Source organism: Candidatus Accumulibacter cognatus (assembly GCF_000584975.1).
GTDB lineage: Bacteria > Pseudomonadota > Gammaproteobacteria > Burkholderiales > Rhodocyclaceae > Accumulibacter > Accumulibacter cognatus.
On record NZ_JDST02000051.1, the window covers coordinates 1 to 43,369 of the forward strand.

The following is a 43,369-nucleotide window of genomic DNA, read 5'->3' on the forward strand; positions in this document are numbered from 1 at the left end:
AAGAGCGTCAATCTCGCCACCTGCCGGCAGTTGCTTGAACAACATGGCGGCGAAGTCCCGCACTCGCGCACAGCCCTCGAAGCTCTGCCGGGAGTCGGTCGCAAGACCGCCAACGTGGTCCTCAACACCGCTTTCGGCGAGGCGACGATCGCCGTCGATACACATATTTTTCGGCTTTTCCAGGCACTGACGATCCTCACTTTCGCATGAAAGGCTGAAGCGCTGCCGCCCGACCCCTGTTGTGAAATTTACGGGTAGAATCAGACCCTCTTCGAGAGGATCACTCCCATGCGCTTTTCCGGTTCCGATACCTATGTCGCCACCCGCGACCTGACCCTCGCCGTCAACGCCGCGATCACCCTGCAGCGCCCGCTCCTGATCAAGGGCGAGCCGGGGACCGGCAAGACCATGCTTGCCGAAGAGGTGGCCGCTTCCCTGGGCTTGCCGCTGTTCGAGTGGCACGTCAAATCGACGACCAAGGCGCAGCAGGGGCTCTACGAATACGATGCGGTGTCGCGCCTGCGCGACTCGCAGCTCGGCGAGGCGAAGGTTGCCGACATCGGCAGCTACATCGTCAAGGGTGTGCTCTGGCAGGCGTTTGAATGCGAAACGCCGTCGGTGGTGCTGATCGACGAGATCGACAAGGCCGACATCGAATTCCCCAACGATCTGTTGCGCGAACTCGACCGCATGGAATTCTTCGTCTACGAAACCCGTCAGCAGGTGCGTGCGCGCCACCGGCCGGTACTGTTCATCACTTCGAACAACGAGAAGGAACTGCCCGACGCCTTCCTGCGCCGCTGTTTCTTCCATTACATCCGCTTTCCCGACAAGGAGACGATGACCAGGATCGTTAACGTGCACTTCCCTGGCCTGAAACCGACGCTGCTGCGCGAAGCACTGGAGGTCTTCTTCGAACTGCGCGAGATTCCGGGCCTGAAGAAAAAGCCCTCGACCTCGGAACTGCTTGACTGGCTCAAGCTGCTGCTGGCCGAAGACATTCCGCCGGAAGTGCTGCGCAGCAAGGATCAGAAGTCCGCGATCCCGCCGCTGCATGGCGCGCTGCTGAAGAACGAACAGGACGTACACCTCTTCGAGCGCCTGATTTTCATGGCGCGTCAGAACCGCTGAGGCTACTCGGGCAGCGACGATGCTGATCGACTTCTTCCTGCACCTCAAGGCGAGCCGCTTGCCGGTCTCGATCAAGGAGTTTCTGACCCTACTCGAAGCGCTGCAGCAGCATGTCATCGAGCAGAGCATCGACGACTTCTATGTGCTGTCGCGTGCCGCCCTGGTCAAGGACGAGACCCATTTCGACAAGTTCGACCGCGCGTTCGGCGAGTACTTCAAGGGAGTCGAGGCGCTGCCGGGGATGGACGTATTGATCCCCGAAGAGTGGCTGCGGCAGGCGGTCAAGCAGCATCTGAGCGACGCCGAACGCGCCAGACTCGAAAAACTCGGCTGGGACAAGCTGATGGAAACCTTCAAACAGCGCCTCGCCGAACAGAAGGAGCGGCATTCCGGCGGCAACAAATGGATTGGCAGCGGCGGCAGCTCGCCGTTTGGACACGGCGGCACGCATCCCGAAGGAATCCGCGTCGGCGGCAGGAGCGAGAACCGCTCGGCGGTCAAGGTCTGGGAGAAGCGCGAATACCGCAACCTCGACGATCGCATCGAAATCGGCACGCGCAACATCAAGGTCGCGCTGCGCCGCCTGCGCCGTTTTGCCCGCCAGGGCGCGCCTGATGAACTCGACCTCGAAGGCACGATCACCGGCACCGCGCGCAACGCCGGTTGGCTCGACCTGCACATGCGCCCGGAACGTCACAACGCCGTCAAGGTGCTGCTGTTCCTCGACATCGGCGGCTCGATGGACGACCACATCCGCGTCTGCGAAGAACTCTTCTCGGCCTGCCGCAGCGAGTTCAAGCACCTCGAACACTACTATTTCCACAACTGCGTCTATGACCGTCTGTGGAAGGATAATCGACGTCGCCACAGCGAGCGCATCGCCACCCAGGACGTATTGCACAAATACGGCAACGACTACAAGCTGATCTTCGTCGGCGACGCGTCGATGAGTCCTTACGAACTCATCCAGCCCAACGGCTGCATCGAATACCACAACGCAGAACCTGGCGCGACCTGGTTGCGCCGCCTTGCCGACACCTGGCCGCACGCAATCTGGCTCAACCCCGAGGCGGAACAGTCGTGGCCATACCGGCAATCGACCTCGCTGATCTACAACCTGATGGGGGGGCGGATGTTCCCGCTGACGCTCGATGGGCTGGAGCGTGGGATGAGGTTGTTGAGCAAGTAGTTGAGCCAGGTCGCACCCGGCCCCTCCGCAGAACGCTGGACTCCTGAAGTGGCGCATGCGTGCCAGTGCACCGGGAATTCGACGTAGGCCGCCTGCAGCAGCGGTTGACCGCAGAGCCGCGAGCGCGCAGACCCCAGGTGTTCGATCTTCTTGCACCTGCGCCGCAGCCCGATTTCCAGCTCTGGCCGGGCTTCCAGCGGTATTTCCGCCACCGGAGAAGTCTGTGGATTGGCACCCGGAAACGCACTGCTGGGGTCTTGAAATCACGCATGCGTGATTTCAAGACCCCGTGTGTGTGACCCACTTCCGCCTATAACACAAGCACTACGGCAACCAGAAGTGTTGCTAAGCCAATGCCGAAGAATAGGAGCAGGTCGGATAGCTGACTTCCCGCAAGAAAGTAGTCGGCTGCCGAGACCTCAACCATGCCGGGTAGGTCAAGCCTCCACTTAACCCTGCAATCGCCCTCCAGAAATTCAAACGTGTAATTCGTTTGAGAAGCGTCTGAAGGGCTGGAGTAACTGAAGTAGAAATCTTCTCCCCATCTGCGAATAGCCCATGATTCGAATTCTTTGGTCGTGGGCATGCGGCCATGATGAGCGGCATGGTGGTTTACGAAAGCAGATGCTTCCTCAACCAATGCAGTGTGATGAAGACGCCGCATGATTGGAGGAGACTCTGTATTGAGCGCGATATACGTTCCGAAAATGAAAGCCAATAGGCTTGTGACAAGCAATAGTGCCGAAAATAGCCCGCGCAACACCATGATGAGTGCTAATGACGAATGAAAGGGACTTCCCCGTGCCGAGCGGAACGGGCGGCAAAAGCCCGTAGACCGTAGGTTGGGCTGAGGTACGAAGCCCAACGATCCAGGGTAACCATCTTGGCTGTTGGGCTTCGTACCTCAGCCCAACCTACTCCACTTGAATGGCAGCCCCCGAGCATTCTGATTCCGGCTGTCGGATTTTTAAACTCCGTGCAATGTTCTCTTCCCGCCCCTACCGGGGCTTTCAGCACGATCGGCTCGCTCCTGGATGCCATGCGGTCCATTGTCGCAAACCATTCATCGATGCGCTGGATCTTGAGTTGCTCGCGCAACCAACGTTCCAGTTGGGTCGACGACAGCAGCCCAGCGCGCTGGGCTTCCTGTGAAAGTTGGTCGGGTAATGTGATCTGAACCGTGGTCATGTGCTTTTTCCGTGGTAGATGTTCGGCAGCGAGAGCAGGCAGCGAGGTCTTGAAATAACGCATTGATAAAATTTCATGATCCCCCCGTCTTCCTTCGTCAGGCGGAACCGCTGACGAGTTGCAGGGTGGTTTGAGATGCGGTATTCCCCAGTTTCGATTCACTGTCATTCCATCCGGGCTACGGGCTACTCTCGCTGATCGAAGACTTCGTTCAACGATTCGGCATCCAGTACCCTGATCGCCCAGATTTCCAATTGATCGATGCTTGCGCTGGTCAGTCGGTCGCGGACAGCGTCAGGCAGGGGACCAAACCGGCGCGAGAGTTGGCGCTGCAGCAGGGCGACTTCGCCCTGCTGCAGCCCCTGCTGCAGTCCCTGCTGTCGTCCTTTTTCAATTCCAAAGCGTTCGGCAGAAGTGATGTAGGGCATGGTGACGTTCCTTTCCCGTGTGTAGACTTCTTGCAGAAGTCGTTGCTCCAATTCGTTCGGCAATCGCATCAGCCAGTCGATGACGCCGAACAGATCGATGATGCGCTGCTTGTCCCAGTGGCGTTCGTAGAGCAGCTTGGCCAGTTGCCATTTTGCCGCGTACCGCTGTTCCAGGTCACCCCCTCGTTCTGCGGGTGAACAGGTGCGCAGCAGTGACCAGGGCGAAGGGATTGGGATCTTCCAGCAAGGCTTCGATCTGGCGGGCGTAGTCCAGGATCTGGACCGTTGGGAAGTGGATGCCGACCTCGCGGCCGTACAGTTGGTAGCCGTAGTGGGTGGGTTTCCAGCTTTCGCGGTCATCGGCCAGCACGGCCAGGCTGGCGACCGGGCGACGATAGCGGTCGTAGAGCCGGTAGTTGTAGGTGAACAGGCGCTCGGGGAAGGTGGCATCGTGTTGGCCCTGGACGAATGGGCTTGTTGAGCAAGTAATTACCTGCGTGCGTGCGTGAGAATTTTCACGGCAGGTTTGCGGTCCAGACATATAATGGCTTCACGAGACAAATGGCAAACGGGGTGAAAGCTCCGGACGCAAAGCTGCAGACCCTAACCTGGAATGACAGGAGGGTGGCTGGGTTACCTCGCTCCAGGCACATTCGTGCGGGTACTTGGTTTCCTTCCCACAGCTGAAACATGGCTCTCGTAAGAGAGGGCAGCAACGGCCTTGTTGAATTGATGCCGACTGTATGGCGCAACAACACTGACCACTTCTGATGCCATGTATGGTATGCGTTGAGAGTCTGAGGAAACCATGAAAACCTATATCGCGACGATCGAAACTCCTGGCGGAACCGAGACCATGAAACTGGCGGCGGCGAATATCCAGGAAGCCTACGGACAGGTGGCAGAACGTAGTCTGTCGGCTGCGGGCGCGTCGTATCATTACTCGATCAAGGAAGCATCGCCCGTTGCCTCGCCCCAGTTTTTCGACGGGTTTGCCAACGCCAGCTTCGCTCTCATGGCCTGCATGATTCTTTTCATCGTTTTCGACCACATGCTGCGCAAGTGGCTCAGGAGCTGATGCTGAATCAAGAGAGCCTGCATACGAACACTGCGGTTCTCTGATCGAATGGATTGGCGAGCGGTGAAGGGGTCGCAGCAGTACGTTCAGCGGTCGCTGGGTACCAATGCTCGCCTTTCGTCAGGGGATGTCGTCGGTTTCAGATCGAGGCATTCTCAGCAGCCTGCCTCTGTGCTGCAGTAGAATGCCATCGATGAACGACGAATTTTTCATGCGCGAGGCGATTTCCCTGGCGCGAGCCGCCGAATGCCTCGGCGAAGTCCCGGTTGGCGCGCTGGTGGTTCGTGATGGGGTGATCGTCGGACGCGGTTTCAATTCGCCGATCGGCGAAAACGATCCAACGGCGCACGCCGAAATCGCCGCCCTGCGCGACGCCGCGCGCAATCTGCACAACTACCGTTTGCCCGGCTGCGAGCTGTTCGTGACGCTTGAACCTTGCGCGATGTGTGGCGGCGCGGTGCTGCAGGCACGCATTGCCCGGCTGATCTACGGTGCGCGCGATCCCAAGACCGGTGTGCATGGCAGTGTCGTCGACCTCTTTGCAGTACCGCGCCTCAACCATCACACAGCGGTCGTCGGCGGCGTCCTGGCCGACGAATGCGGGCAGTTGCTGTCCGGGTTTTTTGCAGCACGGCGTAGCCGCGAGTGAGCATGCACATCGAGATCTCCATCAGAAGACAGACGTTGACCCTCTCCGACGACTCCGGACAGGTGCTGCGTTGCTATCCGGTGTCCACCGCAAAAAATGGTCCGGGGGAAGTGTCGGGCAGTTTCTGCACGCCGCGCGGCAGGCACCTGATCCGCGCCAAGATTGGTACCGGCGAAGCTGTGAACACCGTTTTTTCCGCCCGCCGGCCGACTGGCGAGATCTATGGCAAGGAACTTGCCGAACGATTTCCGCAGCGAGACTGGATTCTCACGCGCATCCTCTGGTTATCCGGATGCGAACCCGGTCGAAATCGGTTGGGCCGGGTCGATACCATGCGCCGTTACGTCTATATCCACGGCAGCCCGGATACGACGCCGATGGGCTGCCCCGGATCGATCGGCTGCATTCGCATGCGCAACGCCGACATTGTCGAACTGTTCGATCTGGTGCCGCCCTACACGCCGGTCGATATCCTAGAGGACTGAAAGCGCTCGCAGACCTCGCCGGTGACCCGGGCGTCGACATCGAAACTTCGCTCGATCAGCGTGGTCTGCCCGTCGCGGTGCCTGCTGAGCAGCGTCGAGGCGCGCGTGCCGTAGTTTTCGGAGCGAACGAAGACCGCCGAGAGGATACGCTCCCATTCGAGCGGCACGCCGGTTTCGGGCAGGTGGGCATCGGGGACGATCTCCTGGTCGGCGAGCAGCGTGAAGAACGGCGCCGACGCCGGCAGTCCTGACAGGGCCGCAGCAAAGGTCGCCTTGGCGCTGGCCAGCTTCGGCCAGGGCGTGTCGATGAGGTGGTTGGAGAGGCCGTAGAGGCCAGGCTCCAGCCAGCGCGGCTGGTCGTCACCACGGTTGCTGAAATAGCCCAGGCACTGGTCGTCGCCAACGAACAGGTTGAAGCCGTTGTAGTCGGCGGCGGCGGCCGAGATCCCGGCCAGGTACGCCGCCGGACTGGCGTTGCCGGTCAGGAAATCGGCCACCAGTGCACCACGCGAGCGTGCAGCGGGGTCCTGTTTGCCGCCCTCACGATAGTTGGTCAGGGCGGCGAAACGTTGCGCACGACTGACGCCCAGCCAGGTACCGCCGGCCTCGAGGTCACGCCCGGCGAGCACCTGCGGGGCTTCCTGCCAGAAAGCGGCGGGCGCTGCAGGGCGGGCGAAGAACTCGTCGCGGTTGGCGGCGACGACCAGCGGATAGTCGGGGTGCGCCTGCCAGGCGAGGACAATCAGGCACATCGCGGCCTGCGCTCAAGGCGTAGTGATGGCGCGATGCACCGGCTGAAGATCAAGGCGCGGACCCCCCGGAGCACCGAGTTCCAGATTCCCGGCGCCGACGAAGTTCTCCTGAACGATCGCCAGGGCATCGTAGCCACCCGACGGCGCCGGTGCGGCGTTGGCTATCATGCCGCAATGGTGCTGGGGACTCGACGGCGAGAAGATCGCATCGCCGGCCGCCATCGGCGTGGTCGAGTGGGCACGGTAGAGATGGCGCTTGACCTTGCCGAGGTACTGCGTGCGGGCGACGATTTCCTGGCCGGGATAACAGCCCTTATGGAAACTGATCGCTCCGAGTTGCTCGAAATTCGCCATTTGCGGAACGAACTCCTCTCTGGTGCGCTCGCTGATCAGCGGCACGCCGGCCTGAATATCCAGCCATTGCCAGACAGCGGTGCCAACCGGTCGGGCCTGTGTGCGCAGTTCCTGCCACAGCGTCGGGGCGGTGTCGCAATGGACGAGAATTTCGAAACGGTGGCCATCGAGGCGGATCACGGCCCCAGCCGCGAAAACAGCGGTGTTCAAGGGACTTGCGGGGACTGGCAGCAGGACGGTTTGCAGTACCGCCTCGGCCTGCGGACCGGCGATCCCGATCAGTACGCAATCGCCAGACGGGTCAACGATGCTCACCTTGCTGCGTAGAACGAACATCTGCAGACGCTTGTGGATTGCCGGCAGCAGATCGGCGGACAGTTGCAACTGATAGTCGGGGCCGACGCGGAAAATCAGGAAGCTGGCGAGCATCCGCCCCTTGGCCGAGCACCAGGCCGAATACTGCGCAGCGTCACTCGCTAGATGCTTGACGTCGCTGGTCAATTGATGATGCAGAAAAGTGGTGGCTTCAGGGCCGCTGACCCTGATCACACCGAGGTGGGCCATGGGCGCAACGATGGTCGTCGTAGCCGCCGCCGCCAGTTCTGTGGCGGCATCGCCAAAATCGTTGAGCAAACCGTTTTCGATGTGTGCGCCGGAAGATCCCAGAATGTCCTGCCAGATCGAGTTCATTGTTGCCTCATTTCCATGAAATCTTGAGCGTCAAAGCCTCTGGTCCGTGGCCTTCACCCGCGGTCGGCGATCCGCAGCCCGCGGGTCCGGTTCAGGGCAGGGCGTTTCGGCTATTATAGAGCCACTCTAGGTCCATTCCCTCGTTCCCGCCCCGCAGCCTGCCGGTTGCGCAGGATTGATGCGCAAAATCCTCTATCGCTTGGTCGTTTTTTTTGTGGTGGTGTGCGTGCTGTTGAGCGCGCTGTTCGCCAGCGTGCTGCTGACGCCGATCAGTCTGGAGCGCACGACGGTCGATTTCACGATCACGCCCGGCAGCAGCCTCCGCGCCGCGACCCGTGAAATTGCTGCGGCTGGTATCGAACTCGATCCCTGGGCGCTGATCCTGCTCGCCAGGATGCTGGGCGTCGAATCTTCGATCAAGGCCGGCAGTTACGAAATCGCCCACGGTGTGACGCAACTGCAACTGTTGAGGAAACTGACCCGTGGCGACTTCACGCAGGCGGAACTGGCCTTCATCGAAGGGTGGACCTTCCGGCAAATGCGCGAGCGCCTCGATGCGCATCCGGAACTCCGCCATGAAACCACGGGCATTCCCGAAACCGAGATCATGCGCCTGCTGGGTGTGCCGGAGACTGCTGCCGAGGGACTCTTCTTTCCCGACACCTATCTTTTTGCCAAACGAAGCAGCGATGTCGAACTGCTGGCGCGCGCCTACCGCGCGATGCAGCGGCATCTGGCGCGCGAATGGTCCGCACGGGCAGCCGGTCTGCCTTATGGTGATCCCTATCAGGCCTTGATCATGGCCTCGATCGTCGAAAAGGAGACCGGGCGCGACCAGGATCGCTCGCTGGTGGCGGCGGTATTCGTCAACCGTCTGCGCCAGGGAATGCTCCTGCAGACCGACCCGACCGTGATTTATGGCCTGGGTAACCACTTCGATGGCAACCTGCGCAAAAGCGACCTGCTGGCCGATACGCCCTACAATACCTACAAACGCGCAGGCCTGCCACCGACACCGATCGCCATGCCCGGCCTGGCCGCCTTGCGCGCGACACTGCACCCTGCGCCCAGCGATGCGCTGTATTTTGTTGCCCGTGGCGATGGCACGAGCCATTTTTCAAATACGCTGCTCGAACACAACCAGGCGGTAACGCGCTATCAGAGAGGGGGCAAGCCTTGAGTCAAGGTGAGTACAAACCGCGCGGCAAATTGATCACCTTTGAAGGCATCGACGGCGCCGGCAAGAGCAGTCATCTGGCCGACGTCGCAGCCTTCCTTGGCAACCATGGCCGGACGGTGCTGGTCACCCGGGAACCGGGAGGGACGCCGCTTGGTGAGAAACTTCGGGAACTGCTGCTGCACCAGGCGATGCACTTCGAGACGGAAGCGCTGCTGATGTTTGCGGCTCGCCGCGAGCATCTCGAACGGGTCATCGAACCGGCCCTAGAACGCGGCGACTGGGTAGTCTGCGACCGTTTCAGCGATGCCACTTACGCCTACCAGAGCGGTGGTCGTGGCCTCGACAGGCTGAAATTCGTGCAGCTCGAACAGTGGGTGCATCCCCATCTGCAGCCGGATTTGACTCTGCTTTTCGATTTGCCGTCGGTCATCGCTGGTCGGCGCATCGCGGTCCAGGCACGTGACCTCGACCGTTTTGAACAGGAGCGGGCCGATTTTCATGAACGCGTGCGCCATGCCTATCTGGAACGTGCGGCCGCCGCACCACAGCGCATGCAGGTCATCGACGCTGCCCAGGCTCCGGAAGTCATCCGTAAACTGATTCAAGAAACGATTGCAAGACACTGTTTATGAATATCATCGAATTGCATTCTGCGGTCTGGCAAGAACTTCGCGCGCGGCGAGCGCAATTGCCGCACGCGCTGCTGATGGCCGGTCAGCGGGGAATTGGCAAGTTCGAGCTGGCTCGCGCTTTTACTGAATCACTGCTCTGCGAAGACCTCGCTGCTTCCGGCGAGGCCTGTGGCAAATGCCTGGCCTGCGGCTGGCTGGCGCAAGGCAATCACCCCGATCTGCGCCTGTTGCAGCCCGGCGCGCTCGTTGCCGACGTGGCGGCTGAAGCCGGGGAGGGCGAAGAGACGGGCAAGAAGAAGCCCAGCCAGCAGATCACGATCGATCAAGTGCGGGCGCTCGATGACTTCCTGCATGTCGGTACACACCGTCATGGCGTGCGCGTGGTGTTGCTCAACCCGGCCGAGGCCATGAATCGCTCGACTGCCAATGCGCTTCTCAAATCACTGGAAGAACCGATCGCTGCGACCCTGTTTCTCCTGGTTTCCAGCGAACCCCACCGCTTGCTGCCGACGATCCGTAGCCGCTGTCAGATGATGCCCGTGCGTAGCCCGGCGAATGGGGTTGCCAGGCAGTGGTTGCGTGATGCCGGGGTCAGCGATGCTGGAAGCTGGCTGGCGCTGGCTGGCGGTTCGCCGCTGCTGGCGCTTGCCCTGAGCGGCAGTGGCGAACGCGTGTTGCTCGATTCGCTGCTCGCGCAGCTCTCGCGTGGCCGGGAACTCGACCCTCTGGTCGCCGCCGCCAGCCTCGACAAGCTGGTCAAGGCCGAAAAGCGCCCGGCACCTTTGAAACGCGTTGTCGACTGGGCGCAGAGGTGGCTGTTCGACCTCAGCCTGACGAGCGAGGGTCTGCCGCCCCGCTATTTTCTGGGGCAGACGCCGCTGCTGCAAGGTCTGGCGCAAACCACCGAACTTCGCAAGCTCTTGGCATTGCACCGAAAGGCGATACAATACAAAGCTCAATGCGAGCAACCCCTGAACAGCCGCCTGTTTCTCGAAGAATTTTTCCTGAGCTACGCGCGGCTGTTCCGAACCCCTTGAGAAGGATATGGCAGAAGCAAATCCCGGCAAGCCTGTAGCCCCTGCTGCACCGCGCCCGAGCGTCTTGTCGCTGAACATCAACTCGAAGTCGGCGTTGTACGCGGCGTACATGCCGCTTCTGCGCAACGGCGGAATCTTCATTCCGACCAACCGCAACTATGGCATGGGCGATGAGGTGTTCATGCTGTTGTCGCTGATGGAGGACCCGGCCAAATTGCCGATCGCCGGTACAGTCGTCTGGATCACTCCGGTCGGCGCGCATAACAACAAGGTCCAGGGAATTGGAGTGCATTTCAAGAACGACGAAAGTGGCATCGAGGCGCGCAGACGCATCGAAGGACTGCTCGGCGGCGTGATGCAGTCCGGTCGCCCGACCCATACCGTCTGATGGGGATGCTGGTCGATTCCCACTGTCACCTCGATTTCCCGAAGTTGTCTGGTCATATCGAGCAGGTGCTTGAATCGATGCACGAGAATGGGGTGGGTTGTGCCGTGTGCATCGGCGTCACGCTCGAAGACCTGCCACGGGTGCTGATGCTGGCCGAGGCCTGGCCAACGATTCTGGCGTCGGTCGGCGTTCATCCCGAGAGCACCGGGGTTCGCGAGCCGACGCCTGACGAACTCGTCGAACTGGCTCGCCATCCGCGAATCATTGCCATCGGTGAGACCGGGCTGGATTACTACTGGCACAAGGATGCTCCGGAGTGGCAGCGAGAGCGTTTCCGTACGCACATTCGCGCTGCCCGTGCTGCTGGCAAACCGCTGGTGATCCATACGCGGGAGGCGGCGGCCGATACTCTGCGAGTAATGCGGGAAGAGGAGGCCGGCGAAGCTGGCGGGGTGATGCATTGCTTCACTGAGACCTGGCCGGTCGCCGAAGCGGCGCTTGATCAGGGTTTTTACATTTCCCTGTCCGGCATCGTTACCTTCAAGAATGCGCTGACGGTGCGGGAGGTGGCAGGGCGTGTGCCACTCGACCGCCTGTTGGTTGAAACCGATTCACCCTATCTCGCACCGGTCCCGTATCGGGGAAAGACCAACCAGCCTGCTTACGTGAAACATGTTGCCGAAGAGATCGCAAGACTGCGTGGCCTGAGCTACCAGGACCTGGTAGACGCCACCACCCGCAATTTCTTCCGACTGTTTCCTGATGCCCGCACGAAAGTTCCTCAATGAAAATGATCGCTTTGCTGTTTGCCTTGCTGCTCCCCTCCTTGGCCGCGGCCGGAGTGTACGAAGACATGGAGGAGGCGCTGATCTCCGGTGACACGCCTTGGGCGATCCAGTTGATCAACCGCGGCATGGATGTCAATTCAGTCGATGCCTTGGGCAACACGCTGCTGATGCAGACTGTCCAGCGCAGCAACATGGATTTCTTCGATTACCTGCTCAAGCGCCGCGCCCGCATCAATAGCCGCAACCGCAACGGCGAGACCGCGCTGAGCCTGGCCGCCTATAAGGGCAAGCTGCCGTTCGTCAAACGGCTGGTTGAAGCGGGCGCAGACGTCAACCTGTACGGCTGGCCTCCACTGATCTACGCGTCGTTCAACGGCCATGCGGCGGTGGTTGACTACCTGCTCAAGAAGGGTGCCGAGGTCAATGCAACGACGGCCAATGGTTCGACGGCGCTGCTGTTTGCCGCACGCTTTGGACATCTCGAGGTCGTCGAACTCCTGTTGCAGAACAACGCCGATCCGAACATTGCCAACGAACGGGGTGCGACGGCCATCGACTGGGCGCTGAAGACCGAGAATACCGACATCGCCGACCTCTTGCGCAAGGCCGGTGGACATCCCGGCAATCCGGAGGCTATCGAGCGCTCAAGGTGAGAATCCGGGGCAGGGACGCACGCGCAGCTTGCCGGCTTGCAGGACCTTGTCGATGAGCCGGTAGATATCGGGGTCGAAGCGGCTCGCAGTTGGGCCATCACCCAGGCACGCCTGCACGGCTTCTTCGCTGTGCAGCGTGCCCAGCAAGCGCCAGCGATCGATCAGATGCAGGTCTTCGCGCATGCCGAATTCATCACGCTCGATCAGGACCACTGCTCCCTGGTAAGGCCAGGTCCTGATTCTGAACTTTGCCAGCGCGGTCAGCAGCCGGGCGCTGTGCAACCCGACGCCTTCCTTGCCGATGCAGACGCCGCGGCAGTTCTTCTGCCGGTAGGAGGTGCAGGCTTCCCCTGGTCCCGTTTCTTCAAGCCCGAGCTGCCGGTGGCACAGACGGTGTGCGTCGGCGAGCGTGCGCAAGCTGCGCAGCGCTTCGCGACGAGTCGGGTACAGGCCGAACAGATCATCGGCAAGTGCAAAATCGATGTCTTCGGCAAAAACGAGTTGCGGCCGGAAGTCGCCCTGGGCCTGTTGCCGTAGTTGCCACGAACAGAGTCCATTGGCTACCGTGTGTCGCTGCACAGCGTGATCCCCGACCGTCGGGCTGGCCTCTGGTATCGAGTGGGAAAGCTCGAGTTGGCGCAGGCGTGCGCCGAATTCTCCAGCTGCAGCACGCCACCCGATCTGCCAGGTGTCGCGGATCAGGGCCGTGTCGCGCTTGTCCGGCGTGAAATGTGCCAGGACCTGCTGGCGGAGATTGCTGCTGCGCCGGCTCAGCAGCAGGCGACCGTCTCTGCCGTAAAACGCATAAGCACCTGCCGCTTCGGGCAGGTCGTCGATCAGTGCAGGGTCGATCTGCGGCGGCAATTCGGGGCGACCGACAATCGCCGCGACCGCGCTTTCGATGGTTGCGGCGGGAAGTTGCCGATGCCAGCACCGCCACAAGTCCCAAAGTGCACGCGCGTCGGCTAGCGCACGGTGACGAGTACCCGCAATGCGGAGGCCATGGCGCATCATCAGGGTATCGAGGCTGTGGCGGTGATGCTCTGGAAACAGCTTGCGTGAAAGCTTGACCGTACACAGGCTGGATGCCCGAAAATCCACGCCGAGCCGTGCGAACTCGCTTTTCAGGAAGCCGTAGTCGAAGCGCGCATTGTGCGCGATCAACAAGCGCCCGCGCAGCCGGTCGAGCAGCGCCGGCGCGAGTTGCCGAAACGTGGGGGCAGAGCGGAGCATGGCGTCATCGATGCCGGTGAGCCCGGTGATGAAAGAGGACAGAGGTGTTTCGGGATTGACCAGGACGCTCCATTCATGTGCGCCATTCGCGTCGACTTCGATCAGGCCGACTTCAATGATCCGGTCGTTCGCAAAATTGGCGCCGCTGGTTTCCAGGTCGACAAAAATCAACGGTTCGGGTGCAAGAATGGCGTTCACTGGCTGTTGTGCCGGGGTGTCCGCAAGCACCCTACAGCCAATGTACGGGGGGCTGCTGCAGAGGAAACTGCGAGCGCGGGTAGATCAGCGTTCCGCCGCTTGTGCCACGCTGGCAATCGCATCGGCGAACACTTCGGTGAGGGCCAGCGGGAGGTCATGCGCGAGTCCCTCGATCACCCGCATCTGCGCGCCTGGGATGTGCGCTGCCACGTCGTAGCCACAAGCAACCGGAATCAGCGGATCCTCGGCGCCGTGCAAGACCAGTGTGGGCGCCTTGATCGTTGCCAGCAACGCACGCCGGTCACCACTGACCAGAAAGGCCGCCAATTGCCGTGCCACTCCAGGCGGGTGGAAGCCGCGCGCATGCTCTTCGGTGAGCACTTCCCGCAAACGTTCCGGACAACTTGGGAAATCGGGGCTGGCGACGGCTAGCTGGCGTTGGAGGGCGTCTTCGATCAGCACTTCCTTGTCACGCGTCGGCGGCAGGGGTGCCATCAGCGCCTGTGCAGCCTCGCGCGTCGGTGGCGGTAGGTCGGGGTGGCTGCTGGTGGACATGATGCTAGTCAGTGACAGTGTGCGCTGCGGATAGCGTGCCGCGACAATCTGCGCGATTGCGCCGCCCATCGACGCCCCCACGATATGCGCCTTTTCGATCCCTAGTGCATCGAGCAGACCGACACTGTCCGCTGCCATATCCTCAAGCGTGTAGGGGGCGACCAACGGTGTGCCGGTGCGCAGTGCCCGGCCCACTTCCGGAATGCCGGCTGCGTCGAGCTTGCTGGACAGCCCACAATCGCGGTTGTCGAAACGGAGCACGCGATAGTTGCGGGCGACGAGTGCCTCACAGAGTTCGATGTTCCAGCGCCCCAATTGCGCGCCCAGCCCCATGATCAGCAGGATCACCGGCGCCGACTCGGCGCCGAAGGATTCATATTCGATCTGAAGATTGTTGGCGGTGATCTGTGGCATCGGAAATCAGCCGAAACGGCGCTTTACCAGTTCACGTCGCTCCTGGGCTTCGAGGCAGAGGGCCGCCGTTGGCCGCGCCAGCAGCCGGGGAATGCCGATCGGCTCGCCGGTTTCCTCGCACCAGCCATAGTTGCCTTCATCAATGCGTTTCAGGGCTTCGCGAATTTTCTGGAGCAGTTTTCTCTCGCGATCGCGAACGCGCAGCTCGAGAGTGTGCTCTTCCTCGGCACTGGCACGATCGTTCCAGTCGGAACTGGTGGCGCTCTCCTGGAGGTGGCCGGTCGTCGTCTTCACTGCCGAAAGCAGGGCCTGTTCTTCTTCGAGCAGTCGTCGGCGAAAAAATGCCAGTTGCCCGGAAGACATGTATTGTTCCGGCGGGGCGGACAACAGCGTCGCCTCGGTTTCTGCGTCAACTCGTCCGGCAAGCTTGTCCATGTTCATCCCTCCTCCAGTTTCTGTTTGACCACCGATCAGGGAAAGCGCTTGAGGAGGCTGGTTTGACCCCGGCTCACCCCTGCGGATGGCGTGGCAGTCGCCCGCCTGGTTGCTGGCTTCAGCGATCCATGTTAGCGCATCGCGCGCCGGCAGCATAGCCTGGAACCAATGGTCGCCCAGCCCGGCAGCGGCGAAGTTCCGATTCCTGAACATGTAGCGGGGTTATGTCCAGGGGCAGTCAGGCCAGCGATGAAATTTTTCGCTTCTCCGGTGCGCACGCGATCCGCCGGCCGTCAACGAAAAAGCCGCCTGTGGGCGGCCTGTTCATGGCTTCCTGCGATTGAATACATTTCCCAAAGGCATCCGCTAAATGCCAGAGTGGCACTAACGATGCGATTGGTAGGCGCGATTGGACTCGAACCAACGACCCCCACCATGTCAAGGTGGTGCTCTAACCAGCTGAGCTACGCGCCTTCTTCGGAATCAACATTGCTGACGACTCCAAGGAAGTGCGCATTATACGGGGCTGGAACTTCAAGTCAAGCCACTGCGCACTGCTCATTCACCAATCACATCGGTATTGGCGGGCGGGACGAAGCGGAACAGCGAGGGAGCCAGGGGCGGGTTGCGCTCAAGGTGGGCAAAGCGCAGCAAGGTGGTCTGGCCGAGGCTGTCGAACAACTCCATTGCCATGAGATCCTTATTGGCAAAACCGAGACGGACCTTCTCGAAGCCGCTGTCCTGCACTTTGGGGATCGCTTCGAGCCATTCCAGCCCATCGTGATCACCCGCTTCGCGCAGGGTGAAGTTTCTTTCGATCGCACTGTCCCCACCGGCGAGCAGCGCCGCCGGCGTCCCGCCGATTGCCGTGCCGGTGTTCCTGACCGTCACCTGGCGCAGCTCCGGATCATGGATCCAGACTTTTTCACCATCACCCACCAGCAACTGGCTGTAGGGCTTCTTGATCTGCCAGCGAAACTTGTCTGGGCGCGAAAACATCATGACGCCGCTCGACGTTTGCGCCTGGCGTCCGTTCTTGGCGACCACCGTCTGCGCGAAATCGGCGCGTACCGTCCGTGTTGATTCGAGGAACTGGTGCAGCTTGTCGATCGCTCCGGCGTCGGCTGCCTGGGCAGCCAGCAGGCAGGCGGCGGCGAGGAGAGTGCGGCGAATCATGTCAGTCATTCATCTTCCCTGCGGGCCAGGACTTCGCGACCGCCGCGGGCATCCATGGCAGAAACCAGCCCGGCTTTTTCCATGGCCTCGATCAATCGCGCCGAGCGGTTATAGCCGATGCGCAAGTGGCGTTGTACCAGCGAAATCGACGCGCGGCGATTCTTCAGCACCACTTCGACCGCCTGGTCATAGACCGGGTCGGCTTCGCCATCGCTATCCTGGTTTTCGCCACCGCTGGCGTCGTCGCCTTCGTTGTCTGCACCGGCCCCGGCGAGAACGCCTTCGACGTAATCCGGGACCCCGGTTTTTTTCAGGTAGTCGACCACCCGATGCACTTCTTCGTCAGCGACAAAAGCGCCATGGACGCGTGTTGGATAGCCGGTCCCAGGTGCCAGGTAGAGCATGTCGCCCTGGCCGAGCAGGGCTTCGGCCCCCATCTGATCGAGGATGGTGCGTGAATCGATCTTGGATGACACCTGGAAGGAGATGCGGGTAGGTATGTTGGCCTTGATCAGGCCGGTGATGACATCGACCGATGGCCGCTGCGTCGCCAGAATCAGATGGATTCCCGAGGCGCGCGCTTTCTGCGCGAGACGGGCGATCAGCTGCTCGACGGTCTTGCCGGAAAGCATCATCAGGTCAGCGAGTTCGTCGATGACCACCACGATGAACGGCAGACAGGACAGCGGTTCGGGGTGGTCCGGGGTCAGCGATACCGGGTTGGCGATTTTCTCGCCGTTCTTCGCGGCATCACGGATGCGTTGATTGAGGCCGGCCAGATTGCGTACGCCCATCGCCGACATCAGCTTGTAACGCTTGTCCATTTCGCCAACGCACCAGTTGAGGGCGTTGGCGGCATGTTTCATGTCCACCACCACCGGTGCGAGCAGGTGCGGGATGCCCTCGTAGATGGACAGTTCGAGCATTTTCGGGTCGACCAGGATCAACCGTACCTGGTCTGGTCCAGCCTTGTACAGCAGCGAAAGGATCATCGCATTGATGCCGACGGATTTGCCCGATCCCGTCGTTCCAGCCACCAGCAGATGCGGCATCCTGGCCAGGTCGACGACCAGCGGTTGGCCGCTGATATCCTTGCCCAGCGTCATCGTCAGCGGCGAGTCCATGTCGTGATATTCCTTGCTGGAAATGATTTCCAGCAGGCGGACCACCTGCCGCTTGGGATTCGGGAGTTCAAGTGCCATCGACGACTTGCCCGGTACCGTCTCGACGACGCGCACCGACACCAGCGACAGCGAACGTGCCAGATCCTTGGCCAGATTGAGGATCTGGGCGCCCTTCACGCCGACTGCCGGCTCGATTTCGTAGCGCGTGATCACCGGTCCGGGATAGGCGGCGGTGACCGCCACCTGCACGCCAAAATCGGCGAGTTTTCGCTCGATCAGACGAGAGGTGGATTCAAGCGTCTCGGGACTGACGCGACTGCTCTGCGAGGGCGCTGGTTCAAGCAGATGCATGGGTGGCAACGGGGACGCGGCGACGGCTTCCGGGAGCGGCAGTGGCCGTCCACGGTCGGTTCGCTTCTCCCCCTTCGACGGCAGCGGCGCGAGGGTTTCGGGAGCTTCGGTCAGGGGAGGGACATCATCGAGGGACTTCAAGGTTCCTGGTCGTGGCGAGGCAGGCAAGTCGTGCTCGTGGTGCAAGACCGGCTCGTCGTCGATGGGCTTGCCGGTTGTGGGCGGTAGCGGCGCAGGCAAGTCGCGCTCGTCGTTCAGGGTCGGCTCCTCCTGGCTGCGTTTGCCGGCCTTGACCGGTAGCGGGCGGGAACTGGCCAGCGCGGGGCTTTCGGACAGCGTGGGTTCCTGCGCTTCGCCGCGTTTTTTCTCGCCCTCGATGACGGCCTCACGCTCGCGTGCGACTTCGCGTCCGATGCGCCGGTCCTTCCGGCGTTCGAGCCACTGGTAGATGCCGACGACGATCGCTTCCAGGAGTGCACCGGCACGTTCGGCAGTGGTAATCCACGACATCCCGGAGAAGATGCTCCAGCCAAGCATCAGCAGAGCGAACAGGGTCAGCGTTGCACCGGTATAACCCAGATAACGCACGACCACGGCGCCGAGTTCGATGCCGATGACACCGCCGGGGCCAACCGGCAGCGTTGCTTTGAGCGTATAGAACCGCAGGTTCTCGAGTCCGCTGCTGGCGATGATCAGGACCAGAAAGCCGGCCAGGCAGATGTACAGCGGACGTCGATCGGTCGGGTGCTGGCCTTCGAGACGTCGATACCCCCGCCAGACAAAGACCAGCAGCAGAACGATCCACCACCACGCCGAACAACCAAAGACAAAAAGCATCAAATCGGCCAGCCAGGCGCCGCTACGGCCAGCCGGGTTGTGCAGCGTGACCGCGTGTACGGCGTGCGACCAGCCAGGATCGGATGGATGGTAGCCCCACAATGAAAGCGCCAGGAAGGTGGCGACAACGATCAGGATCAGCCAGCGCGACTCCTGCAGGAGTGCGGCGATTTTTTCCGGGAGCGGAGTCGGTGCCCTGGAGGGAAAGGGCATTCTGCCGGCAAGTTTGTTCAGCAAAGCCATCAGCGGGTTCTGGTGTAGGGAGTTACAGGAGGAGTGACAGGAGTTACGGTTGGGAAGCGGGACTTGCCGGGGAAGACAGGCGTTTTTCGAGAATGACGGTCCGACCTTCTTCAACCCGGAAGTAACCGCGGTTTTCGAGATCCTTCATGACTCGACTGACCATCTCGCGTGAGGCGCCGATCATCTTGGCAATGTCCTGCTTGGTCAGCCGTCGCCGGATCACGCGCTGACCGCGCTCCTCTTCGGAAAAATCGATCAGCAACTTGGCGACGCGGCCGTAGACGTCGAGCAGTGCCAGACTCTCGATGTTGCGGTCGGCCTCGCGCAAACGCTGCACGAGGCTTTTCATGATATTGAGGCAAAGGTCAAAGTTTTCGGCCAGGCAGCGCTTGAAGTCGTTCTTGGTAATGACCAGCAATTCGCAGGTCTCGGTGGCCATGACATCGGCCGAACGCGGGCTGCCGTCGATCAGCCCCATTTCTCCGAAGAACTCGCCGGGGCCAAGCAGGGTCAGAATCACTTCTCGTCCTTCTTCGTCGCTGTTGAGCACCTTGGCGCCGCCGCTGATCAGCACATAGAGCGAATCGGTACTGTCGCCGGCGCGGACGATGGTGGTCTGGCGTGGTACCCGACGATGGAAGGCAACCTTGGCGATCTGTTCGAGTTGTGCATCGGGAACGCCGGCAAATATCGGAATGCTGTGCAGCAAAGTCAGGCTGGGTCCTCTCCTGGGTTGCTCAACGGCAGTGTTCATGGGCCATTCTCTCATCAAGTGAAGTGATTTCTATCAAGGGCTTGCGCCGCGATTATAAGGCACTTCAAAGATTTTCGAAGAATTGCCGCACTGAACTTGGCCGCGAATGGGTCAGCGTTGCCGGTTATAATTTTTCCGTGACCCACGACCAGAGCCCATCGAAATGACCCAAGCCAACCGCCATTGCCGCCTGCTGATCCTCGGAGCCGGACCCGCCGGCTATACCGCCGCCATCTATGCGGCACGCGCCAACCTCAAACCAGTGCTGATCACCGGCATGGCCCAGGGTGGGCAGTTGATGACCACGACCGACGTGGACAACTGGCCGGCCGACGCACAGGGCGTGCAGGGGCCAGAGCTGATGCGGCGTTTCGAAGAGCATGCTCGCCGCTTCGAAACCGAGATCCTCTTCGACCATATCCATACCGCCCGGCTGACAGAAAAGCCGTTTGTGCTCATCGGCGATGCGGGTACCTACACCTGCGATGCCCTGATCATCGCCACCGGTGCTTCGGCCCAGTATCTGGGACTGCCCTCCGAAGAAACCTTTGCCGGCCGCGGCGTCTCCGCCTGCGCCACCTGCGATGGCTTCTTCTATCGTGACCAACCGGTCGCCGTCATCGGCGGGGGCAATACCGCGGTCGAAGAGGCCTTGTACCTGGCCAACATCGCCAGTCACGTCACCCTCGTGCATCGCCGCGACAAGCTGCGCGGTGAAAAAATACTGCACGACAAGCTGTTTGCCAAGGAAAAGGCCGGCAAGGTCACGATCCGCTGGAACTGCACGCTGGACGAAGTGCTCGGGGACCCGTCCGGCGTGACCGGCATGCGCATCCGCGACAAGCTGACCGGCCATACCGAAGACCTGCCGCTGGCGGGGGTCTTCATCGCCATCGGCCACAAACCGAACACCGACTTGTTTGTCGGCCAACTGGCCATGCAGGGCGGCTACCTGCTGACCCAGTGCGGGCAAAACGGCAATGCCACGGCAACGTCGGTCGCCGGCGTCTTCGCTGCCGGCGATGTGCAGGATTACATCTACCGACAGGCCTGTACTTCGGCAGGCAGCGGCTGCATGGCGGCACTCGACGCCGAACGTTACCTTGACAGTCTTGGACTGGCCGGCTGAGGCATTGCCGGCGTGAGGAGCGAACTCTGCGATGACGCTGCGATCGCAACCCAGTCCGGAGGACCTGGCCGCTTTTCGCGCCGCTGTCGACGGCGCGACGCCCTTGCGCAAGCCCGATCGGGTCACTCTGGAAGCGCCGAAGCCGAGTCCGCGACCACGGCAGCGAGAACTCGACGAAGCAGCGGTTCTGGTACAACTTCTGCAGGCCCCCCTGGCGATCGACGACTGGCTCGACCTTGGCGGCGCCGATTCGTTCCTGCGTAGCGGGCTGCCGCGCACCCTGTTGCGTGACCTGCGCCGCGGTCGTTGGAGCATCCAGGATCATCTCGATCTGCATGGCATGAATCGCCACGAGGCGCACGCGCAGGTTTCGCTGTTCGTTACTGAAGCACTGGCTGCCGGCAAGCGCTGTCTGCGCATTGTGCACGGCCGCGGCCACGGCTCGCCGGGGCGGGAAGGGGTTCTGCGCCACCTGGTCAAGGCCTGGCTAAGTCGCTACAAGGATGTGCTGGCCTTCTGCCACGCTCCCCCCAGCGACGGGGGTGATGGCGCCTTGTGGGTTTTGCTGAAGGGGGGCGGCAGATCCCGCTAACGGTCATGGCTTTCAAGGCCGATGACCCGACCCTGCGGCTCAATATGGTGGCAGCAGGCGGCGCAGCCCGTGCATCAGTACCAGCGCAAAAAAGAAGACATTGCGCAGCAGCAGGCCGGGAAGGTTCAGCGCGAGCGGTTGGGCCAGGGCCTGCGGTGTGCGAGTCCGGGCGAGTCGTTCGCCGAGCAGGGTCAGCCACTGGACCGTACGCGGCCATTCGACGAGGCCATCGAGCAAAGACGCGGGGAACCTGTCGGGGCCAACGCGGGCGCCGACCAGAGCGCCGACGATGGCGGCCACGCTGTCGGTGTCGCCACCGCAGACGATCGCGGCCGTGAGCGCTGCCTGCAGCTCCTCGGGATGCGACAGCCAGGCATGCAGCGCCACCGGCACGCTGTGCAGCATATATCCGCTGACACCCTGGCCACAGCCGATGCAGGCGGCGAAGGCCGGCGTCGACTCGCCCTGATGCACGCTTTGCGCCGCGAGGCGGATCAGCGCGGCGAGTTCACGCCCCTCGGGGGCAAGAGCCGTCGCCAGTTCCTCCCCCACCCGCAGCGCGGCGGGAGGATCGGCTCTGGTCGCGCGCTGAGCAGCCAGAGCCACCGCCAGGGCGCCCTGTTCGGCAAGCGGGTCGGTGTGCGTGATGCGGGTCGAGGCACGGATCAGTCGGCGCAGGTACGGCGAATCTTCGCCCGCGAAGATGCCGATGATCGGTGCGCGCATGGCCGGCCCGTTGCCTGCGGAATACACGCCAGAGGTCTCGGCCGACCAGCCGAGCCAGAGTTTGAGGATGGCGCGGCCGGTCGCCAGCCCGACGCCGGCCGGCAGCCCCAGCAGCCAGAAGCGCAGCCGCCGGGCGAGATTGCCGGCGAAGACCCGCGCGGCGTGGTCACGAGGGACGGCACTGGCGGCAAGAAGAGCCTGCACCGTCATGCAGGCGTGCTCGGTATCGTCGGAACACAGGCCGCGACCGAAGAGCAGGTGGTAGCGCGTGCTGTCCGGATAGACGCGGGCCAGCCGCCGCTTCGAGAGTCCTTCGCCGGCCAGTCCCAGCGCATCGCCGACGGCGGTGCCGAGCAGGCAGCCGACGGCGGCATGGCGGAGCGCGGTATCGGGCGGCAACACGAAAGGATGGGAAGGGCTCGCCATTCCGGTCTCGGATGGTCTGGCTGCGGGAGCAGGGCTTGCGTGACAGGCCATCACGGAGGAGGGCATCCGATGGGGGGACGGCTGGATGCGTTTCATGGGGGTTCTATCTTCCGGTTACGGGGCTTGAAAAGGTTCTTGCGAAACGTGGTGGTGTGGTGTGCCACATGTCGCCATACAGGGAATGCGGCGTCAGCAGGTGGTCGGCCTGTCCGAGCCCGTTCGCACGGTAGCTGTTCCAGCGACCATGGGCAGGATTATCGACCATCCTGGCGCGTACCGGATTGAGTTCGAGGTAACGCTGACAGCGCAGCAGATCAATCCCGGCCTGAATCAGCGACGACTTCACGCCACAGGATGAAAGTCGTGGAAACGACAAGCTTGTCGAATCAACCCGCGGACGAGGGTGCAACTATAGTGGCGGCTCGCCAGCCTCTTACGGAGCCACAACGTGCCCAGCCAAATATTCGAAACCGGTGTCGATCAGCGCGGCACGACAGGCCGCCAGCGACCCGCCCGCCGCCGCGAAAACCCTCGGAATCGCGCCGCCCAGGGCGCCTATGTTGCCGCCGCCGGCGTGGCGCGCGGACGGGTACGGCGGACGGTGAAGCATGGCGTTCGTGCCGGCAGTACCGGAGCCGGTGCGAAAACAGGAGCGGTGCCAGGGGCCCTCGGCGGGCCGATCGGCATCGCCGTCGGCGGGCTGGCCGGTGGCCTGGTCGGTTCGCTGGCGCCCGACGGCTTCTCGAAGCGGTGGAATTGACAAAGACCTGCCGATGAGCACGCTGCCAACGCCATCGTCCACCGATCAGGATTCGCCGCCGCCGTTCTGGACGCTGGCCCGTCTGGCCGAGGCGCTGGAACATGTCTCGGCCAGACAGGGTGGCGCGGGCGCCGACGAACAGACGCTGGCGGAATTTGCCGCCGATGCTGAAGCACAACTCGGTTTGCTGGCGCTGCAACTCACCCAGGGCAGCTATCGTCCCGCGCCCGCCAGGCTCATTCCGGTGGCAAAGCCGGGCGGCGGCGTGCGCGAACTGCTGCTGCCCGCGGTACGTGACCGGATCGTTCAGTCCGCACTCGCCAGGTATCTGGCCGATCTCCTGGAGCCCGACTTCGGCGAAGCGAGCCATGCCTATCGTCCCGGCCATTCGGTCGCAACCGCCCTGCACCGTCTGCAGGCGCTGCGCGATGGCGGTCTCGTCTTTGTCGCGGTGTGCGACATTCACCACTTTTTCGACAGCGTGGACCATCGGCGCCTGTTCTCCCTGCTCGACGATCTGCCGCTCGAACGGCGCCTGCGCGAACAGATGAAAACCTGCGTGCGCATCGAAGTGGCCGACGTGCAGGGACAAGGCGCCTGGAGCCTGGCGCGCGGCCTGGCGCAGGGGTCGCCGCTTTCCCCGGTGCTGGCGAATCTCTTTCTGATGGCCTTCGACGCGGCCTGCGCGCGCGCCGGACTGGCGCTGGTGCGCTACGCCGACGATTGCGTGCTCGCCTGTGCCAGCGAAACAGAGGCGCAAAGCGCTCTGGCTTTCGCCGCCGACGCGCTGGAAAACATCGGCCTGGCGCTGAACACGCGGAAATCCCGGCTCGCTTCCTTTGCCGAGGGCTTCGAATTCCTCGGCGCTTTCTGCGGCGCCGAAGGGATGCTCGGCGGGCGGCCGGGCGAGGCGGCATGCCTGCCGCCGACCACTGGCCCTGTCCACGAAGCGGCGGCCGCCGATGACGAACGTCCACCCAGCCACGGCCACCGGCCCCGTTTGCGCACCCTGTATCTGCTGGAAAACGGAGCCGTCCTGAACAAGGAGGGCGAACGCTTCATCGTTGCGCGCCACGGCGAAGTGTTGCTGCAGGTACCGATGATGCGCATCGACCAGATCATGGTGTTCGGCAACGTGCAGATCACCACGCCGGCCCTGCACGAATGCCTGGAGCGTGGCATTCCGGTCATGCTCCTTTCCGGGCGCGGCCGGTTCTTCGGGGTGATCGACCCGCTCGACGCGCGCAGCGTGCCCCTGCAGCGCGCCCAGTTTGCGCTGGAGAGCGACGAGCCCGCCCGGCTGGCGCTGGCCCGTCCGCTGATCGCCGGCAAGATCCTCAACTGCCGCACTTTCCTCGGCCGTCTGGCGCGGGCGCGGCAGACGAACATGGATGCGCCTCTTGCGGCGCTGAAATCGGCGGCGCAGGCCGCTGGGCAGGCCGCAGACCTGGAGATCCTGCGCGGCATCGAAGGCGCCGCGGCGCGCACCTATTTCGCCGCCTGGCAGACGGTGCTGCCGGCCAAGTGGCAGTTCACGGGGCGCAACCGCCAGCCGCCTACCGACCCGGTGAACGCGCTCCTCTCCTATGGCTACACGATCGTCTTCTACAACGTCCTCGCCCTGGTGCGGGCGCGGGGCCTCAACACGCACGTCGGCGTGCTGCACGATGTCCGGCCCGGCCATCCGGCGCTTGCCTCCGATCTGATGGAGGAATTCCGCGCCCCGGTGGTCGATGCGGTGGTGATGCATCTGGTGTTCGACGGCAAGCTGCAACCCGGCGACTTCTCCTGGCCCGAAACACCGGGTCAGCCATGCCTGATGGCCGATGGTTCGCGCAAGCATTTCATCCATCTGCTGGAGCAGAAGCTCAATACCACCGTCAGCCACGCCGGACAGCGGCTCGATTACCGCCGCTGGATGGACATGCAGGTGCTGCAGTACGCCGCCGCGTTACGCACGCCGGGCCTGCCGTACGTACCTTTCGCCATCCGCTGAAGCCCCATGGAACAGACCTGGCTCGTGACCTACGACGTGAGCGACGACGGCTGTCGCCGGCGGGTCGAGCGCATCCTGCTCGGACACGGCGAAAGGGAACAGTACAGCGTCTTCCGCTGCCGTCTCTCGTCCCGCGAAGTGCGCGACCTGCGCGCCCGCCTGGCCGGTCATCTGAAAGGCAGCGACAGCATCCGCTATTATCCGCTCTGCGCCGCCTGCCTGCCGCGCCAGCCGCAGCGCACGCTGGTGGACTCGGCGGAAGCCGGCATTGCCTGGTACTTTGCGGTGTGAACACGCTGTTCGTTTTCATTTCCTACGACATCGCCGACCCCGGCCGCCTGCGGCGGGTCGCCACGCTGTGCGAAGGCTACGGCGAGCGGGTGCAGAAGAGCGTCTTCGAGTGCCACCTCAATCCCGCCCAGTTGCAGGAATTGCGTGATCGCCTGGCGCGGATCGTCCGTCCTGACGAGGACAAGCTGTTCATCGCCACCCTGTGCCGCGCCGACGCCGCGCGCATTCTGGTGGACGGGCACGGCCATATCGCCCGGGACTGGGATTACTGGCTGGCCTGAGAACTTCGGGGCATATGGCGCTGGTGCACATTTTGCCGGACATGGCTTTTTGGACAATGGCTTGCGAAAATACTTCGGCATACGGGCGCCGCGTGTTGATTTTCAAGGGAAAAGAGGATTTTCGTGCGCCTGGACGGGAGCGCGGGAGCGTTGTTTCGCCCGCGCCCCGAAAAGAGCCGTTAAATTCCTTGACGATCATCGGGTTGTGGAAGTAGAGTGAAAACTAAGCCCTGCCGATAAAGGGATTGAGACCTGTCCAACAAATGCTTCTTTGGTACCGTTTTGAGGTGAAAACTAAGCCCTGCCGATAAAGGGATTGAGACTCGACCACAGGGTCGACTAGGTCGCTATTGTACAGTGAAAACTAAGCCCTGCCGATAAAGGGATTGAGACCATTCATCACGGGCATTTTCTTCGCTCTCTGCTTGTGAAAACTAAGCCCTGCCGATAAAGGGATTGAGACGTGACCTCGAAGTTTGAAACGCACAATTCAGACTCTGTGAAAACTAAGCCCTGCCGATAAAGGGATTGAGACCATCGAGTATAGCGGTTTGAACACTGTACCTCCAAGTGAAAACTAAGCCCTGCCGATAAAGGGATTGAGACTTTGGTGGGAGTCTTCGGAACCTTGTTCCATAGTTTCTGTGAAAACTAAGCCCTGCCGATAAAGGGATTGAGACTGGCTCACCGCACAATCCACACTTGCTCATCGTATTGTGAAAACTAAGCCCTGCCGATAAAGGGATTGAGACTTTTTGTTAACGGACAAAAAAAGGAATTTGTGGTGTGAAAACTAAGCCCTGCCGATAAAGGGATTGAGACTAAATCTCCTTTAAGGTAATCCCAAGTGCCTTCTCCGGTGAAAACTAAGCCCTGCCGATAAAGGGATTGAGACGGTCCATTAAGAACTTCTTCGGAACCACCTGCAGTTTGTGAAAACTAAGCCCTGCCGATAAAGGGATTGAGACGGTTGCGCTGGTGATGTAAGGCATTTGTAAAACCCGTGAAAACTAAGCCCTGCCGATAAAGGGATTGAGACGTCTTCGAGACTGTGCGTTTGGCTAACCGAATTCTTGTGAAAACTAAGCCCTGCCGATAAAGGGATTGAGACAAAAAAGCCTCTTGGTCGACGAAAATTTCCAATTATTTATGTGAAAACTAAGCCCTGCCGATAAAGGGATTGAGACTCTCCAGTTTCCTGAAGCATAGAAACAACGTCTTTGAGTGAAAACTAAGCCCTGCCGATAAAGGGATTGAGACCTCTCCCCGTGCGCGTGAAGCAACGCGCCCTCAGTCAAGTGAAAACTAAGCCCTGCCGATAAAGGGATTGAGACTAATTAGCTGACAGACTCCATCGGTACATTGTGAAAACTAAGCCCTGCCGATAAAGGGATTGAGACGATCCTCGTATGGCCATGACCACGTCTCCGTGATCAGTGAAAACTAAGCCCTGCCGATAAAGGGATTGAGACTCGACTCACCAGCCTTACCCAACTCTGAAAGAAACACAGTGAAAACTAAGCCCTGCCGATAAATGGATTGAGACCATTGACACACGGTGGAAATCCGCCGGATAATCTTGTGAAAACTAAGCCCTGCCGATAAAGGGATTGAGACATCTTCAGAGCAGCGTTTCTCGCTTCTCCCTCCACAAGTGAAAACTAAGCCCTGCCGATAAAGGGATTGAGACACTGAGTACGGCTTCGTCACGGTTCGGTCAAAATCGCCGTGAAAACTAAGCCCTGCCGATAAAGGGATTGAGACCGACGGCACTGAATACTTGATTGTGGCCATTGGTGGTGAAAACTAAGCCCTGCCGATAAAGGGATTGAGACTACAAACTGGCGGTTATAAGGTGAGATGATCTTGATTGTGAAAACTAAGCCCTGCCGATAAAGGGATTGAGACACCCGCACATACGGCACGTAAGTGCAGTTTGCTTGTGTGAAAACTAAGCCCTGCCGATAAAGGGATTGAGACTTGTGGACCTCAGCTTCAACAAATGCGATGAGTGCAGTGAAAACTAAGCCCTGCCGATAAAGGGATTGAGACTATATACTAGCCTCAAACTTGACCGGCTCGGCCATAGTGAAAACTAAGCCCTGCCGATAAAGGGATTGAGACAGAACTACCAAGCCCAGTGTTTCGGCCTGTTTTTTCAGTGAAAACTAAGCCCTGCCGATAAAGGGATTGAGACTTGCTTGCGCGTACTGTTTTTGGAAGAAAGCTCTTGTGAAAACTAAGCCCTGCCGATAAAGGGATTGAGACTCCTCGCTTTCTTGCTCCATAGCTTTTCCTCTAACGGGTGAAAACTAAGCCCTGCCGATAAAGGGATTGAGACCGTCCTCGGAATGGTACATGGGAACATCTCCTCTAGCAGTGAAAACTAAGCCCTGCCGATAAAGGGATTGAGACACCATCTTTGCTTCGAAACGCCATCTACGTAGGTCAGTGAAAACTAAGCCCTGCCGATAAAGGGATTGAGACTCCATAGCTTTTCCCTCAAACGAACCGGCTCTGGACGAGTGAAAACTAAGCCCTGCCGATAAAGGGATTGAGACTGTAACCACGGAAGTTGACGTTGCATCATAACCTGCCGTGAAAACTAAGCCCTGCCGATAAAGGGATTGAGACCCTAGGGGGAGCGACTCCCCGTGCGCGTGCAGCAACGTGAAAACTAAGCCCTGCCGATAAAGGGATTGAGACACAAAGTCTCTCCGGCAAAGCCTCGTCTCTTTGCCCGTGAAAACTAAGCCCTGCGGATAAAGGGATTGAGACTGTAGCCTTGGAAATTGAACGACCACATGTCCGCTTGTGAAAACTAAGCCCTGCCGATAAAGGGATTGAGACGACTCCAACTCGAATGTATACCCATTCCCCATCGAGGTGAAAACTAAGCCCTGCCGATAAAGGGATTGAGACGGAAGAGCGAATTCCGTTATTTCTTGAGCTGCTTCGCCGTGAAAACTAAGCCCTGCCGATAAAGGGATTGAGACCGAATGCGACCGTTTTGGTTGGCTCCTGGTCTTGATGAGTGAAAACCAAGCCCTGCCGATCAGATCGAGCAGAACTCATCCTCCAGTCATCACCATTCACTTGGGCACGACCGAGGACGGCTTCGCGTTGCCAGGTTTCTCCGAAGGATGTGTTAATCAGCGGTTCCCAAGCCTGGCCAATAAATATGCTCTGGAGTAAATGCCCGGCACAAACCTCTTCATTGAAGAGGGAGAGAGGGTTACAATCGATGTCCATGACAAACGAGCCTGAATGCTTTCATCTCCTCCTGCTGGCCAGCGAGCAGATCCAACCCAATCTGATGGTTGCCCTGAGCCTGTGGCAGACGGGACGTCTGGCGTCGCTGGCCATCCTGCACACCGACGACCGCACACGATCCGCCGAACCGGCGCGCCAGATCCAGAAACTGGTGCGCGCCATCTGCCTGCCGCCGCCCGGCTGTCCGCCGGTGCGAGCCGAGACCTATCGGGTCGATTTCCGGCCGCAGAGCGTGGTCGAAAGGATTCTTGGCTTGCTGGCCGAGACGCCGGGCGGGCGCTGGGTGCTCAATGCCACCGGCGGGCTGAAGTCGATGAGCGCCGGGCTGCCGATGCTTGCCGGCCATGCCTCGGTGGCGCATGTGATTTACCGCGAGATCGGGGTCGGCCAGTGGTTTCGCTTCCATCTGCAGCCGCTGCCCGGCCTGCCGCCGATGCCGAGCCTGGAATCGGTTTCGGCCTGCGGCGCGGATCTGGATGCGTTGCAGCGAGGCACGACACTGGACTCCGTTCCCCTGCTGCACCTGATCGAGGCCCAGTTTTCCTCGGGGGAACAGGGCCTGCGATTCTCGACGCGCTCCGCAGCCCTCGAATGCCCTTGCACACTCGATTCGCAGCAGTGGGCCAGTTCGGCGGCGAGTCACAACTGGGACTGGCGATATTACCTGCGGGAAAAAAAGGTTCCCGACGCGCCAGCACGCTCCGGACCGGCCTTTGAATGGTTTGTTGCCGTCGGCCTGCGTGCCCTGGGTGTCCGCCAGATCGTCCATTCGCTGGAACACAGCGCCGCAAACACGTTGCAGGAAGTGGATCTGGTCGCCCTGCACGGCGATCGGCTGGTCTTCCTGGACCTCAAACTGCCGGTCTCCGATGACAGCAGGACGGTGCCGCCGGGTGATCAGATCCGTACTGCCGCCGAAACCGCGCGCATGATGGGCGGCCTGGGGGCCACGCCGGTGCTGATTCGCCCTTCCTGGGATGGCCCGACGTTCGCCAACCTGGAGTTGCTGGCGATCCAGCACCGGGTGACGGTGCTGGGGCGCCAGGACTGCATAAAAATGTTCTCGACGCTGGCCGATCTGCTCGGTATTCAGAAGGTGCCGGCGTCGCTGCGCGACCTGGAAACCTGGCTGGCCGGCCGCCATCGCGACGGCGATTCAATCTTCAGCCGCTTCGACACGCTGCGCGATTCGCTCGAAGTGCGCAGTCGGGAGGAGGGGGCGCCGGACGCGGCACTTTCCTCGCCCGCACAAGCGCCGCTCGCCGGCCCGCGGCTGGAAGTGGCGCTGCGAGACGTGGCGCGGGATCGTGAATGCAACTGGCTGCTGACCGAAGTCGGTGGTCTGTGGCTGTTGCGCGTCTGGCAGGAGAATGACGCCGCCGGCCTGCCAGCGGCGCGCCCGGTTTCTCTCGCCCCGCCGCCCCGCCTGTCGTTCCTCAAGGTCTGGGTTTCTCCAGGTAGCGGTCATTTGACGGCGATCCTGGAGCCCGGCAGCGAGGCGGACACATTGCGCGCCATCTTCAAGCGCTGGCCGGCGCATGTCGATGCCGCGGCAGTCCGCCGCGCGCTGGAAAGCGCCAATCCTGCGCCTACCCATCCCGAGGGGCGCCTGGATACCGCCGCGCACCCGGTAGCGGCACGGCCCCCCCGGACAGCCAGACAACCGGAATCCTCGCTGATGGCCGAGCGTCTGGCGGCTGCGTTGCACAAGGGCAAGCCGGTCCCATGATCGCAAGCTTACGGTTTGCCGAAATCGGCTGTGTAACCGTCATCATGGCGGCCTGTCGATCTCCCAGGAGTTCCCGCCGTGCCACCCGAACCGCCTGCTTCCTGTTCCGACGCCCCGGTCTGGCTGCTCAATTCGCCGATCATCACCACCAATGGCCTGTTTCGCTGTCGCACGATTTCGCTTGACGAGGCCCGTGCCCTGGTCGCGGAACAGGGCTTCGAGAGCGCCATCGGACATGCGCTGACGGCCACGGTGCTGTCGGATCTGCTGGCCATCGACTGCCCGGTGCGCCGGTTCGAATTCCAGCAGGCGCAGGGGCAACTGGCGATCGTCTTCCGCCTCGCCCAGCGCATCGCGGAGGGCCTGGTGCTGCATGACCGGGCGGCGATCGAGAAGGTCGGTTATTCGTTCCTGCTGCTCAGCCGCGAGGAATGAGGCGGTGATCCCGCGAGCACACGGCCATGGCGTCGCGCCCTGATGGACACGCGAGCGAATCCCGCACCGCCTGAGGCACGGCCGGGCCACGGCGTTGCGTTGCGCTTCCTGCCCTTGCGGCTGCGACTGGTCTCGGAAGACCTGCGGCTGGACGGTTTTTCCGGCGCGCTGCTGCACAGCGGCCTTGGCCTGGCGCTCAACGATCATTTCCCGGCGGTGTTCGAACTCCTTTTCGCCGATCAGGCCCGGCTCGGAAGGCTCTATGCCCTGCAGCCGCCGACGACTCCGGTCAGACCGGGTGATCCTTTCGAGATCGGCGTGAATCTGTTCGGCGCCGCCACCGGGCATGCCATCGCCTGCGCCATGGCGTTGGCCAGGATCGGCGAACGGGGACTCGGCGAGCGGCGCGGACGCTTCCGTTTCGATCGAGCCTGGGTGGCGGGCAGCGAGACGCGGCCCTTCCTTGAAGCGGGTGCCGGCCTGCTCGGCTGGCCCGCTCCGGTGGGCAGCGACTGGCAGGGATCAACGGAGCGCACGTCGGACACGGTGCGCGTCGAACTGGTCACGCCGCTGTGCATCAAGGAGCACGGCCAGGTCTTTTTTGCCCCGCTGCCGTTCAGCCAGCTGGTGCGGCGCATGCACGGACGGCTGGCCCAATTGTGCGAGGCCGCCGGGGAAGCCAAGCCGCTGGCGGCGGAAACCACCCTGGCGCAGCGCCGCGCGGCGGAGGAAGTGACGCTGCAGCATAGCGCGCTGCGCTGGCAGGAAGTGAAACGCCGCTCGTCGCGCACCGGGCACAGCATGGGTATTGGCGGCATGACCGGTTCGCTGGTCTACCGCGGCGATCTCGCACCGTTCACCGGCCTGCTCGCGCTCGGCGAAATCATGCAACTCGGGGGCAAGACCGCTTTCGGTTTCGGCTGCCTGCGCACCGCTTTCTCGTTCGAGGGATGAAGGAGTGATGAAAGGATGAAAAATGGCACTTAGATCGCCACCCGCCGGGCTGGACCCGAGACAAGCGATGCCTGTTCCCGAGGAACGATGGGAAAGCTACGACTGCGAACTGGTGACGCCGCTCTATGGCGGCGGCGTGACCGCCGGCGAGGTGGACGAGAAGATGCCCGTCCGGGCCAGCGCGATACGCGGCCAGTTGCGGTTCTGGTGGCGACTGCTGGCAAGACATCGACGCAAGCTGGTGGGTGACGAATTGCGCCAGCGGGAATTCGATCTTTGGGGTGGACTCGGCAATCCCGTCCAGGCCAGCAAGCTGTGGCTGCGCGTTTCGGGGGTGCGCGAAGCGGCGCCCTGGGCCACGTACACCAGGAATTGGAACGGCGCCTGGAAGGGTTTGCCCGATCCCGAGGCCTGGGCCAATGCGCCGTACGCTCTCTTTCCTGCGCAAGGAAAGAAACCCGGCCTTCGGGATTCGCAATCGCCGACGGAACTTGCCAGACCAGGTTTGCAATGGCGCCTCGAGATGCGTTTTGCCGAGAATTGTTCTGCCGTTCAGAAAGAGGAATGTATCGAGGCGCTGCGCTGGTGGGCCAGCTTTGGCGGCGTTGGCGCGCGCTCACGCCGGGGTCTGGGAGCCGTTCGCATGCCGGGGCTAAGCGCTGTCGATGCCGCAGAGGCGGCGGCGGCCGGCTGCACGCTGGTGCTGGCAGGAGCCGCCAAGCCCGCGGCGACACCGGCCTGGATTGACGCTATCGAGAAATTGCGGCGCTTCCGGCAAGGCGAGAATGTCGGGCGAAACACGGGAACAACACCAAACCGTCCGGGCAGAAGCCGCTGGCCTGAAGCGGATGCGCTACGCCGCCTGACGCAACGGCATGCGCCGCAACATTCGCCGCAACATCCGGCCGGGCAGGTTTTTCCTCGCGCGGCGTTCGGCTTGCCGATCATCTTCCAGTTCAAGGATGAGGGCGCCGGCGATCCTGCCAAGTTCACGCTGCTGCCCGAGAAAGCGGATCGTCTGGCCAGTCCGCTCATCCTGCGTCCTTACCATCGGGAAGGAAAGTGGTTTTCGGCAGCCTTGCTGCTGCCGCACGACCATGCCATGAAAATGGCGCTTGTCATGCCCGACACGAGTGTGGCGCAAGCCGACCAGTGGCTGGATTCGGCAAGTCCGGCCTTGATGCCACCGCTCGGCCAGGATGCGCTGCACGCGTTCCTGCGCTTCTTTTCCAGGTAGGTGGAAGCGATGATCGAATATGTGCTCATTCTTTCCCTCGGTCCCGTCCAGGGCTTCATCGCCGCGGCTCGGCGCAGCCGGGATTTGTGGAGCGGCTCGTGGCTGCTCTCCGAGATTTCCAAGGCGGCAGCCAGGGCGCTGCATGAGGGCGGCGCGAGTCTGATTTTCCCGGCGCCAGACAGCGATCTGAGGCCCGGCAGTGAATTCTCGGTGGGCAACAAGGTGCAGGCCGTCGTTGCCCTGGCCGACGAGAGCGAGGTGCGGCAACTGGCGGAAACGGCCAAGGAGGCGGCAAGACGGCGTTTCCGGAATATCGCCGAAACCGCCCGCGATGGTCTGAAGGCCGAGGAGGCGCTGCGGCCTGGCGTCTGGAGCGCGCAGATCGACGATTACGTCGAAACCTTTGCCGCCTGGGCACGCATCAATCAGGCAGGCTACGGGGAAGCCGCCGAGCGGGCCGCCGATGCGCTCGCCGCCCGCAAGGCGACGCGCGACTTCAGACCCTCCGCGGCAAGCGCGGAGGATGAAGCCGGGTTCGGCTTGCCGAAATCTTCCCTCGATGGTGCGCGGGAAACCGTCCTGCGCGAAGGCAGAATCGGTGACCGGGTGCGGCGCAAGCTCGGCCTGAGCGGCAGCGAACAACTCGACTGCGCGGGAATCGCCAAACGGCTCGGCGGCACGATCGACCAGTTCACGCCTTTCTCGCGCATTGCTGCCCAGCCGTGGGTCGCGACGCTTCCACCCGAAGTTCTTCAGGCTCTCGGCGCCGCTTACGAGCCGCTGGTCGCGCTCGACCTGGCCACCCGGGTGCGTGGCAACGCCGGCTGCTACAGCTCCCTGCCCTATGATGGCCAGTTGGTTTACCGTTTCCGTCTCGATGCGGCGCTGCGCGACGCGATCGGCGACAGAGAGGCCACCGCTGTCCTGGAGAGCTTGCGGGATTGCCTCAAACCGGTCTGGAAAAAGTACGGCGAGCCCTGTCCCTACGGCGCCATCCTGCTCGCCGATGGCGACAGGATGGGCAAACTGCTGGGCGAGGCAAACGACAAGGAACACCATATCCGGATCACGACGACGCTTTCGGCATTTGCCGGCAGCGTGCGCGAGCGGGTCAGGGAGTTCCACGGCCACGCCATCTACGCGGGAGGGGACGACGTGCTGGCTTTCCTGCCGCTCGAGCGGGCTTTCGCCTGTGCCAAGGCGCTGCAGATTGCCTTTGCCGAGGCGTTGCAGGAGGTGGCTGGGGATCTCGGGGTAAGCCAGGAGGCGATGCCGACGCTGAGTGTCGGCCTGGCCATCGGCCACCTGATGGAACCGCTGGGCACCTTGCGTACGCTGGCGACGCAGGCGGAAAAAAAGGCCAAGGGCGACGAACTGGCCGAGTGCAGAAAGCGCAACGCCCTGGGCATCGCCCTGCGCGTGCGCTCGGGTAGCGAGACCAGCGTGCGTCTGCGCTGGGACGATGCCGCCGCGCTGGCCGACTTCGCCTGTTGGCAGGAGGCTTACCGCTATCAGCCGGGCGGCGGCCGGAAACTGCCCAGCCGGCTGGCTTACGACGCTCGACAGGTGCATCGGCGCACCGCCTTCGCGCTGACCGGCGACTCACCGGAACGCGGCATCCCGGCCGCGGAATTCGCCCGCCTGCTCGATCGGGCGCGCCGCGAAGACGGCGGTCGCCTCGACCCGGAGATCGTGGCGCGCCTGGAGGGGCGCCTTGAGGCGCTTTACCGTGACGATCTCGATCTGGCCACACTGGCCGACGAACTGATCGTCGCGCGCTGGCTGGCCGCCCGCACGGCCGGCGACCTCGGAGGCGACTGATGAATCACGACTACCTCATCGAAGCACTCGCGCCGCTGGTCTTCCGTTCCGGGAAACCGTTCGGCGCGCAGGCGGGAGCGGACGGCGCCGCTTTTCCGCTGCCTTCCAGCCTGGCCGGCCTGCTGCGCACCCTGCACGCCGACCAGTACCAGTTGCGCTTTTCGAGCGAATTGCGCCAGATCGCGACGGCCGGTCCGTTACTCGCCAGGCGCGGCTCGGACGGCAACATCGTTCCTTTGCTGCCCAAACCGGCGGATGCGCTCTACCTGCGACAGGAAGGGTCCATTCAGGTGATTCGCCTGTCGCCGGGCCAGCTTCCGCCGGATACCGGCTGCGACCTGCGCCCGGACCTGCTGCCGGTACGGATGAGCGTGAGGATCGACGGCAAACCCGCGCCGGGTCCGCAGTACTGGCCTTTCGCCTCGCTGCAGTCCTGGAGCGCGGGTGCCCCGGTAGCGTTCGAGACCTTGCGCACCCAAGGGCTGGGCGCCCTGCCGGCGGAGGAGCGCACGCACGTCGCGCTCGACGATGAGACGCTGTCCGCCGACGAGGGCCGCCTGTTCCAGACCGGAGGCATTGATCTGGCCGCGCCCCGCCAACTGGGGGGCTGGCAGGAGCACGACCTGGTTTTTCTGGCGCGCTCCGACACCCGGCTCAACCAGACGCTCGCCACCTTCGGCGGCGAGCGCCGGATCTCCCGGCTGCACCCCTCGCCAGCGAGCCACTGGCCCCGACCGCCGGACGGACTCGAAGCGGGGATTCGCGCGCAGGGCGGGCTGCGCCTGACGCTGGTGACGCCGGGAATATTTTCCGGCGGCCATCTGCCCGGCTGGCTGGATGCGCGGACTCTGGGTGGCTCACCGCCGGGCTGCCCGGATCTCGTCGTGACGCTGAAAGCGGTGGCGGTGGAACGGTGGTTGCCGGTTTCCGGCTGGGATCTGGCGACCCAGAAGCCACGTGCGATGCGCAAGGCGGTCGCTGCCGGCGCCGTCTACTGGTTCGAACTGCAAAATGAACCTCCACCGGGCCTGGTAGAGACCCTGTGGCTCCAGCCTGTTTCCGATCACGTCCAGGACCGGCTCGATGGCTTCGGCCTCGCGCTGCCGGCCTCCTGGAATCCGACTTCCTGAAAGGCCTCGCCATGCTCCAGAAGACATTTCACCTGCACGCTCTTTCCGCCCTGCACGTCGGCACCGGCCAGAGCGTCGGCGTCGTCGATCTGCCGATTGCCCGTTCGCGCGCGACCCATCTGCCGCTGGTTCCCGGCTCGGCGCTCAAGGGAGTGCTGCGGGATGAACTTTGCGACATCGATCGCCGCTCGCACAGGGCGCTCTTCGGTCCGGAATCCACCGCCGATGGGGAGACTCACGCCGGCGCCCTGGCGGTCGGCGACGCGCAGTTGTTGATCCTGCCGATCCGCTCGTTCAACGGTGTGGTGGCTTTCGCCACGTGCCCCTTTATCCTGCACCGCTATGCGCGGGATCGGAACGCCAGCAGCCCGATTCCCCCGCTCGACGCCGGGCAGGCCGCAGCGGCTGGTGACAGCGTTATCGCGAGCCAGGGCAAGGTGTTGCTGGAGGATCTGGATTTGACGGTCGCGCCGGGCGACGCGGCCAGCGACTGGGCGTTGAGCATTGCGCAGGCGCTCTATCCCGGACAGGACGAATGGCAGACCGAGTTCGGGAGGCACTTCGTCATCCTGTCGGACAGTGTGTTCTCGTTTCTCGCCGATACGGCGACGGAAATCCGGGCGCGGGTGCGAATCAACGACGACACCCGTACCGTTGCCCGCGGCGCCCTGTGGTACGAAGAAAACCTGCCGGCGGAATCGGTGCTGTGGGGCGTGATCGGTGTTTCCGGTTCGCGTGCCAGGGACGACCGTTCGGCGGCTGCCGATCTGGCCAGCCTGCTGCCCAGCGAGACCACGCTGCAGATCGGCGGCAAGCATACCGTCGGCCGCGGCCTGTGCCGTTTTCTGCTCGCCTGAGTAAGGAGTACGTGCAAATGGAAACCCGCAATCAGAAGCACGCCCGCGCCGCCTATGCCAGGGTGAAAGCGGTCGAGGGTTGGCCTGTGGAAAAGAAATACGGCGCCCTGGCGCTCAATTTCCCGGTGATGGTCCTGCAGTCCGGGTTGGCGCAGGCGACCGGCTTCCTGTTGGCGAAGGGCAGGGAAGAGCACCTCCGTTACCTGGACGATCTGGCGGACGTCCTCGGGGAAGGCAACGGACAGGGCTTTCACGGAAAGATCATCGCCAGTGATCTGGGGGATTATCAGGATCTGACGCGCCGGACTCTCGAGGCCGCCGGCTGGTTCAAGCGCTACGCTCAGGGCATTCTGAAGGCAGAGTCGACCGACGGAGAGAGCACATGACGCAGCTCGTCAGGAACCGTCTGGCTCAGGCACTTCCAAGCCGCATCGTCCAGCCCCACGCCGGCCTGTTGCTGATGCGCGGCTGGAAAGAGGATGTGCAGGCCGGCAAGGCCGCTCATATCGATAGTGTGTGCGATCATCAGCAACCCTCTGCCCTGTACGAACTGGCCTACGCGCGATGGCGGCAGGCGACCAGTGACGTGAGGTGTTTTCGCAGCCTGTATGCCGAACTTCTGCAGCGGATGTTCATCGGTCTCACCGCCGGGGCGGCCATCGAAACGGGGGTATGCAGCAGCCACAGCTACGGCATGCCGATGATTCCTGGTTCTTCGGTCAAGGGATGTGCGCGTGGCTACGCGCAAAAGATCGGCATGGAGGTCTCGTATCGCGCGGCGCTGTTCGGCGAGGACAAGACAGACGTTGGCGACAGCGGGCGCCAACCGGGCGCCGGCTGCTTGGTCTGGCACGACGCCTGGTGGATTCCTCGCCCGGGTGTCCGGCCCTACGTCCGGGAAGTGGTCACCGTGCATCATCCCGATTACTACGCCGGCAACGGTGCGGCCACCGACTTCGACAGTCCGGTGCCCAACGCCCAGATCGCTGTTCAGGGGGGCTTTTACTTCGTCGTCGAGGGCGATCCGGCGTGGGCGGAACTGGCGATCAAGCTCCTTGAAGCAGCGCTGGCGGACACCGGCATTGGCGCCAAGCGGGCCGCCGGCTACGGCTTCATGGCTGTTGACCAGCAGGCCACGAGCAAGGCTCGGGCAGCCGGCAAACAGGCGCTGGAGCAGACCTTGAGTCCGCAGGACAAGGTCCGTTCCCGCCTTCTCGACATGAACGAGAAAACCCTTGCCGACAAATTCGGCGTCGGGCTCAATGCCACCCGGAATGAATACGAGGCCGAAGAGTGGGCGCTTGTGCCGCAAATGGCGCGGGAGATTCACGCTGCGTTGATCGAATCCTGGTCCGGAGAAACCCGGAAATCCAGCAAGACGAAGTTCAAGGCACGCCGGTTTTTCCTGGGGCAGAAAGCCGAAGAATGAAACCTCGCCGCCTGAAGAATACACGATGATCGACCGCTTTCATCCTGTTGAACAGCCGGTGCCCACGCCGGACCGCCCGGGCTCGTATCCGAAGCGCATTCTTCTCGCGGTGACCGGCAAGACACCGCAAATCGTCACCGAAACGCTGTGGGCGCTGGCGATGGACAGCGAACAGCCCTTCGTCCCGTCGCAAATCCGCTTGCTGACGACCGAGGAAGGCCGCCGGCATGCCGTCGAAAAACTGCTCCATCCGCAGAACGGTGCATTCCACGCCTTGTGCCGCGACTGGAATCTCGGCCCGATCGATTTCGACGCCTCGTGCATCCGGGTTCTGAGCAAGGAAGGTCGGCCAGTGGAGGATATCGTCAGTCCGCACGACAACGAAATCACGGCCGACCAGATTTGCGCCTGGGTCAAGGCAGCGACCAGCGATCCCGAGGCCGCCGTGCATGTGTCGCTGGCGGGCGGTCGCAAGACGATGGGCTATTACGCCGGCTACGCCCTGTCGCTGTTCGGCCGCGATCAGGACAGGCTCTCGCACGTGCTGGTGGACGAGCGCTACGAGCGCATGCGGGATTTCTATTACCCGACACCGGAACCGCGCACCCTCTTCTCGCCGGACGGCAAGCTCTCGGCCGACGCTTCGGCGGCCAGGGTCCACCTTGCCCGCATCCCTTTCGTGCGCCTTTCCCATTTCCTGTCTCCCGGTGTGCGCGCCGGGCAGGCCAGCTTCACCGAAACCGTCGCGGAAACCCAGAAGGCCCTGGCTGTACCCGAGTTGCGCCTGGACTATGACGAATGCGTCATCGTGTGTGGGGGCCGGCGGGTGCACCTGGCCGCCAGCCTGTTTGCCCTGTATGCCTGGATGGCGAGGCGAACGGTTGAACAGGGCGTGGGCGCCGGCGTGACCTACGCCTGCGAAAGCCAGTGGGACCGGGATCGCCAGGAGCTCAGCTTCCACTATGAGCATGCGTGCAGTGGTAGCCACACGCGCATCGACAAGTTCAGGAAACGGCTCGCGCATGGCTTGGGTAAGGAGCAACTGGAACAGGGAACGACGAATATTAACAAGCAATTGACCAGACAGTTGGGCGCGTACCGCTACGCGGAACCGTACCACATCGTTTCCGTGGGTGACGCAAGCCCCACCAACAGACAGCAGCTCAAGGGGTTGACGGTTCCCCCGGGACGGATTTCGGGAACCATGCGCCCGCCGTTCTGATGCTGTTGGCTCCCGCTGTCCGCGAACGGAAGTGGAAGCCTCGCCGGGCAGGGGTCTCGGCGCCGCTTGTCAGAATGAAAATCTTTTCAAACGTCATTCCATCCGTGTAGGCGATCGCCCGGATGTGGCGATTGACCTGGCGTACGTAAATACGTACGATGTCGTTCTCATTGGAGATCAACCATGATCACACTCACCGCGAGCGAGGCCCGAGCCAATCTGTACCGCCTCATTGATCAGGCCGCTGAGTCCCATCAGCCGATCCACATCGCTGGCAAGCGCAGCAGTGCAGTGCTCCTCTCGGCAGAGGATTGGCAGGCCGTCCAGGAAACGCTGTACCTGCTCTCGGTTCCCGGCATGCGCGAGTCCATCAAAGAAGGCATGGCCGAGCCTCTTGGCGAAAGCGCCACGAGGCTCGACTGGTGAGTTGGCAGGTCGTTTTTTCCAGACATGCAGAGAAGGATGCGAAGAAGTTGGCCGCGGCAGGCCTGAAGTCAAAAGCCCAAGAGCTGCTTGCAGTACTTGCCAACGATCCATTCCAGAATCCGCCGTCCTACGAGAAGCTGGTTGGTGATCTTGCGGGTGCGTATTCTCGGCGCATCAATATCCAGCATCGCCTGATCTACGAGGTTTTCGTCCAAGAACGCGTCGTGCGCGTGCTCGGGATGTGGACGCACTATGAATAAGCGCGGCCCAGGCGCACGTTCCAAGGTGCCTTTGCCTGGTCAGGATCAGCGTTGGTCGTGTTGACTCGCGCCGCCTGACTCCAGGCCGTCTACGAAACTCGCCTTTTCTTATTTGTCATTGGCCGTCGCCAGCCAAAGCACGGTCGGCGCGATCCGGGTGGGTCTAAACTCCGGTTGCAAAGTCATGACCTTGGTAATGAGACACGTCGTTGAACAGGCATAGCCTGGGGCGGACCTCACTCATGAAATCGAGGATGCTCAGGGCGGCCGGGCTCTGGTCCAGGCGGTCGCGGTAGCCGCGCATGTCGAACCCCAGCAGGCTCCCGATCAGCAGGCGATTGGTTCCCTTGTGCGAGACCACCACCACCGTGCGGTGCCGATGCCGTTCGACGATACGCCTGACGAGGGGCAACGCGCGGTTCAGGACATTGACACCGGATTCGCCGCCAGCCGGCGCGATGACGAACGGATCTTCCTGCCAGATCGCGTATTCGTCCCGGAACGCGCTTTCAACCTCCGAGCGGCGCAGTCCCTCCCAGTGTCCGTAGTCGATTTCCCGCAGTCCCGGCTCGGCGATCGGTTCGAGACCGTGCGGGACGCCGAGGATGCGCGCTGTCTCGACCGTGCGCTGGAGTGGGCTCGCGTAGATGGCGTCGAGGTCTTCCCCGCGCAGCCGTTCCGCCAGGCTGGCGACCTGTCGGCGTCCCGTATCGGACAAAGGCACGTCGGAGGAACCGGCGAAGCGGTCGTCGGCGGTCAGGTCGGTCGCGCCGTGGCGCACCAGATAGATTCGGGTTGGCATTGCGTTGGCTATTGCAGGTCGCGGGAGAGCATTCAGCTCACTCTGCCTGTTCAGCTTGCTCGGCGGGAATGAAGGGAATCAGGCCTTTCTCAAAGGCCATCCGCTGCAACTCCACCGGCGCGCGGCGAATGTCGACCAAAATGCCGTTGACCTGCAGCATCCACACCATGGGATTGTCGGCGAGCCGGCTGGGCAGGGTCCATTTCGGCGAGAAGTTGTCCATCTTGAGAGCTTCCCGGATTTCCTTGGACTTGTTCTGCCCGGTGCTCTCGGCAATCCCGAAAAACTCGTAGATCACTCTGGATTTGCAGTGCGGTTTCTGGGATGGGTCATCGAGAAAGTTGATCCGCCCAACGGCATGTACCGCAGCAGCGGCCCAGACCTTTTCCATGCCGCGCAATAGGGGAGATGGCCGCTTTCTGGCAAGCGCGCCGACCACCGCCTGGATCATCTGACGGTATTCCTCGTTGAGCATCTTTTCGCAGAAGGCGTCGGTCAGGCTCGTGATGGCCGCGAACTTTTCTGCCATCGCTTTGGGAATTTGCTGGGACATGAGGGTGAGCACCTGGAGATGTGTAGAGGTGACATTCTTGCAGATTCACCTGCAAACAACCAGCAGGTATGAGTACGTCTGACTGATTCGCACCCAGCGCTTTCCTTCACGCGATCGCCGCCGGCAAGCCGGTCCAGAGGATTCCCGCGGGCAGGCTGGCGCGTCCGATGCGGCCCTGAAAACCGCGTATCGGCAGCGCATAGCAGCGCAGGTCGTCGTCCTGCGGCTTGATCAGCGCGTCGACCTCCCGCAGGCAGCGATCCTTGGCGGCGTTGCTGCCGACCAGCAGGAAAATGCTGTATTCGAGCGGGGAGGCGTGCTTGCACATCTCGCGGTGGACGCGCAACAGGCGGCGCGGATGGCTGATGTCGTAACCGATGACGAAAGCCTGTTCAGAAGTCATCGTCGTCTACCTCGGTGTCGGTGGCCGGGGCAGTGCTGTCGGCCGGGCATGGCGCACCCGCCGCACCCGCTGCCGAAATCGCGTTCGCCACGTCGGAGATGCTCTCGGCGAGCAGCTTGCGCAGGCGTGCCGCCGGTGCCTCCCACTCGGCGTAGAAGCGCGCACGGCCGGCCTTGCCGAGCAGGCAGCCGCTCTGCGTACTGGAAAAATCCTCCGGGCGCAGCTTCTCCGAGCGAAACAGCATCAGCGCGTGCTGGTCGACCTCGACGCGCAGCGGTTCGACGAGGTCGCAGGCCAGCGACTCGCGCCCGAAGTCGAAGGCGTGGTAGAAGCCGATGAACGGATCGAGCCCGGCGCCGTACAGCGCCAGCACCGCCTCGGCGTGCAGCAGCGTGTAGCCGAGCGAGAGCAGCGCGTTCGCCGGATCGCGCGGCGGCCGGCGTTTGCGGCCATTGAAGTGCAGGCGAGCCGGCAGCAACTCGGCGAAACCCTCGATGTAAGCAGCCGCGCCGGCGCCTTCGAGGCCGCGCAGCGCTTCAACGGCGTCTGGGCGCGGCTCGGGCGTATCGCCCAGGCCGCGGAGCTGCCGACGCGCGCTCGTGAGCGCCTGGCCAAAGCGCAACGTCTGACTACCCAACTGCTGGCCACCCTCACCTTTTTCTTCGCCACCCTGCCGTTGCAGATCGAGGCCCTCG

45 protein-coding genes, 1 tRNA gene, 1 pseudogene, 1 CRISPR repeat array and 1 riboswitch are annotated in these 43,369 nt (G+C 62.3%); of the genes and pseudogenes, 29 read left to right on the forward strand and 18 right to left on the reverse strand.

The window, feature by feature from the left end; genetic code table 11:
• The 3 genes and pseudogenes from AW06_RS09945 to AW06_RS09955 all read left to right on the forward strand — a co-directional run.
• Window positions 1-174: pseudogene (locus AW06_RS09945) on the forward strand (endonuclease III); the annotation flags it as partial.
• Window positions 175-288: 114 nt separating this feature from the next.
• Complete coding sequence (locus tag AW06_RS09950) at window positions 289-1,131, forward strand: MoxR family ATPase (protein WP_034923111.1); 843 nt, start codon at window positions 289-291, stop codon at window positions 1,129-1,131.
• A 19-nt stretch (window positions 1,132-1,150) separates the two neighbouring features.
• Window positions 1,151-2,320 (forward strand): VWA domain-containing protein, encoded by a 1,170-nt coding sequence (locus AW06_RS09955; RefSeq protein ID WP_034949309.1) that lies wholly within the window; start codon window positions 1,151-1,153, stop codon window positions 2,318-2,320.
• 774 nt (window positions 2,321-3,094) lie between these two features.
• Here the strand turns inward: AW06_RS09955 and AW06_RS09965 are convergent.
• The 3 genes from AW06_RS09965 to AW06_RS20350 all read right to left on the reverse strand — a co-directional run bounded on the left by AW06_RS09965 (window position 3,095) and on the right by AW06_RS20350 (window position 4,477).
• A complete protein-coding gene (locus AW06_RS09965; protein ID WP_034949313.1) occupies window positions 3,095-3,571 on the reverse strand; it encodes a hypothetical protein in 477 nt (158 codons plus the stop codon).
• A gap of 122 nt (window positions 3,572-3,693) precedes the next feature.
• Complete coding sequence (locus AW06_RS09970; RefSeq protein ID WP_273704577.1) at window positions 3,694-3,936, reverse strand: DUF4351 domain-containing protein; 243 nt, start codon at window positions 3,934-3,936, stop codon at window positions 3,694-3,696.
• Window positions 3,937-4,111: 175 nt separating this feature from the next.
• A complete protein-coding gene (locus tag AW06_RS20350; RefSeq protein ID WP_171047290.1) occupies window positions 4,112-4,477 on the reverse strand; it encodes a hypothetical protein in 366 nt (121 codons plus the stop codon).
• Between the two features lie 12 nt (window positions 4,478-4,489).
• Window positions 4,490-4,577, forward strand: a riboswitch (cyclic di-GMP riboswitch).
• 167 nt (window positions 4,578-4,744) lie between these two features.
• Between AW06_RS20350 and AW06_RS09975 the strand changes: the two genes are divergently transcribed.
• The 3 genes from AW06_RS09975 (at window position 4,745) to AW06_RS09985 (ending at window position 6,148) form a co-directional block, all read left to right on the forward strand.
• A complete protein-coding gene (locus AW06_RS09975; protein ID WP_034949316.1) occupies window positions 4,745-5,014 on the forward strand; it encodes a hypothetical protein in 270 nt (89 codons plus the stop codon).
• A 193-nt stretch (window positions 5,015-5,207) separates the two neighbouring features.
• Window positions 5,208-5,663, forward strand: coding sequence for a tRNA adenosine(34) deaminase TadA (gene tadA / locus AW06_RS09980; RefSeq protein ID WP_171047291.1), 456 nt, complete (start codon window positions 5,208-5,210; stop codon window positions 5,661-5,663).
• A gap of 2 nt (window positions 5,664-5,665) precedes the next feature.
• The gene (locus AW06_RS09985; RefSeq protein ID WP_034949320.1) at window positions 5,666-6,148 is read left to right on the forward strand and encodes a L,D-transpeptidase; all 483 of its coding nucleotides are present in this window, start codon (window positions 5,666-5,668) and stop codon (window positions 6,146-6,148) included.
• Here the strand turns inward: AW06_RS09985 and AW06_RS09990 are convergent.
• Both AW06_RS09990 and AW06_RS09995 read right to left on the reverse strand, forming a co-directional pair.
• Complete coding sequence (locus AW06_RS09990; protein ID WP_034949322.1) at window positions 6,118-6,900, reverse strand: NRDE family protein; 783 nt, start codon at window positions 6,898-6,900, stop codon at window positions 6,118-6,120. The two genes, AW06_RS09985 and AW06_RS09990, sit on opposite strands and share 31 nt — an antisense overlap.
• 12 nt (window positions 6,901-6,912) lie before the next feature.
• Complete coding sequence (locus AW06_RS09995; protein ID WP_034949324.1) at window positions 6,913-7,944, reverse strand: folate-binding protein YgfZ; 1,032 nt, start codon at window positions 7,942-7,944, stop codon at window positions 6,913-6,915.
• 178 nt (window positions 7,945-8,122) lie between these two features.
• On the opposite strand from AW06_RS09995, the gene mltG reads away from it, so the two are divergent.
• From mltG to AW06_RS10025, 6 genes are read left to right on the forward strand one after another with little or no spacing between them, the layout of a single operon-like run.
• Entirely contained in the window at window positions 8,123-9,124 is a 1,002-nt protein-coding gene (gene mltG / locus AW06_RS10000; protein WP_034949327.1) for an endolytic transglycosylase MltG, read from the forward strand.
• On the forward strand, window positions 9,121-9,756 hold the full coding sequence (gene tmk, locus AW06_RS10005) for a dTMP kinase (protein ID WP_034949329.1): 636 nt from the start codon (window positions 9,121-9,123) through the stop codon (window positions 9,754-9,756). The genes mltG and tmk overlap by 4 nt, the downstream gene beginning before the upstream one ends.
• Window positions 9,753-10,793 (forward strand): DNA polymerase III subunit delta', encoded by a 1,041-nt coding sequence (gene holB, locus AW06_RS10010; protein ID WP_034949332.1) that lies wholly within the window; start codon window positions 9,753-9,755, stop codon window positions 10,791-10,793. The genes tmk and holB overlap by 4 nt, the downstream gene beginning before the upstream one ends.
• Window positions 10,794-10,800: 7 nt before the next feature.
• Entirely contained in the window at window positions 10,801-11,181 is a 381-nt protein-coding gene (locus AW06_RS10015; RefSeq protein ID WP_034923085.1) for a PilZ domain-containing protein, read from the forward strand.
• A 5-nt stretch (window positions 11,182-11,186) separates the two neighbouring features.
• Window positions 11,187-11,969 carry a TatD family hydrolase gene (locus AW06_RS10020; protein ID WP_034949372.1) on the forward strand — a complete coding sequence of 261 codons (783 nt, stop codon included), beginning with the start codon at window positions 11,187-11,189 and terminating at the stop codon, window positions 11,967-11,969.
• Window positions 11,966-12,622, forward strand: a complete 657-nt coding sequence (locus AW06_RS10025; RefSeq protein WP_046535413.1) for an ankyrin repeat domain-containing protein — start codon at window positions 11,966-11,968, stop codon at window positions 12,620-12,622. Before AW06_RS10020 ends, AW06_RS10025 begins: the two co-directional genes overlap by 4 nt.
• On the opposite strand, the gene AW06_RS10030 is transcribed toward AW06_RS10025, so the two are convergent.
• The 7 genes from AW06_RS10030 to AW06_RS10060 form a co-directional block, all read right to left on the reverse strand.
• On the reverse strand, window positions 12,614-14,053 hold the full coding sequence (locus AW06_RS10030; RefSeq protein ID WP_034949334.1) for a 3'-5' exonuclease family protein: 1,440 nt from the start codon (window positions 14,051-14,053) through the stop codon (window positions 12,614-12,616). The two genes, AW06_RS10025 and AW06_RS10030, sit on opposite strands and share 9 nt — an antisense overlap.
• Before the next feature lie 84 nt (window positions 14,054-14,137).
• On the reverse strand, window positions 14,138-15,022 hold the full coding sequence (locus tag AW06_RS10035) for an alpha/beta fold hydrolase (protein WP_034949335.1): 885 nt from the start codon (window positions 15,020-15,022) through the stop codon (window positions 14,138-14,140).
• 6 nt (window positions 15,023-15,028) lie between these two features.
• A complete protein-coding gene (dksA, locus tag AW06_RS10040; protein ID WP_034949336.1) occupies window positions 15,029-15,463 on the reverse strand; it encodes an RNA polymerase-binding protein DksA in 435 nt (144 codons plus the stop codon).
• 391 nt (window positions 15,464-15,854) lie between these two features.
• Window positions 15,855-15,931: transfer RNA gene (locus tag AW06_RS10045), tRNA-Val, on the reverse strand.
• Between the two features lie 84 nt (window positions 15,932-16,015).
• Entirely contained in the window at window positions 16,016-16,642 is a 627-nt protein-coding gene (gene lolA, locus AW06_RS10050) for an outer membrane lipoprotein chaperone LolA (protein WP_034949338.1), read from the reverse strand.
• On the reverse strand, window positions 16,639-19,188 hold the full coding sequence (locus tag AW06_RS10055; RefSeq protein WP_138677932.1) for a DNA translocase FtsK: 2,550 nt from the start codon (window positions 19,186-19,188) through the stop codon (window positions 16,639-16,641). Before AW06_RS10055 ends, lolA begins: the two co-directional genes overlap by 4 nt.
• A 43-nt stretch (window positions 19,189-19,231) precedes the next feature.
• On the reverse strand, window positions 19,232-19,942 hold the full coding sequence (locus tag AW06_RS10060) for a cyclic nucleotide-binding domain-containing protein (protein ID WP_171047292.1): 711 nt from the start codon (window positions 19,940-19,942) through the stop codon (window positions 19,232-19,234).
• A 163-nt stretch (window positions 19,943-20,105) separates the two neighbouring features.
• Here AW06_RS10060 and trxB point away from each other — a divergent pair, with 163 nt between their 5' ends.
• Window positions 20,106-21,071: a thioredoxin-disulfide reductase gene (gene trxB, locus AW06_RS10065; protein ID WP_034949340.1), complete on the forward strand. Its 966-nt coding sequence runs from the start codon at window positions 20,106-20,108 to the stop codon at window positions 21,069-21,071.
• Between the two features lie 31 nt (window positions 21,072-21,102).
• Window positions 21,103-21,663, forward strand: a complete 561-nt coding sequence (locus tag AW06_RS10070) for a Smr/MutS family protein (RefSeq protein ID WP_034949342.1) — start codon at window positions 21,103-21,105, stop codon at window positions 21,661-21,663.
• 39 nt (window positions 21,664-21,702) lie between these two features.
• On the opposite strand, the gene AW06_RS10075 is transcribed toward AW06_RS10070, so the two are convergent.
• Together AW06_RS10075 and AW06_RS10080 are read right to left on the reverse strand one after the other, a co-directional pair.
• Complete coding sequence (locus tag AW06_RS10075) at window positions 21,703-22,815, reverse strand: ADP-ribosylglycohydrolase family protein (protein ID WP_138677933.1); 1,113 nt, start codon at window positions 22,813-22,815, stop codon at window positions 21,703-21,705.
• Between the two features lie 103 nt (window positions 22,816-22,918).
• The gene (locus AW06_RS10080) at window positions 22,919-23,161 is read right to left on the reverse strand and encodes a hypothetical protein (protein ID WP_212761120.1); all 243 of its coding nucleotides are present in this window, start codon (window positions 23,159-23,161) and stop codon (window positions 22,919-22,921) included.
• A 262-nt stretch (window positions 23,162-23,423) separates the two neighbouring features.
• Between AW06_RS10080 and cas1 (AW06_RS10090) the strand changes: the two genes are divergently transcribed.
• The 15 genes from cas1 (AW06_RS10090) (at window position 23,424) to AW06_RS10160 (ending at window position 40,916) form a co-directional block, all read left to right on the forward strand.
• On the forward strand, window positions 23,424-25,571 hold the full coding sequence (gene cas1 / locus AW06_RS10090; RefSeq protein WP_273704578.1) for a CRISPR-associated endonuclease Cas1: 2,148 nt from the start codon (window positions 23,424-23,426) through the stop codon (window positions 25,569-25,571).
• A 6-nt stretch (window positions 25,572-25,577) separates the two neighbouring features.
• The gene (gene cas2 / locus AW06_RS10095) at window positions 25,578-25,862 is read left to right on the forward strand and encodes a CRISPR-associated endonuclease Cas2 (protein WP_138677936.1); all 285 of its coding nucleotides are present in this window, start codon (window positions 25,578-25,580) and stop codon (window positions 25,860-25,862) included.
• Entirely contained in the window at window positions 25,859-26,143 is a 285-nt protein-coding gene (gene cas2, locus AW06_RS10100; RefSeq protein ID WP_273704579.1) for a CRISPR-associated endonuclease Cas2, read from the forward strand. Before cas2 (AW06_RS10095) ends, cas2 (AW06_RS10100) begins: the two co-directional genes overlap by 4 nt.
• A 216-nt stretch (window positions 26,144-26,359) precedes the next feature.
• Window positions 26,360-29,213: direct repeats of the CRISPR family, unit length 36 nt; unit sequence GTGAAAACTAAGCCCTGCCGATAAAGGGATTGAGAC.
• 174 nt (window positions 29,214-29,387) lie between these two features.
• Window positions 29,388-31,145 (forward strand): hypothetical protein, encoded by a 1,758-nt coding sequence (locus AW06_RS10105; protein ID WP_273704580.1) that lies wholly within the window; start codon window positions 29,388-29,390, stop codon window positions 31,143-31,145.
• Window positions 31,146-31,223: 78 nt separating this feature from the next.
• Complete coding sequence (locus AW06_RS10110; protein WP_273704581.1) at window positions 31,224-31,580, forward strand: DUF1874 domain-containing protein; 357 nt, start codon at window positions 31,224-31,226, stop codon at window positions 31,578-31,580.
• A 42-nt stretch (window positions 31,581-31,622) separates the two neighbouring features.
• The gene (cas6, locus tag AW06_RS10115; protein WP_034949350.1) at window positions 31,623-32,534 is read left to right on the forward strand and encodes a CRISPR system precrRNA processing endoribonuclease RAMP protein Cas6; all 912 of its coding nucleotides are present in this window, start codon (window positions 31,623-31,625) and stop codon (window positions 32,532-32,534) included.
• Between the two features lie 22 nt (window positions 32,535-32,556).
• Window positions 32,557-33,771 carry a type III-B CRISPR module RAMP protein Cmr1 gene (cmr1, locus tag AW06_RS10120; protein ID WP_273704582.1) on the forward strand — a complete coding sequence of 405 codons (1,215 nt, stop codon included), beginning with the start codon at window positions 32,557-32,559 and terminating at the stop codon, window positions 33,769-33,771.
• A gap of 9 nt (window positions 33,772-33,780) precedes the next feature.
• Window positions 33,781-35,592 carry a type III-B CRISPR-associated protein Cas10/Cmr2 gene (cas10, locus tag AW06_RS10125; RefSeq protein WP_034949352.1) on the forward strand — a complete coding sequence of 604 codons (1,812 nt, stop codon included), beginning with the start codon at window positions 33,781-33,783 and terminating at the stop codon, window positions 35,590-35,592.
• On the forward strand, window positions 35,592-36,722 hold the full coding sequence (locus AW06_RS10130) for a type III-B CRISPR module-associated Cmr3 family protein (RefSeq protein WP_034949354.1): 1,131 nt from the start codon (window positions 35,592-35,594) through the stop codon (window positions 36,720-36,722). The genes cas10 and AW06_RS10130 overlap by 1 nt, the downstream gene beginning before the upstream one ends.
• Before the next feature lie 11 nt (window positions 36,723-36,733).
• Window positions 36,734-37,579 carry a type III-B CRISPR module RAMP protein Cmr4 gene (gene cmr4, locus AW06_RS10135; RefSeq protein ID WP_034949356.1) on the forward strand — a complete coding sequence of 282 codons (846 nt, stop codon included), beginning with the start codon at window positions 36,734-36,736 and terminating at the stop codon, window positions 37,577-37,579.
• A gap of 17 nt (window positions 37,580-37,596) precedes the next feature.
• Window positions 37,597-37,965 carry a type III-B CRISPR module-associated protein Cmr5 gene (gene cmr5 / locus AW06_RS10140; RefSeq protein ID WP_034949357.1) on the forward strand — a complete coding sequence of 123 codons (369 nt, stop codon included), beginning with the start codon at window positions 37,597-37,599 and terminating at the stop codon, window positions 37,963-37,965.
• Window positions 37,962-39,008, forward strand: coding sequence for a type III-B CRISPR module RAMP protein Cmr6 (gene cmr6 / locus AW06_RS10145; protein WP_273704583.1), 1,047 nt, complete (start codon window positions 37,962-37,964; stop codon window positions 39,006-39,008). The genes cmr5 and cmr6 overlap by 4 nt, the downstream gene beginning before the upstream one ends.
• A gap of 25 nt (window positions 39,009-39,033) precedes the next feature.
• Complete coding sequence (gene csm6 / locus AW06_RS10150) at window positions 39,034-40,230, forward strand: CRISPR-associated ring nuclease Csm6 (protein WP_273704584.1); 1,197 nt, start codon at window positions 39,034-39,036, stop codon at window positions 40,228-40,230.
• 183 nt (window positions 40,231-40,413) lie between these two features.
• On the forward strand, window positions 40,414-40,656 hold the full coding sequence (locus AW06_RS10155; protein WP_034949359.1) for a type II toxin-antitoxin system Phd/YefM family antitoxin: 243 nt from the start codon (window positions 40,414-40,416) through the stop codon (window positions 40,654-40,656).
• Window positions 40,653-40,916 (forward strand): Txe/YoeB family addiction module toxin, encoded by a 264-nt coding sequence (locus AW06_RS10160; protein WP_034949361.1) that lies wholly within the window; start codon window positions 40,653-40,655, stop codon window positions 40,914-40,916. The genes AW06_RS10155 and AW06_RS10160 overlap by 4 nt, the downstream gene beginning before the upstream one ends.
• Before the next feature lie 163 nt (window positions 40,917-41,079).
• Here the strand turns inward: AW06_RS10160 and AW06_RS10165 are convergent, their stop codons facing one another.
• The 4 genes from AW06_RS10165 to cas1 (AW06_RS20355) form a co-directional block, all read right to left on the reverse strand.
• Complete coding sequence (locus AW06_RS10165) at window positions 41,080-41,718, reverse strand: histidine phosphatase family protein (RefSeq protein WP_034949363.1); 639 nt, start codon at window positions 41,716-41,718, stop codon at window positions 41,080-41,082.
• 37 nt (window positions 41,719-41,755) lie between these two features.
• The gene (locus AW06_RS10170) at window positions 41,756-42,271 is read right to left on the reverse strand and encodes a DUF6398 domain-containing protein (protein ID WP_034949365.1); all 516 of its coding nucleotides are present in this window, start codon (window positions 42,269-42,271) and stop codon (window positions 41,756-41,758) included.
• Between the two features lie 106 nt (window positions 42,272-42,377).
• A complete protein-coding gene (locus AW06_RS10175; protein ID WP_034949367.1) occupies window positions 42,378-42,674 on the reverse strand; it encodes a CRISPR-associated endonuclease Cas2 in 297 nt (98 codons plus the stop codon).
• The coding region (gene cas1 / locus AW06_RS20355) for a CRISPR-associated endonuclease Cas1 (RefSeq protein ID WP_273704585.1) at window positions 42,664-43,369 on the reverse strand (706 nt) is incomplete at its 5' end. The genes cas1 (AW06_RS20355) and AW06_RS10175, both read right to left, overlap by 11 nt.

What these genes read in the sequence shown, in the direction of transcription:
- trxB (WP_034949340.1), top strand. Translation starts at nt 20,106, where the DNA reads ATGACCCAAGCCAACCGCCATTGCCGCCTGCTGATCCTCGGAGCCGGA.
- csm6 (WP_273704584.1), top strand. Translation starts at nt 39,034, where the DNA reads ATGATCGACCGCTTTCATCCTGTTGAACAGCCGGTGCCCACGCCGGAC.
- AW06_RS09975 (WP_034949316.1), top strand. Translation starts at nt 4,745, where the DNA reads ATGAAAACCTATATCGCGACGATCGAAACTCCTGGCGGAACCGAGACC.
- AW06_RS09970 (WP_273704577.1), bottom strand. Translation starts at nt 3,936, where the DNA reads ATGCCCTACATCACTTCTGCCGAACGCTTTGGAATTGAAAAAGGACGA.
- AW06_RS09955 (WP_034949309.1), top strand. Translation starts at nt 1,151, where the DNA reads ATGCTGATCGACTTCTTCCTGCACCTCAAGGCGAGCCGCTTGCCGGTC.
- AW06_RS10105 (WP_273704580.1), top strand. Translation starts at nt 29,388, where the DNA reads ATGTCCATGACAAACGAGCCTGAATGCTTTCATCTCCTCCTGCTGGCC.
- AW06_RS10130 (WP_034949354.1), top strand. Translation starts at nt 35,592, where the DNA reads ATGAATCACGACTACCTCATCGAAGCACTCGCGCCGCTGGTCTTCCGT.
- AW06_RS09990 (WP_034949322.1), bottom strand. Translation starts at nt 6,900, where the DNA reads ATGTGCCTGATTGTCCTCGCCTGGCAGGCGCACCCCGACTATCCGCTG.
- cas2 (WP_138677936.1), top strand. Translation starts at nt 25,578, where the DNA reads ATGGAACAGACCTGGCTCGTGACCTACGACGTGAGCGACGACGGCTGT.
- AW06_RS10075 (WP_138677933.1), bottom strand. Translation starts at nt 22,815, where the DNA reads ATGGCGAGCCCTTCCCATCCTTTCGTGTTGCCGCCCGATACCGCGCTC.
- AW06_RS10020 (WP_034949372.1), top strand. Translation starts at nt 11,187, where the DNA reads ATGCTGGTCGATTCCCACTGTCACCTCGATTTCCCGAAGTTGTCTGGT.
- cmr4 (WP_034949356.1), top strand. Translation starts at nt 36,734, where the DNA reads ATGCTCCAGAAGACATTTCACCTGCACGCTCTTTCCGCCCTGCACGTC.
- mltG (WP_034949327.1), top strand. Translation starts at nt 8,123, where the DNA reads ATGCGCAAAATCCTCTATCGCTTGGTCGTTTTTTTTGTGGTGGTGTGC.
- cmr5 (WP_034949357.1), top strand. Translation starts at nt 37,597, where the DNA reads ATGGAAACCCGCAATCAGAAGCACGCCCGCGCCGCCTATGCCAGGGTG.
- AW06_RS10035 (WP_034949335.1), bottom strand. Translation starts at nt 15,022, where the DNA reads ATGCCACAGATCACCGCCAACAATCTTCAGATCGAATATGAATCCTTC.
- AW06_RS09985 (WP_034949320.1), top strand. Translation starts at nt 5,666, where the DNA reads ATGCACATCGAGATCTCCATCAGAAGACAGACGTTGACCCTCTCCGAC.
- AW06_RS09950 (WP_034923111.1), top strand. Translation starts at nt 289, where the DNA reads ATGCGCTTTTCCGGTTCCGATACCTATGTCGCCACCCGCGACCTGACC.
- AW06_RS20350 (WP_171047290.1), bottom strand. Translation starts at nt 4,477, where the DNA reads ATGTCTGGACCGCAAACCTGCCGTGAAAATTCTCACGCACGCACGCAG.
- dksA (WP_034949336.1), bottom strand. Translation starts at nt 15,463, where the DNA reads ATGAACATGGACAAGCTTGCCGGACGAGTTGACGCAGAAACCGAGGCG.
- AW06_RS10060 (WP_171047292.1), bottom strand. Translation starts at nt 19,942, where the DNA reads ATGAACACTGCCGTTGAGCAACCCAGGAGAGGACCCAGCCTGACTTTG.
- tadA (WP_171047291.1), top strand. Translation starts at nt 5,208, where the DNA reads ATGAACGACGAATTTTTCATGCGCGAGGCGATTTCCCTGGCGCGAGCC.
- AW06_RS10175 (WP_034949367.1), bottom strand. Translation starts at nt 42,674, where the DNA reads ATGACTTCTGAACAGGCTTTCGTCATCGGTTACGACATCAGCCATCCG.
- AW06_RS09965 (WP_034949313.1), bottom strand. Translation starts at nt 3,571, where the DNA reads ATGCGTTATTTCAAGACCTCGCTGCCTGCTCTCGCTGCCGAACATCTA.
- AW06_RS10170 (WP_034949365.1), bottom strand. Translation starts at nt 42,271, where the DNA reads ATGTCCCAGCAAATTCCCAAAGCGATGGCAGAAAAGTTCGCGGCCATC.
- holB (WP_034949332.1), top strand. Translation starts at nt 9,753, where the DNA reads ATGAATATCATCGAATTGCATTCTGCGGTCTGGCAAGAACTTCGCGCG.
- cas10 (WP_034949352.1), top strand. Translation starts at nt 33,781, where the DNA reads ATGATCGAATATGTGCTCATTCTTTCCCTCGGTCCCGTCCAGGGCTTC.
- cas1 (WP_273704578.1), top strand. Translation starts at nt 23,424, where the DNA reads ATGGCGTTCGTGCCGGCAGTACCGGAGCCGGTGCGAAAACAGGAGCGG.
- AW06_RS10070 (WP_034949342.1), top strand. Translation starts at nt 21,103, where the DNA reads ATGACGCTGCGATCGCAACCCAGTCCGGAGGACCTGGCCGCTTTTCGC.
- AW06_RS10165 (WP_034949363.1), bottom strand. Translation starts at nt 41,718, where the DNA reads ATGCCAACCCGAATCTATCTGGTGCGCCACGGCGCGACCGACCTGACC.
- AW06_RS10015 (WP_034923085.1), top strand. Translation starts at nt 10,801, where the DNA reads ATGGCAGAAGCAAATCCCGGCAAGCCTGTAGCCCCTGCTGCACCGCGC.
- AW06_RS10055 (WP_138677932.1), bottom strand. Translation starts at nt 19,188, where the DNA reads ATGGCTTTGCTGAACAAACTTGCCGGCAGAATGCCCTTTCCCTCCAGG.
- lolA (WP_034949338.1), bottom strand. Translation starts at nt 16,642, where the DNA reads ATGACTGACATGATTCGCCGCACTCTCCTCGCCGCCGCCTGCCTGCTG.
- AW06_RS10155 (WP_034949359.1), top strand. Translation starts at nt 40,414, where the DNA reads ATGATCACACTCACCGCGAGCGAGGCCCGAGCCAATCTGTACCGCCTC.
- cmr6 (WP_273704583.1), top strand. Translation starts at nt 37,962, where the DNA reads ATGACGCAGCTCGTCAGGAACCGTCTGGCTCAGGCACTTCCAAGCCGC.
- AW06_RS09995 (WP_034949324.1), bottom strand. Translation starts at nt 7,944, where the DNA reads ATGAACTCGATCTGGCAGGACATTCTGGGATCTTCCGGCGCACACATC.
- cas6 (WP_034949350.1), top strand. Translation starts at nt 31,623, where the DNA reads ATGGACACGCGAGCGAATCCCGCACCGCCTGAGGCACGGCCGGGCCAC.
- cmr1 (WP_273704582.1), top strand. Translation starts at nt 32,557, where the DNA reads ATGGCACTTAGATCGCCACCCGCCGGGCTGGACCCGAGACAAGCGATG.
- AW06_RS10025 (WP_046535413.1), top strand. Translation starts at nt 11,966, where the DNA reads ATGAAAATGATCGCTTTGCTGTTTGCCTTGCTGCTCCCCTCCTTGGCC.